This window comes from Aquirufa sp. A-Brett2-15D (genome assembly GCF_054558735.1).
In genome coordinates this window covers 596538-637743 of sequence record NZ_JBSKFT010000002.1, presented here as the reverse complement: position 1 = coordinate 637743, position 41206 = coordinate 596538, and the positions used below count along the sequence as shown (strand labels likewise).

At 40.8% G+C, this 41206-nt stretch carries 41 protein-coding genes and 1 pseudogene (1 of these 42 running past the window's edge); 31 read left to right on the top strand and 11 right to left on the bottom strand.

What is annotated here, in order from left to right; genetic code table 11:
- Positions 1–229 precede the first annotated feature (229 nt).
- Positions 230–1492 (top strand): DNA recombination protein RmuC, encoded by a 1263-nt coding sequence (locus tag ACST14_RS08110; RefSeq protein ID WP_459462405.1) that lies wholly within the window; start codon positions 230–232, stop codon positions 1490–1492.
- A 59-nt stretch (positions 1493–1551) separates the two neighbouring features.
- On the opposite strand, the gene ACST14_RS08105 is transcribed toward ACST14_RS08110, so the two are convergent.
- Both ACST14_RS08105 and ACST14_RS08100 read right to left on the bottom strand, forming a co-directional pair.
- Complete coding sequence (locus ACST14_RS08105; protein WP_459462403.1) at positions 1552–1779, bottom strand: zinc ribbon domain-containing protein YjdM; 228 nt, start codon at positions 1777–1779, stop codon at positions 1552–1554.
- Positions 1780–1817: 38 nt separating this feature from the next.
- On the bottom strand, positions 1818–3665 hold the full coding sequence (locus tag ACST14_RS08100) for a YgiQ family radical SAM protein (RefSeq protein ID WP_459462401.1): 1848 nt from the start codon (positions 3663–3665) through the stop codon (positions 1818–1820).
- Positions 3666–3784: 119 nt separating this feature from the next.
- Here ACST14_RS08100 and ACST14_RS08095 point away from each other — a divergent pair, with 119 nt between their 5' ends.
- The 8 genes from ACST14_RS08095 to ACST14_RS08060 are packed head-to-tail and all read left to right on the top strand — an operon-like array spanning position 3785 to position 12744.
- Positions 3785–4558 (top strand): EboA domain-containing protein, encoded by a 774-nt coding sequence (locus tag ACST14_RS08095; protein WP_459462399.1) that lies wholly within the window; start codon positions 3785–3787, stop codon positions 4556–4558.
- Between the two features lies 1 nt (position 4559).
- Complete coding sequence (locus tag ACST14_RS08090) at positions 4560–5579, top strand: TatD family hydrolase (protein WP_459462397.1); 1020 nt, start codon at positions 4560–4562, stop codon at positions 5577–5579.
- Complete coding sequence (eboC, locus tag ACST14_RS08085) at positions 5579–6454, top strand: UbiA-like protein EboC (RefSeq protein WP_459462395.1); 876 nt, start codon at positions 5579–5581, stop codon at positions 6452–6454. Before ACST14_RS08090 ends, eboC begins: the two co-directional genes overlap by 1 nt.
- Positions 6455–6458: 4 nt before the next feature.
- Positions 6459–7604 (top strand): 3-dehydroquinate synthase, encoded by a 1146-nt coding sequence (locus tag ACST14_RS08080; RefSeq protein WP_459462393.1) that lies wholly within the window; start codon positions 6459–6461, stop codon positions 7602–7604.
- A 1-nt stretch (position 7605) separates the two neighbouring features.
- Positions 7606–8763, top strand: a complete 1158-nt coding sequence (gene eboE, locus ACST14_RS08075; RefSeq protein WP_459462391.1) for a metabolite traffic protein EboE — start codon at positions 7606–7608, stop codon at positions 8761–8763.
- Positions 8760–10136: an alkaline phosphatase family protein gene (locus tag ACST14_RS08070; RefSeq protein WP_459462389.1), complete on the top strand. Its 1377-nt coding sequence runs from the start codon at positions 8760–8762 to the stop codon at positions 10134–10136. The genes eboE and ACST14_RS08070 overlap by 4 nt, the downstream gene beginning before the upstream one ends.
- Positions 10123–10482, top strand: coding sequence for a hypothetical protein (locus tag ACST14_RS08065; protein ID WP_459462387.1), 360 nt, complete (start codon positions 10123–10125; stop codon positions 10480–10482). The genes ACST14_RS08070 and ACST14_RS08065 overlap by 14 nt, the downstream gene beginning before the upstream one ends.
- Before the next feature lie 6 nt (positions 10483–10488).
- Positions 10489–12744 (top strand): TonB-dependent receptor, encoded by a 2256-nt coding sequence (locus tag ACST14_RS08060; protein WP_459462385.1) that lies wholly within the window; start codon positions 10489–10491, stop codon positions 12742–12744.
- Positions 12745–12749: 5 nt separating this feature from the next.
- Here ACST14_RS08060 and leuS read toward each other — a convergent pair whose 3' ends face one another.
- Positions 12750–15566 (bottom strand): leucine--tRNA ligase, encoded by a 2817-nt coding sequence (gene leuS, locus ACST14_RS08055; protein ID WP_459462383.1) that lies wholly within the window; start codon positions 15564–15566, stop codon positions 12750–12752.
- Positions 15567–15738: 172 nt separating this feature from the next.
- On the opposite strand from leuS, the gene ACST14_RS08050 reads away from it, so the two are divergent.
- The 6 genes from ACST14_RS08050 (at position 15739) to purQ (ending at position 21695) form a co-directional block, all read left to right on the top strand.
- Positions 15739–16617 (top strand): sulfite exporter TauE/SafE family protein, encoded by an 879-nt coding sequence (locus ACST14_RS08050; RefSeq protein WP_459462381.1) that lies wholly within the window; start codon positions 15739–15741, stop codon positions 16615–16617.
- A gap of 30 nt (positions 16618–16647) precedes the next feature.
- Entirely contained in the window at positions 16648–17946 is a 1299-nt protein-coding gene (locus tag ACST14_RS08045) for a UDP-N-acetylmuramoyl-tripeptide--D-alanyl-D-alanine ligase (RefSeq protein WP_459462379.1), read from the top strand.
- A 52-nt stretch (positions 17947–17998) separates the two neighbouring features.
- Complete coding sequence (gene ahcY / locus ACST14_RS08040; RefSeq protein WP_459462377.1) at positions 17999–19315, top strand: adenosylhomocysteinase; 1317 nt, start codon at positions 17999–18001, stop codon at positions 19313–19315.
- Between the two features lie 160 nt (positions 19316–19475).
- Positions 19476–20447, top strand: a complete 972-nt coding sequence (locus tag ACST14_RS08035) for a hypothetical protein (protein ID WP_459462375.1) — start codon at positions 19476–19478, stop codon at positions 20445–20447.
- A 10-nt stretch (positions 20448–20457) separates the two neighbouring features.
- The gene (locus ACST14_RS08030) at positions 20458–20940 is read left to right on the top strand and encodes a hypothetical protein (protein WP_459462373.1); all 483 of its coding nucleotides are present in this window, start codon (positions 20458–20460) and stop codon (positions 20938–20940) included.
- 68 nt (positions 20941–21008) lie between these two features.
- Complete coding sequence (purQ, locus tag ACST14_RS08025) at positions 21009–21695, top strand: phosphoribosylformylglycinamidine synthase I (protein WP_459462371.1); 687 nt, start codon at positions 21009–21011, stop codon at positions 21693–21695.
- A 63-nt stretch (positions 21696–21758) separates the two neighbouring features.
- Here the strand turns inward: purQ and ACST14_RS08020 are convergent, their stop codons facing one another.
- The 3 genes from ACST14_RS08020 to ACST14_RS08010 form a co-directional block, all read right to left on the bottom strand.
- Positions 21759–22361, bottom strand: a complete 603-nt coding sequence (locus ACST14_RS08020) for a LolA family protein (protein ID WP_459462369.1) — start codon at positions 22359–22361, stop codon at positions 21759–21761.
- Between the two features lies 1 nt (position 22362).
- Complete coding sequence (locus ACST14_RS08015) at positions 22363–24792, bottom strand: FtsK/SpoIIIE family DNA translocase (protein WP_459462367.1); 2430 nt, start codon at positions 24790–24792, stop codon at positions 22363–22365.
- A gap of 62 nt (positions 24793–24854) precedes the next feature.
- Positions 24855–25883, bottom strand: coding sequence for a quinone-dependent dihydroorotate dehydrogenase (locus ACST14_RS08010; protein ID WP_459462365.1), 1029 nt, complete (start codon positions 25881–25883; stop codon positions 24855–24857).
- A 117-nt stretch (positions 25884–26000) separates the two neighbouring features.
- On the opposite strand from ACST14_RS08010, the gene ACST14_RS08005 reads away from it, so the two are divergent.
- The 3 genes from ACST14_RS08005 to ACST14_RS07995 are packed head-to-tail and all read left to right on the top strand — an operon-like array spanning position 26001 to position 28597.
- Complete coding sequence (locus ACST14_RS08005) at positions 26001–26963, top strand: alpha-E domain-containing protein (protein ID WP_459462363.1); 963 nt, start codon at positions 26001–26003, stop codon at positions 26961–26963.
- Positions 26964–27020: 57 nt separating this feature from the next.
- A complete protein-coding gene (locus ACST14_RS08000) occupies positions 27021–27746 on the top strand; it encodes a peptidase (protein WP_459462361.1) in 726 nt (241 codons plus the stop codon).
- The gene (locus tag ACST14_RS07995) at positions 27743–28597 is read left to right on the top strand and encodes a transglutaminase family protein (protein ID WP_459462359.1); all 855 of its coding nucleotides are present in this window, start codon (positions 27743–27745) and stop codon (positions 28595–28597) included. Before ACST14_RS08000 ends, ACST14_RS07995 begins: the two co-directional genes overlap by 4 nt.
- Here the strand turns inward: ACST14_RS07995 and ACST14_RS07990 are convergent.
- On the bottom strand, positions 28594–29325 hold the full coding sequence (locus tag ACST14_RS07990) for an MlaE family ABC transporter permease (RefSeq protein ID WP_459462357.1): 732 nt from the start codon (positions 29323–29325) through the stop codon (positions 28594–28596). The two genes, ACST14_RS07995 and ACST14_RS07990, sit on opposite strands and share 4 nt — an antisense overlap.
- A 38-nt stretch (positions 29326–29363) precedes the next feature.
- Between ACST14_RS07990 and ACST14_RS07985 the strand changes: the two genes are divergently transcribed.
- The 4 genes from ACST14_RS07985 to ACST14_RS07970 are packed head-to-tail and all read left to right on the top strand — an operon-like array spanning position 29364 to position 32107.
- A complete protein-coding gene (locus ACST14_RS07985) occupies positions 29364–30065 on the top strand; it encodes an SDR family oxidoreductase (protein ID WP_459462355.1) in 702 nt (233 codons plus the stop codon).
- Positions 30062–30493 carry a tRNA (adenosine(37)-N6)-threonylcarbamoyltransferase complex ATPase subunit type 1 TsaE gene (gene tsaE / locus ACST14_RS07980; RefSeq protein WP_459462353.1) on the top strand — a complete coding sequence of 144 codons (432 nt, stop codon included), beginning with the start codon at positions 30062–30064 and terminating at the stop codon, positions 30491–30493. The genes ACST14_RS07985 and tsaE overlap by 4 nt, the downstream gene beginning before the upstream one ends.
- On the top strand, positions 30478–31698 hold the full coding sequence (locus ACST14_RS07975; RefSeq protein ID WP_459462351.1) for an alanine dehydrogenase: 1221 nt from the start codon (positions 30478–30480) through the stop codon (positions 31696–31698). The genes tsaE and ACST14_RS07975 overlap by 16 nt, the downstream gene beginning before the upstream one ends.
- 4 nt (positions 31699–31702) lie before the next feature.
- Positions 31703–32107: a hypothetical protein gene (locus tag ACST14_RS07970; RefSeq protein ID WP_459462349.1), complete on the top strand. Its 405-nt coding sequence runs from the start codon at positions 31703–31705 to the stop codon at positions 32105–32107.
- 84 nt (positions 32108–32191) lie between these two features.
- Here ACST14_RS07970 and ACST14_RS07965 read toward each other — a convergent pair.
- Positions 32192–32554, bottom strand: a pseudogene (locus ACST14_RS07965) (four helix bundle protein).
- A 108-nt stretch (positions 32555–32662) separates the two neighbouring features.
- Entirely contained in the window at positions 32663–33583 is a 921-nt protein-coding gene (xerD, locus tag ACST14_RS07960) for a site-specific tyrosine recombinase XerD (protein WP_459462347.1), read from the bottom strand.
- 73 nt (positions 33584–33656) lie between these two features.
- On the opposite strand from xerD, the gene aroQ reads away from it, so the two are divergent.
- Genes aroQ through mog form a run of 8 tightly spaced genes read left to right on the top strand, consistent with a single transcriptional unit; the run spans position 33657 to position 39284 of the window.
- Positions 33657–34082 carry a type II 3-dehydroquinate dehydratase gene (gene aroQ / locus ACST14_RS07955; RefSeq protein WP_459462345.1) on the top strand — a complete coding sequence of 142 codons (426 nt, stop codon included), beginning with the start codon at positions 33657–33659 and terminating at the stop codon, positions 34080–34082.
- A 3-nt stretch (positions 34083–34085) separates the two neighbouring features.
- Entirely contained in the window at positions 34086–35132 is a 1047-nt protein-coding gene (locus ACST14_RS07950; protein WP_459462343.1) for an aminotransferase class V-fold PLP-dependent enzyme, read from the top strand.
- A complete protein-coding gene (locus tag ACST14_RS07945) occupies positions 35122–35691 on the top strand; it encodes a MarC family protein (RefSeq protein ID WP_459462341.1) in 570 nt (189 codons plus the stop codon). Before ACST14_RS07950 ends, ACST14_RS07945 begins: the two co-directional genes overlap by 11 nt.
- Positions 35692–36315, top strand: a complete 624-nt coding sequence (locus ACST14_RS07940; protein ID WP_459462339.1) for a ribonuclease H1 domain-containing protein — start codon at positions 35692–35694, stop codon at positions 36313–36315.
- Positions 36302–37021, top strand: coding sequence for a tRNA1(Val) (adenine(37)-N6)-methyltransferase (locus ACST14_RS07935; protein WP_459462337.1), 720 nt, complete (start codon positions 36302–36304; stop codon positions 37019–37021). The genes ACST14_RS07940 and ACST14_RS07935 overlap by 14 nt, the downstream gene beginning before the upstream one ends.
- 21 nt (positions 37022–37042) lie before the next feature.
- Entirely contained in the window at positions 37043–37996 is a 954-nt protein-coding gene (locus ACST14_RS07930; protein WP_459462335.1) for a glycosyltransferase family 2 protein, read from the top strand.
- Positions 37997–37998: 2 nt separating this feature from the next.
- Positions 37999–38772 (top strand): tRNA threonylcarbamoyladenosine dehydratase, encoded by a 774-nt coding sequence (locus ACST14_RS07925; protein WP_459462333.1) that lies wholly within the window; start codon positions 37999–38001, stop codon positions 38770–38772.
- Positions 38769–39284 (top strand): molybdopterin adenylyltransferase, encoded by a 516-nt coding sequence (gene mog, locus ACST14_RS07920; RefSeq protein ID WP_459462331.1) that lies wholly within the window; start codon positions 38769–38771, stop codon positions 39282–39284. The genes ACST14_RS07925 and mog overlap by 4 nt, the downstream gene beginning before the upstream one ends.
- A gap of 121 nt (positions 39285–39405) precedes the next feature.
- On the opposite strand, the gene ACST14_RS07915 is transcribed toward mog, so the two are convergent.
- Positions 39406–40221, bottom strand: a complete 816-nt coding sequence (locus tag ACST14_RS07915; protein WP_459462329.1) for an aminotransferase class IV — start codon at positions 40219–40221, stop codon at positions 39406–39408.
- On the bottom strand, positions 40199–41068 hold the full coding sequence (gene folP, locus ACST14_RS07910) for a dihydropteroate synthase (protein ID WP_459462328.1): 870 nt from the start codon (positions 41066–41068) through the stop codon (positions 40199–40201). The genes ACST14_RS07915 and folP overlap by 23 nt, the downstream gene beginning before the upstream one ends.
- A 75-nt stretch (positions 41069–41143) precedes the next feature.
- On the opposite strand from folP, the gene ACST14_RS07905 reads away from it, so the two are divergent.
- On the top strand, positions 41144–41206 hold the 5' end (the start) of the coding sequence (locus ACST14_RS07905) for a DUF1599 domain-containing protein (RefSeq protein ID WP_459462326.1). 516 nt of this gene lie beyond the right edge of the window; only the first 63 of its 579 coding nucleotides appear in the window; its start codon is at positions 41144–41146; the stop codon falls past the right edge of the window.

Below are 41206 nucleotides of genomic sequence, written 5' to 3'. Positions count from 1 at the left end.
ACCGCCTCCTAGGAGAGCGGTTTTTTTATGCCTAAAAACTAGTCCGAAGGGAACTAGTCCGAAGGAAAAGAGGACAGATAGGTGATTAGAGAGTATAGAGCAGAGAGTATAGATAAAGCTAGTGACTGCGGACTCCCTCCCTCCGGACTCATTCCCTCCACTGACAACTGACCACTGAATTACCAACTTTATTCTTTGTGCTTTATGCTTTATGCTTTACATTTACAGCATGACAATCATCTATATAATTCTAGCCATTTTAGCCGGTACGGGCGCTACCTACATCCTCTTTCAAGGAAAATTAGCCCTTTTAAATAGCCAATTAACGCAGGCTAATCAAGATCTAGTGAAACAAGCGGCTTTGGAGACTGAAAATCGAACACTTTTTGGAAAATTATCCCAGATAGAGGGTCAAAATGAGACCTTAAAGATGACGGTTGAAAATCAAAAATCAGATGAGGAAAAACTACGTAAAATGCTCGTAGAAATCAGCAATGAATCTGTTTTAAGGCAAGGTAAAATGCTTAGTGACCAGCAACAGGTGAAATTAAATGATGTACTAAATCCATTGAAGGAGAAATTAAAGGAATTCGAGGAGAAGGTGAACTTAGGCCAAAAAAGCAGTTTAGAGCAAAGCACGGTGCTGATGGAGCAGATCAAGAATTTAACAAGCTTAAACCAAACGGTCACTCAAAAGACAGAGGATTTGACGAATGCCCTAAAGGGATCGAATAAATCGCAAGGAAACTGGGGGGAAATGATTTTGGAAAAAGTATTAGAAAGCTCTGGTTTGAAAAATGGGATGGAATACCAGACCCAGTTTGTGACTAAAAATCAAGAAAATGAGACAATTAAACCCGATGCGGTTATCTTTTTACCTGATAATAAAAACTTAATCATCGACAGTAAAGTCTCCCTTGTTGCATATGAACGATATACAAGCGCGGAAGACGGAACAATGGAGAAAGAGGCTGCGCTGAAAGCACACATCGAATCCTTAAAAACACATATTAAAGAACTGTCGGCAAAGGATTATCATTCTGCCTTGAATTTAACGAGTCCGGATTTTACGCTTTTATTTATACCCATCGAATCAGGATTCGTGGCGACCATCAGTCAAGATACCAGTTTGTTTAACTATGCTTGGGACCGGAAGATAGTTTTAGTGTCCCCTTCTACCCTATTGGCCACTTTACGTACGATTGCATCGGTTTGGAAAACAGAATACCAAACAAGAAATGCCATCGAAATTGCGCGTCAAGCGGGGGATTTATATGATAAATTTGTGGGATTCACGAAAGATATGGAGGATGTAGGTAAGCACATCAAAAAAGCAGAAGACTCCCATAACGATGCGCTAAATAAATTAAGTTCAGGAAAAGGAAACTTAATAAATAGAGCTCAAAACCTACACAAACTGGGTATTAAATCGACTAAAAAGTTAAATCAAGGGCTCGTTCAAGATGAGGAGCCGGAGGTAGAGGAAGAATAAATAATGGTAAATGGTAAGTGGTAAATGGTGAATGAAAATCATTTACCCTCTAGCATTTATTAGGCTTTCTTCAAAAATTCCGTTCTCAAAACCATCATCGATTTCTCGACTTTGCCTTCTATTTCGGCTGCGTCATCCGTTAAGCGAATGCCTCTTACCATGGTGCCGCGCTTGATTACACCGGATGATCCACGTACCTTTAAATCTTTAATCACGGTAACAGAATCGCCATCTTTTAATATAGCACCATTACTATCGCGAACGATTAATTCATCTTCCTCATCCATTTATTTGTTGTTTTTTGGTTAATTAGTACGTTCAGAAATTACTTTTCCCACGTATTCTTATTGTTTCTAAACCCTAATAATCGTTGCGCTAAATCAGGGCGCTTTAATTGCGTTAAGCGATTTCGAATCCAGTCCTTGTATTCTGCTTTATACCAGAAGAAATATTTATTTTGATTCTGTTTCTCCTCCCTTGTTTTAGCCGTTTTTACTGGCTGCAAGGTATACGGGTGAACACCAGAATAATAGATCACTTCCGCTACCGTCATGGGTGTAGGTGTAAAGTCCTGAACTTGTTCTAAATGGAAGCCTAAATCTTTAGTCTCCGCCGCTAAATTAGCCATATCCTCTTCTTCACAACCAGGGTGAGACGAAATGAAATAGGGAATGAGAGGTTGTTTTAGGCCAAATTTGGCAGAAATCTCATCATATTTCTTCTTAAAAGCATGGAAATACTTGAAGGATGGCTTACGCATTACGCGTAAAGTGGCATCAGAAGTATGCTCAGGAGCAACTTTCAAACGACCCGAAACGTGTCGCGTAATCAATTGCTCCATGTATTCATCGTGATTGCCATCTGAATTATTCTTATTAAAATCATCCACCAAAAGATCATAACGAACTCCTGATCCCACAAAAGCCTTCTTAATTCCTGGATGCTTATCTACCTTACGATAGATATCCGTCAATGGTTTATGGGAGGTGTCTAAATTATTACAAATCACCGGGTGAATACAAGATGGGCTAACACAACGAGCACAAATATCCTCATCCTTTCCCTTCATTTTGTACATATTTGCTGAAGGACCGCCTAAATCAGAAATGTATCCTTTGAAATCAGGAGCTTTAGTAATTTGCTCCACTTCTTTCATGATCGACTTCTCACTACGGGAAGCAATAAACTTACCTTGGTGGGCAGAAATCGTACAAAAACTACAGCCTCCAAAACATCCACGGTGCATATTTACCGAGAATTTAATCATCTCAAAAGCGGGAATAGGTCCGCGCTTTCTATATTTTGGATGTGGCAAACGCGTATAGGGTAGATCAAACGATTTATCCATTTCCACCTCATCCATTGTTTTAAATGGAGGGTTAATGACTAAAACGTCCTCCCCTACTTTTTGAATGATTCGATTGGCTTGCCACTTATTGGATTCTACCTCGACGATTTTAAAATTCGAAGCATATTTAATCTTATCTTCTAAACAAACCTCATGACTCGCTAATTCCACCGTTTCCCAGTCACAAGAAGGGGCCGTTTTCTGCAAGAAAGCCACTTGATTAATATGGGTCAAATCCCCTAATTCCTTCCCTTCTTTCACCCCGCGCATTATTTCGCGCAATGGCTGCTCTCCCATCCCATAAACTAGCATATCAGCGCCAGAATCAACTAAAATAGAAGGGAATAATTTGTCTTCCCAATAATCATAGTGAGTAACACGGCGCAAGGACGCCTCGATTCCACCGATTAAGACGGGAACATCAGGATATATTTCTTTAAGGATTTTTGTGTAAACCGTAGTCGCATAATCTGGACGGAAACCTGCTTCTCCACCTGGAGTATAAGAATCATTCGAACGCAAACGCTTATTAGCGGTATAATGATTGACCATGGAGTCCATACAACCTGCTGTAACGCCGAAAAAATATTTAGGCTTACCTAGTTTCTTGAAATCTCGTAAATCATCTTTCCAGTTTGGCTGAGCAACAATACCCACCTTCAAACCTTCACTTTCCATGATTCTACCAATCACTGCCGTGCCAAATGCCGGGTGATCCACATACGCATCACCAGAAATTAAAATCACATCCAGTTCGTCCCAGCCACGTTTTTCAACCTCTTTTTTCGTGAGGGGCAGCCAGTCGGTTATCGGTCTTTCTTCCATAAAGCAAAATTAACGGAATTTAGGGGCTTTACCTATTGAATATCATGCCAAAAATCAGAAATCAATTCACATTTTTTTAGTAAATTCGTTCAAAGAGATGAATTAAACCTAGTATCAAATTGAATACCGCCGAAATAATTTTCCAATCTATTGCTGCTTTAACTAGTCCTGCTGAATTAGCTTGGATAGAGGAAAAATTAAAAACTGATGCAAAAGGAATTTCCTTAGCTTTTGTAATGGTACCTCGCTTCATAGCAAAAAAATCCATTGAAAATGAGCTTTCTGCTTTACAGGGTTGGAATTGGAAAAATGCTAGCCTGGATCAATTAGTACGCGTTTATCTCTTAATGCATTTAGCGGAAAAAGAGGAGGGGAAATCCAGAATTGAAACCTTATTTGATACGGCGGAAATGAATGAATTAGTCGCTCTTTATCGAGCTGTACCCGCTTTGAAAACACCGGAAATTTGGTTGCACCGTGCTACAGATGCCGTTCGATCTAATATGGGGCCAGTTTTTGATGCGATTGCCTTTGGAAATCCATATCCCCAAACTTATTTCAGCGAATTAGCCTGGAACCAATTAGTCTTAAAATGCATTTTTAATGACAAACCCATTCACCTAATTATTGGTTTAGATGAGCGCGCGAATCAAGCATTAGCTGATACCTTAGCTGATTTTGCCCATGAAAGATGGGCAGCAGGAAGACGGGTGCCATCTCAGGTTTGGCGATTAATACGAAATTTCAAAACAGAATCAATAGAAGAAGATTTAGGAAAGCTTACGAAAAGTGAAGATGTGAACGATCGAAAAGCAGCCGAATTAATTCTAAATAACAGCCCTCTAGAAGCCTGGAGGGAATTAGAACAAGCAGAACCTATTTACACCGCCTAATATGTGCCAAAACCCAAACGAAGCCAAATTAAATCCATCGCATTTCGAAGGATCTAACGAAGAACAACAAACAGCCCAAGAAGTTGAGGGTGGATTTGCGACCTATATACAAGGGATGAAATTTTTTGATCCTCATGTGCACATGACCTCTAGAACGACAGATGATTACCAAGCACTGGCAGATGCAGGTGTGGTAGCAATCATTGAGCCGGCTTTTTGGCTAGGGCAGCCTAGAACAGGACTAGCTTCATTTAAGGATTATTTTGCCAGTTTAGTGGGTTGGGAGCGTTTTAGATCATCTCAGTTTGGGATAAAGCATTATTGCACAATCGGATTAAACTCCAGAGAGGCAAATAATGAGGCACTTGCGGAAGAAGTGATGGAAATTCTACCCCTATTTTTACAGAAAGAAGGAGTCGTGGGTGTGGGTGAAATAGGTTTTGATGACCAAACCCCAGCGGAAGAAAAATACTACCGTGCTCAATTAGAATTAGCGAAAGAAATGGGTTTGCCCGTTCAAGTGCATACACCGCATCGTGATAAGAAAAAGGGAACCGAACGGAGTATAGCGATAGCTATAGAACATGGTTTAGCACCTAATATGGTGGTAATTGATCATAATAATGAGGAGACCGTTAAATCTGTTTTAGACCAAGGATTCTATGCAGCCTTCACTATTTATCCATTTACCAAGATGGGAAATGAGCGGATGGTGGAGATCGTTAAACAATACGGTTCCGAAAGAATCATGGTGAATTCGGCGGCTGACTGGGGCATATCTGATCCTTTGGCGATTCCTAAAACAGCAGCTCTAATGAAAATAAAGGGTATTTCTTCGGTGGATATCCAAAAAGTAACTTATCAAAATGCGCTCGATTCTTTCGCTCAAAGTGGACAAATCAATGAAAAGGATTTTATTCATGGACTCGAAATAGATCAATCCTTGAAATTTAATGGCAATACGGTTTTGCGCGGTGGTCAAGCACCTCGCGTTGATAAAAACTCCATCTTCATTCGCTAATGAGTAAGATCAGAGCTTTTGCCGAATTAACGCGCCCTGCCAATGTCGTAACCGCCCTGTCTGATATACTGGCTGGTTTAGCTATAGTTGGGTTCACTTTTGGGGGTTTAGATTATCAGTTCTACCCTGCCCTATTTTTAGGTATATCTAGCATGTGCTTATATGCCGGAGGCGTAGTATTTAATGACATCTTTGATCACGAATTAGATACTATCGAAAGACCGGAGAGGGCACTGCCTAGTGGGCGAATAAAACGATCAGAAGCCATTTTCGGAGGTATTGTCTTATTAGCGGCGGGTATTTTTCTAGCTTTTTGGCAAAGTCGATTAAGCGGATTTGTGGCGATTCTAGTGACGGCACTTGCCCTGTTTTATGATTGGAAAGGAAAGCATATGCGAATTTTCGGTCCCATCAACATGGGATTATGCCGGGCTTTCAATTTACTTTTAGGAATGAGCGTATATGAATTGGGTGTTTTGGAACACTTCTCAGTAATTATAATCCCGTTAATTTACATTGCAGCAATTACGCTCGTCAGCAGAGGCGAAGTGCATGGAGGCAAGGCAATAACGCTCTATTTTGCTGGATTTTTGTTTCTAATCGTCCATGGGTCTCAACTATATCTAGCGGAGAAAGTAGAATTTGCTTTGGTATTTGTGCTGGCCCACTTTGTCCTGATTTTCAGGAAACTTCGAATCGCAATAGAGAATCCTGTCGGAAAAAACATCGGATTAACAGTAAAAACAGGGGTATTAACGCTTATATTGATGAATGCAGCTTGGGTCGCATCGAGCGGACAATGGATCATGGCCCTCTTTGTTTTAGCCTTATTACCCGTATCTTTGGGTTTAGCTAAAAAATTCGCCGTTACCTAAACCTATGCAATCTTTAAAACAACATTTTCAGGTCCCGTATTCTTACGAGGTATTCTTTACGGAACATTTATTTGCGCCAGAAAATCGCGTTTTTACTGATTTTGTCCAAAACTACGGCAATACTTCCTTTCGTAAAAAAATACTCTTTGTAGTAGACAAAGGGGTTACCGATATAAATTCGAACTTAACGGCGGAGATTGTGCGCTATTTCCAAACCCATTCTCCAGCTGATTTAGCCCCTGAAATTTTAGTACTACCTGGTGGTGAAGTTTGCAAAAATGACCCCCGATATTACGAAGAAGTAATCCGCGCGCTAGATGAACACGGTATTGACCGCCACTCCTTTGTGGCTTGTATAGGTGGTGGTGCTTTCTTAGACATGGCTGGCTATGCAGCAGCCATCTCACATCGCGGAGTTAAATTCATTCGAATTCCGACGACGGTATTATCCCAAAACGATTCAGGTGTCGGTGTAAAAAATAGTATCAATTATCTAGGCAAAAAGAATTTTTTAGGCACCTTCGCCCCTCCTGTTGCCGTTTTCAATGATTATTCCTTCTTAGAAAGTCTTAGCAAGCGCGATTGGCGTTCTGGTATAGCCGAAGCAATAAAAGTGTCCTTAATAAAAGACATTCGTTTTTTCGAATGGCTTGAAACTAAGGCAGAGGCGATGAATCAACGTGATAAAGCGGTGATGATAGAGCAAATATACCAATGTGCCTCGCTGCATATGCAACACATCGCTAGTGGAGATCCCTTCGAATTAGGCTCGGCTAGACCTTTGGATTTTGGTCATTGGGCGGCCCATAAATTAGAATACTTAAGTGACTTCAAAATTCGACATGGCGAAGCTGTGGCGATTGGAATTGCATTAGATAGCGTCTATTCACACTTAATCGGTTCATTGAAAAAAGAGGAATTGGATCGAATTATCAGCTTATTGAAAAAAATAGGATTTGAAGTTTTCCATCCGGCTTTGGCAGAAAATGATAAAATCAACTTAACTAATGGCTTAAATGAATTCAGAGAGCATTTAGGAGGCCAATTAACCATCACGTTGCTTGAAAAATTAGGAAAGGGTGTCGAAGTACATACCATGGACCTAGCCATGATCAAAAAATCAGTAGAATACCTGGAAAAAATCACGTAAAATGGAAACGCCCTACGGACATCTGAGTTATTGCAGTAATATTCATACCGGGGAAATTTGGTCAGAACATTTTGCGCAATTAAAACAGCACGTCCCTACGGTTAAGGCCTCAGTTTCACCAGAAAAATCGATGGGTTTAGGGTTACGTTTTGCGAACCAGGCTAGTATTGATTTGCAAGATCCAATCCAATTAAAGGCCCTGAAATCATGGCTTTCAGATCAAGATTTATATGTTTTTACTCTGAATGGATTTCCCTATGGCGGTTTTCACAACACCATTGTAAAAGACCAAGTACACGCACCAGATTGGACGACGACAGAACGTAGAGATTATACGATACGCTTAGCCCATATTTTAGCAGAACTATTAGTTGATACGGAGGGAGGGATTTCTACCTCGCCACTCTCCTACCGCTACTGGTTTAATTCCGAAAAGGAACGCGAAGATGCGATGAAAAAGTCAACTGAACATCTGTTGGAGGTGGTTCAGGTTTTGGACCAAATTGCAAAGCAAACAGGTAAAATCATTCATATTGACATAGAACCAGAACCGGATGGATTATTAAGTAATCATACGGAATTTGTTCATTGGTACGAAGACGTATTAATACCAGCTGGTGATCCTAATTTGATAAGAAGACATATTCAATTGTGCTTTGACATTTGCCATTATGGAGTAAGTTTCGATGGCCCTAAGACGAGCATTGCTGAATTAAAGGCTAAAAATATACCCGTGGGGAAGATTCAAATTAGTTCAGCGCTTCGGGTGGATTTGAGGAATCAAGAAGCTGAGAAAATAGAAGAATTAAAGAAATACCAAGAACCAGTGTATTTGCATCAAGTTAAGGCTTTGCGAAAGGATGGAACTTACCAAGAGTTTAAGGACTTAGATGAGGCTTTTGAGGCTTATAAGCCAGAAACCTATGACGAATGGAGGGTTCATTTTCATGTTCCCTTGTTTTTAGAAACCTATGGACTTCTGGAATCCACTCAACAAGAGATTCGGGAGACAATGGAAATTCAAAAGGAAAGCCCCTTTACTCGTCATTTGGAAATAGAAACCTATACCTGGGGCGTTTTACCATCAGCCTATCAACTACCGATGGCCGATTCCATCAGCCGAGAAATTAAAACTATCACAGACCTGTTAGGATTATGAAAAAGACCGCTGTAATTGATGTGGTGGGACTCAGCGAAAGTGTTATTTCGGCTGAATATACTCCATTTTTATATGCCTATATTCAAAAGAAGCAGATTCAAAAAATCAAACCTCCTTTTCCGGCCGTAACAACTACATCTCAAAGCGTCTATTTAACTGGAAAGAACCCATCGGAGCACGGCATCGTAGGGAACGGCTGGTATGATAAAACGGATTCTGAAGTAAAGTTTTGGAAGCAATCAAATGCTTTAGTTGGAGCTGAAAAAATCTGGGACGCAGCGAAGAAAAAAGATCCGAATTTTACCTGTGCCAAGATGTTTTGGTGGTATAACATGTACTCTTCAGCTGATTATTCTGTCACACCACGCCCTCAATACCATTCAGATGGGGTGAAGGCACCTGATTGCTATTCGTATCCAGCTTCGCTAAGAGATGAATTACAGGCTTCGTTAGGTACCTTTCCCTTATTTAATTTTTGGGGGCCGAATGCAAATATCAAATCCACCCAATGGATTGCAGATGCGGCTATCTATGTGGATGAAAAGTACAATCCCACGCTGAACCTAATCTACCTACCGCATTTAGATTATTGTCTTCAAAAATTCGGGGTCAATTTACCGGCAATCGCTAAAGAACTGAAAGAAATTGATCAGGTGCTGGAACAATTAATCACGCATTTCGAATCGAAAAATGCAGAAATTATTCTGCTTTCGGAATACGGAATCAATAACGTTAATACGCCCATTCACCTAAATCGAATCTTACGAGAAGCGGGTAAAATAGCGATTCGGGAAGAACAAGGATTGGAATTAGTAGATCCAGGTGCTAGTGAAGCATTTGCTGTTTCAGATCACCAAATCGCTCATGTTTATTGTAAGAATCCTTCAGAGACAAGAGCGATTCTCGAAAAGGTACCTGGAATCGCCAAAATACTCAGTGGAAAAGAATTAGACGAGTATCAAATCGCTCATGAACGATGCGGGGATCTCGTTTTGGTCGCAGATTCTGACAAATGGTTTACTTATTATTATTGGCTCGATGATGCCAAAGCACCAGACTTTGCGCGCTGCGTCGACATCTTCAAAAAACCGGGTTACGATCCTGTTGAAATGTTCATGGATCCTAAAAATCCCTTCATAAAACTCAGAGCAGCCTATAAATTAGCACGCAAGCTGTTAGGGTTCCGATATCGGATGGACGTAATCCCATTAGATGCTACTCTAGTTAAAGGTTCGCATGGAAGTCCGTTTTGTGATGAAGCCTATTATCCAGTTTTCATTTCGTCGCAAAATATCAGTAAACACATACAACCTACCCAGGTATATCAATATATTTGGGAAACAATTTTCCCCAAAAAACATGAAAAAAATTAGCACAATTCTTGCCTTCGTTGTAGCAATGATGGTATTTAGCACAAACATCCACGCGCAAGGTATGGATCCTCAGGCCATGGCTCAACGTCAAATGGACCGAATGACAACTGAATTAAGTTTAACTAAAGATCAGGTAGCGAAAGTGGAACCGCTTGTTGCGGCTAGAATGACTAAAATGATGGAATTACGTGAGCAAGGAATGGAAAGAGAGCAAATGATGGCAGAAATGAAAAAGGTAAACGATTTGCAAGCAGAGCAACTCAAAGCAATCTTAACGCCTGAGCAACTTGAAAAATACAAAACGATGCAAAGCCAAACGCGTCAAGGAGGACCTCCACGAGACTAAATTAGCTTGAGAACATTTCAATTTATAGTACTTCTAATTTCTTATACTAGCTTTTCTCAAGTTCAAAACATACGAGGTAGGCTGCTGGATAAACATACCCAGCAGCCTATTTCATTTGCCGATATCTATTTATCCCCTTCTAATCTAATTGCTAAATCTGATTCTATTGGCAATTTTTCCTTTTTCAAACTCCCGCTTAATTCATACCAATTACGAATTAGAGCTCTAGGGTATCAGGAATTTAGTATACCCAAAATTGAGCTGATTGCCGGAAAAGAAAGTTATTTAGCCATTGATTTAGAGGAAAACCCTATATTCCTTCAGGAAGTTAGGGTCCAAGCAGAAAAACCAAAAGATGTTGCAAAAAATGAATTTGCCCTTGTCAGCACAAGACAATTTAGCCTTTTAGAAGCTCAACGTTATGCCGGTGGATTTCAAGATCCCGCGAGAATGGCATTGAATTTTGCGGGTGTAACAAACGCGGGATCAGACCAAAATAATGAAATCATTATACGAGGTAATTCACCGAAAGGTTTGTTATGGAGAATGGAGGGTATTGAAATACCAAATCCAAATCATTTTGGAGATGGACAAGGATCAACCAGTGGAATTATTTCCATGATTAATTCCACTAGTTTAGCCAATTCAGATTTTATGTCAGGCGCATTCCCCGCAGAATACGGCAACGCATCCTCAGGTGTCTTTGACTTAAGCCTTAGACGGGGGAATAATCTTCAGCGGGAATGGATGGCAACCCTTTCGGTAGTAGGTTTAGATGTGGCTAGCGAAGGTCCAATCGGTCAAAAAGGGGCATCATATCGGCTAGGTTTTAGGTATTCCACTTTGGAAATATTACTAAAATCAGGACTCGTCAATATTAATAGTGGAAATTTTAAACCTGCTTACCGAGACTTAAACTACTCACTAGAATTGCCTACAAAAAAATCAGGTTCCTTTACTTTATGGGGGATTGCGGGAGCTAATAATACAGAAGACTTAAAAACTACTACGAATGATTACACGAATAGTTATTTAGCCGTAGGTGGAATTTCGCATAAACTTCCCTTAAAAAAGGGCCATTGGAAAACAGTTTTGGCCTACACCACTGAGTCTACAGAAATTATTCATGAAGATTTTAACGTCAAAACTCGTGAACAAACCTACCAATACCCTTCCTGGCGGTTTAGTACCTATTATTTGCACCGCTTTAATTCAACAACTCAGTTGAAAATAGGCATCAATGGCAGTCAATTATCCTATAAATTAGTTGAAAATAGGAATAAAATCACCTACCTAGATGAAGATGATAAAACCTATTATTGGCAACAATACGTGCAATTAAATAAGAAATGGACTTCACAATTAAGCTTTACGGCCGGAATTCATCACTATCAATTTGAGTTAAACAAGGCACAAGGTTGGGAGCCAAGACTTGGTTTATCCTGGAATACCAATTCAGGTGGTCGTTTTAGTGTGGGAATGGGCGTTCACTCTCGCTTAGAGCCTCTCTCAGTCTATTTCTATAAAAGATACAAAGGTAAAATTGCAGAAATGCCTAATCAATCTATAAAACCAGCCGTATCACTTCATCAAGTGATTGCTTATGACCAAAAATTGGGAGAAAATACACGCTTGAAGATAGAAGCCTATCTACAAAATATTAGTCAAGCGCCTGTGGATTCAAATAGAAACAGTTCGTTCTCCCTTTTAAATTATAGTTCTGGAATTCCTACACAGGTTTTAGAAAATGTAGGAAAAGGAGAAAACAAAGGAATTGAATTAACCATTGAACGCTTTCTAAGTAATGATTTTTACTATTTAATTACAGCATCCGTTTTTGACACTAAATATCAAGCCAAGAAAAACGTTTGGTATAATACTCAATTCAATAATAATTATGCAGCTAATCTATTAGTAGGAAAAGATTTTCGTCAGAAGATTTCAGTGAATTTAAGGTATTTGATCAGAGGCGGAAATCGCTACACGCCTATTAATTTTGCTGAATCAATTAAAAGAAATACGACTGTTTTAACTTCAAGTCAAATGATGGAAGGTCAATACCCCACTTTTCATCGATTAGACTTATCGTTTGCCTATAAATTAAATAGAAAACAACACACGTGGACTTTTCGAGCAGACTTACAAAACGTCCTTAACATAAATAATATTATTGAGGAACGCTATGATGGAAATGCAAAAGCGCTTACCTATCGGTATGCGCTTCCACTTATTCCTATATTTAGTACTCGAGTAGATTTTTAGTCCGCTTATTTACCTAACACGATATTCACAATCCGTTTAGGAACTACAATTACTTTCGAAGGCGTTTTACCCTCCAAGTATTTAATTACCTGGTCGTTACTTAAAACCGCTGTCTCTATCTCAGCCGCTGAAGCTGTAACAGGAAAAGCTAGGGTTAATTTCACCTTACCATTGAAGGAAATGGGGTAATTGAAATCATTTTCTTCTAAGAAAGCGGCATTAAATACCGGGAACGAAGCCGCTGAAATACTACCCTCCTTCTCTCCTAGAGCAACCCATAATTCTTCCGAAATATGTGGCGCATAAGGAGATAACAAAATCACTAATTCACGCAGAATTGATTTTTTATGGCATTTCAATGCCCCTAAATCATTCACGCAAATCATTAAAGTAGAAACAACCGTATTGAAGGAGAAGCGATCTAAATCGTCTTGCACTTTGCGAATCGCCGTATGCAATACTTTCAATTCTTCTGGAGTTGCTGGAGCATCAACTATTTTCAATGTATTCGTATTGTCATCAAAGAATAAACGCCAAACCTTGCGCAAGAAATTATGCGATCCAGAAATACTATTCGTGTTCCAAGGTTTAAATTGCTCTAATGGACCTAAGAACATCTCGTAGACACGAAGGGTGTCTGCTCCGTATTTGATAATTAAATCATCTGGATTAACGACGTTAAACTTCGATTTCGACATCTTCTCTACTTCCCAACCACATACATATTTGCCATCCTCTAAAATGAATTCAGCATCAGCCGGCACATCATTTCTGGATTTTTTGAAGGCCTCTAAGTCTAGTACATCGTTTTCCACGATATTAACGTCTACGTGAAGCGCCGCCACATCGTATTGGTCTTTTAGGCCATGAGAAACAAATGTCACTTTGGTTGAATCCTTTAGGCGGTAAACGAAGTTAGAACGACCTTGAATCATCCCTTGGTTGATCAATTTTTTGGCAAATTCTTCTTCTGGCACGTAGCCTAAATCTTTTAAGAATTTGTTCCAAAAACGAGAATACAACAAGTGGCCCGTCGCATGTTCTGATCCACCAATGTATAAATCCACCGCTTTCCAGTAGTTAATCGCCTCCTTAGAAGCGAATTCACCAGAATTCGTCGCATCCATATAACGGTACCAATACCAAGAGGAACCAGCCCAACCCGGCATCGTAGACCACTCATAATCATATTGACCTTTGTACTTCCAGTCCAACGCAGCACGACCTAAAGGTGGCTCCCCCGTTTCCGTAGGCAGGTATTTATCAATCTTAGGGAGCTCTAAAGGCAAATCGGATTCATCGATTAGATGAGGTAATAATTCCCCATTGGAGGCAGGTTTAAAGTACACCGGAACGGGTTCACCCCAATAGCGTTGACGGCTGAAAACGGCATTACGCATTCTAAATTGTACCTTTCCTTTTCCAACCCCATTTTCTTCTAACCACTGAATTAAGGTTTCAGATGCCTGCTTATAGCCCATCCCATTAATCATTCCTGAATTAATGTATTTTCCTTCTTTCGTAGGATCCGCTTGTTTGTCGATGTCTTTTTGGCCATCTAAAATGGAAGGAATAGGCAAATCGAAATGTTTCGCAAAATTCCAGTCCCGTTGATCTCCTGATGGAACACCCATCACGGCACCAGTTCCGTATCCAGCTAACACGTAGTCTGCTAGGAATAAAGGAACGCGCTCTTGGTTCAATGGGTTGATTACAAAAGTACCCGTGAAAACACCTGAAACAGTTTTTACTTCGGATACGCGGTCTAGTTCTGAACGAGTTTTGGCCCAATTCACATATTCCTCCACCGCTTCTTTCTGTGAAGGCGTCGTTAATTCTGCTACCCACTCGTGTTCCGGCGCTAAGACCATAAAGGAAACCCCGTAAATAGTGTCCACACGCGTAGTAAATACTTTTATCTTCTTATCTGAAACGTTTTCAATGGCAAATTCCACATCTGTTCCAATCGATTTTCCTATCCAGTTGCGTTGTTGCTCCTTCAAAGAATCAGCCCAATCAACCTCCTCTAATCCTCTCAATAAACGATCCGCGTAAGCTGTGATTCGCATCGACCATTGGCGCATCTTCTTCTGCTCCACTGGATAACCGCCACGCTCAGAAACGCCCTCTTTCACTTCATCGTTCGCTAAAACCGTGCCTAATTTTGGACACCAATTCACAACTGAATCATCCAAATAGGCTAAACGGAAGCTCAATAAATAGGCATACTGCTCATCTGCGGACATCGCATTCCATTCTGATGCAGAAATTCGGGAGACGTCTTCATCGCAAACGGCCTTTAAACCGATGGAACCTTTGGCCCCTAAAATCGTCTTCAAAGTTTCTATAGACTCCGCTTTATCTGTTTCCTGGTTATACCACGAATTAAATAATTGCATGAAAATCCATTGCGTCCATTTATAATAAGAGGCATCCGACGTACGAACTTCCCTCGACCAATCGAAGGAGAAACCCATATTCTTTAATTGCTCGATATAACGAGTAATATTTTGTTCCGTAGTAATGGCTGGATGCTGACCTGTTTGAATCGCATATTGCTCTGCAGGTAGACCAAAAGAGTCAAAACCCATCGGGTGCAATACCTCATAACCTTGCAATCTTTTGTAGCGCGCTATAATATCCGAGGCGATATACCCTAGCGGATGGCCTACGTGTAATCCCGCTCCAGATGGATAAGGGAACATATCCAACACATAATATTTCGGCTTTGCCGGATTCACCTGAGCTTGGAAGGTTTTATTCGCTTCCCAAAAGGATTGCCAAGCTTTCTCGATCTCTCTAAACTGATACTCTGTACGCATAAATGATTGTTATTTCAAAAGGAGGTGCAAATTAAGGCTTTTTTGTGAAAAAATATTTACTCTACTTTGTTGGTAGATTAAGTAAAGTCTATTAACTTTGTAGGGAATTAGATAATCTATGCCACCTAAAAGGAATTTTCCGAGTATATTTAATGCTATCCAAACCATTTGGATGCGGGATCGCAGCATCACTGAAGTGATTATTCACATCAGTAATGCGCTTGCTTTGATGATCGTGGGGCATCTTTTATTCACCTACCTAACGGCTGAAAAAGTCATTGCCGTATTTAACACCGTAGATTCTTCCATTTTATATTACGTTTTAGGTGGGTTCATCGCGCAAATGATTGATGGTGCGCTGGGAATGGCCTATGGAGTAACTGCGACTACTTTTCTTTTATCTGTGGGTATCAGCCCTGCGGCAGCTTCGGCTAGCGTTCACGCCTCTGAGGTTTTTACTTCGGGTGTTTCGGGTTATATGCACTTGAAGTTTGGGAATGTGAATTCCAAATTATTTAAAACCTTAGTAATCCCTGGTGTTATCGGGGCTATACTTGGCGCCTATCTTTTATCTAGTTTAGAAGATTATGCAGGTTATATAAAACCCATTGTATCTGTCTACACTCTTTTTCTGGGGGCAATTATTATCCGAAAAGCGTTGATTAAACGCCAAGAAAAACGTCAATTGAAACGAGTAGGCTGGTTAGCTTTATTCGGTGGCTACTTAGATTCCATCGGTGGCGGCGGCTGGGGACCCATCGTATCGTCTACCTTAATAGCTTCAGGGCGTCATCCAAAATACACCATTGGAAGTGTGAATTTGACTGAATTCTTCGTTTCTCTAGCCTCATCGCTTACCTTTTTTGCGGTAATTGGTTTAGGTTACTTGCACGTAATCATCGGTTTAATCTTAGGTGGTGTCATTGCGGCACCTATTGCAGCCCGTTTAGCGAATAAACTTCCGGTTAAATCCATGATGATTCTGGTGGGAATCGTCATCATCATCGTCAGTCTCCGTCAGATTATCTTAGGGGTTCCAAAATTTTTATAGATATTTGCAGTCAATTGTCATAACAGGCTAATGATTGTCAACACGCAAACGCTTTTAGAGAAGTTTTTATCCTCCACCGGAGTATCGACTGATACCCGCAATATCCAACCTAGCAACCTGTTTTTTGCCCTGAAAGGCCCTAATTTCAATGCTAATGAAATGGCGGCAGAGGCTTTAGAGAAAGGTGCTCAATACGCGGTTATTGATGATGCTGATTATTTAGCTGGAGAACGGACTTTATTAGTAGAAGATGGGCTTTTGGCCTTACAAGCTTTAGCAACAGCCTACCGCCAGACCTTAACTATACCGATCGTAGGTCTAACTGGATCAAATGGAAAGACGACGACGAAAGAATTAATCTTTTCTGTTTTATCCCAAAAATACCATTGCTTCGCCACCACCGGCAACCTCAATAACCACATCGGCGTCCCGCTTTCGGTTTTATCCATCAAAAAGGAGCACGAAATTGCTGTCATTGAGATGGGAGCAAATAAGCAAGGGGACATCCGCGAATTAGTCCATATCGCACAACCCACGCATGGTTTAATTACCAATATCGGGAAAGCTCATTTAGAAGGTTTTGGTGGACTTGAGGGCGTTCGCAAAGGAAAAGGAGAACTATTCGATTATTTAAACGCATCGGGAGGAGTTACATTTCTGCCACAACAAGCGGGAGCTATAACTGAAATGTTTCAAGAGAGAGGAATGAATAATGCCGTTTATGTTAACGAGGCTCTTCCTACTTCCCTGGTCGAAGCTAAACCAATGGTACGCTTTTCTCTAGCTTCTGGGGAGGTGATCGATTCACATCTACCGGGCATTTATAATTTTGAAAATATTCAATTAGCGATCGCAGTAGGGAAATTCTTTCAGCTAAGCGATGAGCAATGTACTACTGGGATTAGCACCTATATTCCGAATAATCACCGTTCTCAGTTCATAAAAATAGGATCAAACCAAGTTTTGATGGATGCCTATAATGCGAATCCATCCTCCATGTCAGCCGCTATTTCGCACTTTGCTGCAACTGACGGAGAACCCAAGCTTCTCATTTTAGGAGATATGTTTGAATTAGGCGACTCGACAGCAGAAGAACATGCCAGCTTAGGGGAACTAATTGCAGGCTTATCCTTTGAAAAAGTATTATTAGTGGGTGAGCATATGCAACACGCTTTACTGCATTTGCCATCTGCCTATTATTTTCCAGATAAATTTGGCCTACATACCTGGCTTCAAGACCACCCCATTCACAGTAGTTTTCTTTTAGTTAAAGGTTCCAGAGGAATTCAGCTAGAAAGTGTTTTGGCATTTCTAGAAAATTCCAAATAAATGCATTAAATTTGCACTTTATTAAGAAAATACCTTTCAAAAAATACACACAATGGCATCACAATCGGGTACCTATGTACCATTCAAAGTTAAAGACATTGCATTAGCGGACTGGGGTCGCAAAGAAATTCAATTAGCAGAAGCAGAAATGCCAGGTTTAATGGCATTACGTACCGAGTTCGGTGCAGCACAACCTTTAAAAGGTGCGCGTATCGCTGGATGTCTTCACATGACGATCCAAACAGCGGTTTTAATCGAAACTTTAATCGCATTAGGAGCGGACGTTACTTGGTCATCTTGTAACATCTTCTCTACACAAGATCACGCAGCAGCAGCTATTGCAGCAGCTGGTATCCCTGTTTATGCTTGGAAAGGCATGAACGAAGAAGAATTCAACTGGTGTATCGAGCAAACTTTATTCTTTGGAGAAGATCGTCAACCATTGAACATGATCTTAGATGATGGTGGTGATTTGACAAATATGGTTTTTGATGAGTATCCTGAGTTAATCGGAAACATCAAAGGCTTATCAGAAGAAACTACGACTGGTGTTCACCGTCTATATGAGCGTATGAAGAATGGCACGTTATTCTTGCCAGCTATCAACGTGAATGACTCGGTAACGAAGTCTAAATTTGATAACAAATACGGTTGCAAAGAGTCCTTAGTAGATGCGATTCGTCGTGCGACTGACTTAATGCTAGCAGGTAAAGTAGCGGTAGTTGCTGGTTACGGTGATGTAGGAAAAGGTTCTGCTGATTCCTTACGTGGTGCTGGTTGCCGTGTATTAGTGACTGAGATCGATCCAATCTGTGCTTTACAAGCAGCTATGGATGGCTACGAAGTAGTTCCAATGGATGAGGCAGCAACTCGCGCTAACATCTTTGTAACGGCAACAGGTAACGTGAAAATTATCCGTGACCGTCACTTCAAAGCAATGAAGGACAAAGCGATCGTTTGTAACATCGGTCACTTCGATAACGAAATCGATATGGAGTGGTTAAATGGTAATTACGGTTCGACTAAGGATCAAATCAAGCCACAAGTAGATATGTACACCATCGACGGCAAAAACGTAATCGTTTTAGCAGAAGGTCGTTTAGTGAACTTAGGATGCGCAATGGGTCACCCATCATTCGTGATGTCAAACTCATTCTGTAACCAAACTTTGGCACAATTAGAGCTTTGGGCTAACTCAGCGAGCTACGAGAATAAAGTATACATCTTGCCTAAGCACTTAGATGAGAAAGTAGCGTTCTTACACTTAGCGCACATCGGTGCTAAATTAGAGAAACTAGAGAAAGAGCAGGCAGATTACATTGGGGTTCCTCAAGCAGGTCCATACAAGCCAGAGCACTACAGATACTAGGATTTATTTCCTGTTAGGTTTTCCAAAGGCCGCGACTCTTCGAGTCGCGGCCTTTTTCATTCCCTATTTATCAGTTACTTGGTAATCTCACTGAGCTAGCTTTGACCTATCAAAGATAAGTCTACCTTTATCCCAGTAATCACATTTAACCACTAATAAAATGAAAAATCTCTACGCGAGCTACCTCGCGCTATTCCTCCTTGCCTGCACTTTATTTTCTACTTCTTGCACGAAAGATCCAGCAGTTGAAATCATTCCTGTCAACTCCTCGCATACACTACTTAATGCGAATGGATTTCTAGCTTTTGAAAACCAAACCGCTTTCCAAGCTTACGTAGAAAAATTACATCGCAATCCTGCGGACCCTTCCATTCAACAAGACATTCAATTTTTTGAATCGCAAAGCACAGAACTAAACAAATTGGACTCTTTAAAACTGCATCAGTTAGCTGAATCAGGGGATTTAACCGGTTATGACCATATCCTTAAACTGATGGGTGATGACGAGGAAAAATCCCTTCAACCTATGGTAGATGATCCCACGCTAAGTCGACTAATTTCAAAAGACGGCCTCATTCAAATAGGGGGATTGGTTTATCAGGTTAGCCCCACGAAGGTCTTTCAAATCAGGAAAGAAGACTTCGAACAGAATAAAGAAGCCTTCCTTAAGATGCCTGAAAAAGTCATGAAAGTAGAAGCCTATACTAGTCAGCCATTAAAAGCTATCCGTCCTACCGGTACCTTGAAAATTTTGAACCGAACAGAAAGTAATTCAGTGAGCTATGAAAATCCGGGGCAAGGAACCTGCCGATTTACAGCTGAAGTATACCTCTTAGACTTAGGTTTTTACAGAAAACTAGCTGTGCGAGTAAAACATGAATGGCGTCAACGCTTTTGGTTTAGTTATTACTGGGGAAATAGCAGTGCGGCCATGTCAATGGAGGGTGACATTGATTTCTTAGAATATTATAGCTCCTTTTCTAAGCACTACTCCGCTTCTACGCAAGACGACTATAAAATTGAATCAGTCATTGATGAGACCTTTAATTACATTCCCCTGAATTGGCAATTTAATAATGGCACGGCTATTTGTCGTGGCAGAAATGGACTTTACTATTCCTTAACTATTTAATCCCAACAAGATGAAATTCTATTCCTCCCTAATTTTACTATTTGTAGCGCTGCAGGTTAGCGCTCAAGAATTGAAACCTCTTTATTCATTTTCTATTTTAACACCGTCATTCGGCGTCGAAAAGAGATTACAAGAAAATAACTCGCTGAAATTCTCCCTTGGAACCCTAACTGGATATGGCAATAAGGATGGTTTTCAAACGAAAGTGTTTTCCTTTAGAGGTGAATACCGGCATTATTATAATCTGCCTAAAAGGAGAGACGAAGGACGTCTCTCCACTAATTACTCCGGGAATTACGTCGGATTATTTGCGGAGCCATCTTTTGTTTTTATAAAAGGGCAGGAAGCAACGAATCTATATTCTGGAGGGGTTATGGGAATCCAACGAAACTATAACAGTCATGTTCATCTTGATCTTTCCATCCAGGCGGGGATAGGTCAAAATGGTTTCGAAACGAAAGCAGGATTGAGATTAGGATTTTGGGTAAAATAAATGCCTACAAGCGTCTGCATTTTTCATTCAAAAGCCGTATTTTTGCACAAAATAATAGCAAATAAGATATGAAATTTGGTGTAGTAGTATTCCCAGGATCCAATTGTGACGATGATACGGTCGGAGTCATTCAAAGTTTAGGCCACGAGGCTGTTAAACTTTGGCATAAAGAGACTGATCTACAAAACTGTGATTTCATCATCATTCCGGGAGGTTTCTCTTATGGAGATTACTTGCGTTCCGGTGCGATTGCACGCTTCTCCCCTATTATGGACCATGTGATCGAGCATGCAAAAAATGGTGGCTACCTAATGGGTATTTGCAATGGATTTCAGGTGTTAGTGGAAGCGCATTTGTTGCCAGGCGTTTTATTAAGAAATAGTTCTCAGAAATTTATTTCGAAGAATATCTTTATGAAAGCGGCGACAACTAATTCTTTATTAACACAAGAGCTAGATCCAAACAAAGCCTATAAGATACCCATCGCTCACGCGGAAGGTCGTTATTTTACAGATGAGAAAACATTGGCTTCACTTAAGGCAAATGATCAAATCTTATTCTATTACTGCGATGAGAATGGTCAAGTGACGGAAGAATCTAATCCCAATGGCAGTCTATTAAACATTGCAGGTATCTGCAACGAAGGTAGAAACGTATTCGGTTTAATGCCTCACCCGGAAAGAGCCGCAGATCCAGATTTAAATAACACAGATGGATTAGAGATTATGAGGCAATTGATTTTGCAAACGGTTTAATCTATTGCACATATAAAAAAAAGGCTCTTCGATTGAAGAGCCTTTTTTTATGCAATGGCAGTCTTATCGGAGATCATTTACTTCAACCCCTGGAAATGTTTTCTTATCGAAGTTGAATACTTTGTCATCCGCATTCACTTTGGCGTTTAATTTAGAGACCTTAAACAGCTGTTTCTTTCCTGCTTTATTGATGATGGTCCATTCTGTAACTGAAAGGTCTTTAGTTTTGATTTTCAGAGCGATACTCTTCACTTGAGTACCTTTTGCCACTGGAGCTAATTCAACCGTAGAGATGCCAGCGGATTCGCCTTTTAAAGAAATCTTATACGACTTCTTATCGAATGAATAGATTTTAGCTGGATTTAAGTCGCCTTCGGATGGATCAAAACTCGAGATGTTTACCTCGTTAATCTCTTTAATGTAAGTGGCTACTTCTTTTCCATTATTAAAAATTTCTTGGCCAGCCGTTTTTAAGCGGAACTTAGTTCCTTTAACTGTAATTGAACCGGACATAGTGGCTGCGCCATCCGTTTGATAGGTGAAGTTAGCGGAGAAGGAACCCATCGCCTTGTACTTCTTTTGCATCCCATCAATCAAGCTCACGGCCTTATTCGATTGAGCAAAAACACTAAAACTTAAGCAAAAAAATAAGATGACCTTTTTCATATTATAAGTTTTTCAAAATCTCTTCTAATTCTGTTTCTGACTTAACTAATACTTCTCTGGCTTTAGAACCACCAAACGACCCCACTATTCCCACCGCCTCTAATTGATCAATTAATCGACCCGCTCGGTTATACCCTAGCTTTAATTTACGCTGGATTAAAGAGGTACTTCCTTGTTGATGCATCACAACTAATCGCGCAGCATCATCAAAGAAGGAATCGCGATCACTCGGATCAAAATCTCCGCGATCTTGTCCACCCATCTCCTCTGAATCTGGCTCAGGCAATAAATAGGCCGAGGTATAGCCTTGCTGATTTCCAATGAAATCGCAAATATCTTCTACTTCCGGTGTATCAACGAAAGCGCATTGCAAACGAATAACTTCGGAGCCCATGGACAATAACATATCACCCATCCCCACTAACTGATCAGCGCCACTGGCATCTAATATGGTTCGGGAATCTATTTTAGACATCACCTTAAACGAAAGGCGTGCCGGGAAGTTCGCCTTAATCGTACCCGTAATAACGTTCACAGATGGACGTTGCGTAGCCACCACCAGGTGAATACCAATCGCACGGGCTAATTGCGCTAAACGAGCGATAGGATGCTCTACTTCTTTACCGGCCGTTAACATCAAATCTGCTAATTCATCGATCACAAGAACGATGTAAGGCATGAAATCATGCTCATTCGGATTCAAACGGCGGTTAATGAATTTCGTATTGTATTCCTTAATGTTACGGCAACCCGCATCTTTCAACTTATCGTAACGTAAATCCATCTCTTTACAAAGTGAATTCAAGGTGTTTACGACCTTTTTCGTATCTGTTATGATGGCTTCGGCAGAATCAGGAAGACAAGCTAAGAAGTGACGCTCTAACTTATTAAAGAGTGATAATTCGACTTTCTTCGGATCGACTAATACAAACTTTAAGGTAGCTGGGTGTTTCTTGTAAATCAAGGAGGTCAAAAGCATATTTAACCCAACTGACTTACCTTGACCCGTAGCTCCTGCCATTAAGAGGTGAGGCATTTTGGCCAAATCCGCTACAAAAATTTCATTCGAAATGGTTTTGCCTAAAGTGATAGGTAAATCGAAGGTTGATTTTTGGAACTTCTCCGAACCGATCACCGCACGCACAGGAACCATCTCGCGATTCTTGTTCGCTACTTCGATACCGATGGTGTCTTTACCTGGCATTTGACCAATTATACGAACGCCCATCGCTGCTAAGGAAAGGGACAAATCATCCTCCAGGGAAGTGATTTTACTTACCCGAACTCCGGCTTTAGGAACAATTTCATACAAGGTAACAGTGGGCCCGATCGTGGCTTCGATCTTCTGAATCCCGATTCCGTAATTCAATAAGGTCTCTACGATCTTCTCTTTATTCGCCTTTAACTCATCCATCGTCACTTGCGATGTTTGGTTCTTTTGATCGTACTCCTTTAATAAGTCGATGGTTGGAAACTGATAATTAGGTAAATCTGCCGTGGGATCATATAGTCCAAACTGCTCCACTAAATCATTTGCTTTTATTTCTCTAGATGCCGGTGTCGGTTCTTCTTCAATCACCTCATCTGCGACACCTGCCACTTTAAAGGTAAAGTCAAGATCATCTTCTTTCTTTTCTTCCTCTATTTCAGGTTCTGGTGCGACCACTTCAGGCTCCGGTACTACCTCTTCCACCACTGCAGGAACAATAGGTCTGAATTTCTCTAAATCATCATTATCCACATGCACCGCAGGTCCATCCTCATCCATAAATAGACTCTCCTCTACCTCATCCTCCTCTTCGGTTATAACGGGCGCTGAAGCAGACGCCTTCTTTGGATTTAATTGATAAAATAAAACCAAGAAGATAAATCCACCAAATCCAATCACGAAAATGGATAAATAGCCTAGCAACTGGTAGAGTTTTTCATTCACAAAATAACCCACACCTCCACCTATCGAATGCGGCAAATCTAAGGAGAAAACAAAGAATCCGGCTAATAAACTAAGCCACAAGATGTAGAATAACACTTGCCAAGAAAGGCGCTCTAAAGAAAATAGTTCTTTTTTAAAGCCGACCTTTAAAGCGGATAGATAAAATAATGGGATCAATAATAAGGTGGACCACCCGAAAGTTTTGAATAAAAAGAAGTGGGCTATTTTAGCCCCTAATAAACCCGCTAAGTTTTTGATTGGAATATCGGATCCTTGAATCGTATCCACCACGCCACGTTCCACTTCGCTTTGATCTGAAACTCCTACGAAGAAACTTGAACCAAATGAAACCAGTAATAAAGTGCCAATTAGAAATAAAAATGCTGAAACGATTAACTGAAAGCGATATAAAACAGCGCCGTCCATTTTTCTTTTGGGCTTATCTTGCTCAAAATTAAGTTGTAAAGTGCTTGTAGTGTTACTAATCTTTTTTGCCATGGAAGGAACAAGGGTATAATCTTATAAATTTCGCTTTTTTGATTCGATTTACAAAATCAAATTTACAGTCCTGCTGCTATTATTTCTTTATTGATTTCTTTGATCAACGCAGGGCCTTCATAAATGAAGCCAGAATAGATTTGAATGAGTGAGGCACCGGCTTTTAATTTCTCTACCGCATCTGCTCCAGAGTGAATACCGCCTACCCCAATGATGGGAAATTGCCCCTTTGATTTTTGGTGCAAATAAGCCACCACTTCCGTGGAACGTTTAGTCAAAGGCTTACCACTCAATCCTCCCGTTTCTTGACAATTCGACGATTGCAATCCTTCGCGAGATAAGGTAGTATTCGTGGCAATAACTCCCGCTAACTTAGTTTCCAATACAATTTCTATCACATCATCTAACTGATCATTACTTAAATCAGGGGCAATTTTTAATAGGATGGGCTTCTGAGCAGGTTTTAAATTATTTAAATCTTGTAATGTTTGTAATAATTTTTTCAAAGGCTCTTTCTCTTGCAATGCCCGTAGATTAGGGGTATTGGGGGAACTTACGTTCACCACAAAATAATCTACTACCTCATATAATGCTTCGAAACCTTGGCAATAATCATCATCCGCTAATTCATTCGACGTTACTTTATTTTTTCCCAAATTCCCTCCCACAATCACCTTAGAACGACGTTTTTCTAATCGCACTTTCATCGCAGCTAGACCCTCATTATTAAAGCCCATTCGATTTATTATCCCTTCATCTTCTAATAAACGAAACAATCGGGGTTTAGGGTTTCCATCTTGTGCTTTGGGCGTTACCGTTCCTACTTCAATAAAGCCAAAACCTAATTCTGCAAATTCATCGATCAATTCAGCATTTTTATCAAATCCAGCCGCTAATCCTACCGGATTAGGAAAATGAAGACCAAAAACCGTTCGCTCTAAGCGCTTATCCTCTACTTGAAACAACACCTTGAACACATACGACATCCCAGGAATGCGCAAGCTAAAGCGAATCAAATCAGTCGCTAAGTAATGCGCGCGCTCTGGATTAAATAAGAAAAAGAGTGGTTTTATGAAAATTTGATAAAACATGTGGATTTTTCTGTCGATTTAAAAGACAAAAATACAAAAAAGGACCGTCCCATGCCTCACTCTGAAAAAAAATCCTAATTTTAAGATATCAAGCATTTGAAATTAAAATTATAGCCTATGTTAAGTCGTGTAGCTAATTCCATCTATTGGATGAACAGGTACATCGAGAGAGCTGACAATTACGCCCGCTTTATCTCTGTGAATTTTAAACTCGCCTTAGATTTACCCCCTAATGTCCCAGAACAATGGGAGCCTTTAATTGTGGCCACGGCGGATCATTATAATTTCTTTGAGCATTATTCGGAAGCGAATAGAGAGAACGTATTATATTTTATGACATTTGATGAGAATAACCCAAACTCCATCCTGTCTTGCCTCTATTCAGCTCGCGAAAATGCCCGCACGATTCGAGAAAGTATTTCAAGGGAGATGTGGGAATATGTTAATCAAATATACTGGACAGTAAAAGAACGCGTAGAGGGAAGTAAGAGCTGGGAAATATCTCGCTACCAAGGTTTTTTAGAAGAAATTAAATCTGGAAGTCAATTATTTTATGGCATTGTGGATTCGACGATTACCCGCGGAGAAGGCTGGCATTTTGGTCAATTAGGAAAATTACTGGAGCGCGCAGACAAAACGACCCGATTCCTGGATGTAAAATATTTTACCTTATTGCCCAATGTGGAATCAGTTGGTTCGCCTTTGGATCTGTTGCTTTGGTCCTCTGTTTTAAAATCCGTTTCTGCCTACAATATGTTTCGCCAGCAATACAAAGTGGTGAACCCCACCAATATTGTGGAGTTTTTAATTCTAGACAAAGGTTTCCCGCGTTCCGTTGTCCATTGCCTAACAGAAGCCGAGCAATCCCTTTATGCGATTTCGGGCACCTCTTTCGATCACGGCTACTCTAATCAAGCGGAGAAAAAGTTATCTAAGATTTTATCTGAAGTACAATTCACGGAAATCGAAGACATTTTAAATACCGGTTTACATCAATTTTTAGATAATTTTCAAAAATCAAATAACGATATTGGACAGACAATTCATAACACCTATTTTGACCTGAAACCGGTTAATTAAACCCAGCTTTTCAAATAAATAGTGTAATATTGCTCACTCATTTGCCAGCCTCATTTTATGACATATTGTTTAGGAATTACCGTTAAAGAAGGACTTGTTGCCATCGCAGATACCCGAATTACAGCGGGGAACGAGGTGTATTCGAATAAAAAAATCTCTATTCACGAGATCAACAATCACTCCCTTTTTATCATGACCGCTGGATTGCGTTCTGTTCGAGATAAGGCGGTAACTTATTTTAATCAGGCCATAGTAGACGAGGAAGAAAGCTACGATTACATGTTTCAGGCGGCTACGTCATTTGGCCAAAAACTGAAACAAGTAGCCGCAGAAGACCGCGAAACGCTGGAAAAAGAAGGTTATGCCTTTAATTTACATGCCATCGTGGGCGGACAAATGCCTAAAGATGCAGAACATAAGCTATTTTTAATATTCCCTGAAGGGAACTGGATCGAGATTAATGAGGGTTTAAAATACCAGATTATTGGTAATTCTAATTACGGTAAACCCTTATTAAATAGAAACCTAACACATGAAACCTCTCTAAAAGAGGCTCTAAAAATGGGTTTTCTTTCTTTCGATGCTACCCAAGTCAGCGCAAATGATGTGGATTATCCAATTGATGTGGTCGTTTACGAAAAAAATAGTTTTAAGGCGAGAGAAATCAGACTTCATAAAGAAGATATGGAAGCTATCTCAGATGATTGGAACGAAGCCTTGCGCAAATCTCTTGAAGGAATCGATGAAAGTTGGATGAAAGATTTAATTTCAAAAAAGAAATGATCGCACGCATACAACACAAATTAAGATATGATTACAGTGAGGCGGTCACTTTGGACCCCCATATCCTCTATTTACACCCCCGGAAAAGCGCCTTATTATCCGTTCAAGAATTTACTATACAGATTGATCCGGCTCCAGTTCAAACTTCAAAAAACCTAGATCCGGAAGGCAACATTCAAAATATTCTCTTTTTCAAAGAGCCTACCTCCTATTTATCCATTGAGGTACAGACGACGGTAGAAACGACGGAATTCAATCCTTTTGATTTTGTCTATTTCCCGTTTGAGAGTAAAACGTTACCCATCACCTATTCTACTTCCTACCAAAAAACGTTGAGTCCTTATTTAGGTCTAGAGGGGGTAACACCGAATGTGGAGCAAATGGCTCGTCAAATCGCATCAGGAGTACGTTATAGCACCTCCGACTACCTATCAGCCCTCAACGAATTCATCTCCAGTAAATTTGCCTACGAAATTAGAGAAGAAGGAGCGCCGAATACCCCCGAGTTTACCCTGATTAATCGCAAGGGATCTTGCCGCGATTATGCGGTCTTATTTTCTGCTTTATGCCGTGCCTTGGGACTAGCGACGCGATTTGTATCTGGGTATTACATCGGAGTTGCACCCGTTGATGTGCCTAATCAAACACATCATTTACATGCTTGGGTCGAAGTTTATTTACCTGGTGGCGGGTGGAGAGGGTACGATCCCACGCAGCATGAAGTGGTTTCTGGGAATCATATTCCTTTAGCCGCCTCTTGTTTACCAGAGGAAATTACACCGGTTTTCGGGTCTTACCGAGGAGCGGCTAGCTCTATTTTAACGACTAACGTATTTATTGAGCGAAATTAGCCGACTAATAATTGGGCCAAAAGATAATCTGCAATCAAAATTGCGATACATGAATTCGTTACCGCAGCCGTACTCGAAGTCCCCACCTCATAAGCCCCGCCCTTCGTATGAAAACCCTTGAAGGCTGAAATCGTTACGATTAAAAAGGCAAAAACTACTGATTTCGTCAATGCAAAAATCATGTAATTCCCTTTGAATTGAAATTGTAATCCTTTAATGTATTCTTGAGGGGAAATTGCACCTGTTAACCATCCAGCTAAATAGCCACCATAAATCGCTAGAAAACAAGCTAAGGTAACTAACATGGGGAAAGTGATTAACGCAGCGATAATTTTAGGCAATACTAAATAGGATCTAGAATTGATTCCCATTACTTCTAACGCATCAATTTGTTCCGTGATCCGCATCGTTCCTATTTGACCAGCAATATTAGAACCGATTTTACCCGCTAAAACAACACAAGTAATGGTAGGACCCATTTCCAAAATCGTAGTATCACGCACAATTAGACTGATAATGTACTGCGGAACAAAGGGGTTATCCATGTTAGCCGCGGTCTGAACGCAGGTCACAGCACCTAAAAACGAGGATACAATGGCCACAATTAAGACCGAGTTGATACCAATGTCGACACATTCTTGAAATGTCAAGGCGAGATAAACCCGAAATTTTTCTGGATTTGTAAAAAGCTTACCCAGGAAGATTAAATATTTGCCTAATTTTGACATCTGATTGGTATATTACAAATCTATAATACTCAAAGATAATGAACAAAACGGTTATAATTAGTGGCGGTAGCCAGGGAATTGGTAAAGCTTTGGTAAAAAAATTCATAAAGGAAGGTTTTGCCGTTTTTACCTGTTCTAGAAATAAGGAAAAACTGGATGCACTTTCAGCTGAATTTAATACTACGGCCTTGCATACGTTTGTTGCCGATTTAAGTGTAAAAGCCCAATGTCAAGATTTTGCAGGATGGGTAGTAGGCCAAACAAAATCCATCGACGTACTCATCAATAATGCTGGATTTTTTATGCCAGGACAGATTCAAAATGAGGAGGATGGAGTTTTGGAAAGTCAAATCGAAGCCAATTTATATAGTGCTTACCATCTAACCAGAGCATTTTTGCCTACATTTCAAGCCCAAAAATCAGGGCACATCTTTACCATTTGCTCTACCGCATCCATCACGGCATATACCGCAGGAGGATCTTATTGCATCAGCAAATTTGCCCTGCTAGGCTTCACGAAAGTATTGCGCGAAGAGACAAAAACACAAGGCATAAAAGTGACTGCCATCTTGCCAGGTGCTACTTTAACGCCGGCTTGGGATGGAGTGGAATTGCCTGAATCTCGGTTCATTCCTGCAGATGATGTGGCCTCGACGATTTACGCTGCTTATACGATGAATCCGTCTACGGTTTTGGAAGAAATTCTCATCAGACCACAATTAGGAGATATTGAACTATGACACCCTGGGATAAATATAGCATCTCGGAATTACCTGAAATAGCTTTGAGTTTAATCAGGGAGGCCAAAGACTACCCCAATGTGTGGTTATTCCGAGGCGAAATGGGTGCCGGAAAAACGACATTAATTAAAGAAATTTGCCATCAATTAGGGGTGGCGCAATCGGTCCAAAGCCCTACCTTTTCACTCGTAAACGAATACGTGGATGGCAAAGGAAAACCGATTTATCATTTTGATTTATACCGATTAAAGAACGCACAAGAAGCTTTCGACATCGGATTAGAAGAATATTTGGACTCCGGAAATTTGTGCTTAATCGAATGGCCAGAGCAAGCGGAGGAGTTTTGGACGTTTGAACATGTAGAACTGAACGTTGCTCACGTAGATGACACTCATCGTAAATTAGAAGTGGTATGGCGAAGATATTAGAACACAATCCGTTTCAGGAATTACTTTCTAAACAAGGAATTGCTCCTTTAGAGGCGATGGCCTGGACGAAGCAGAATGCCCAAAGCATCCGCATCAGCCTTCCCAAGGAATCAGACCTTTCCGAAAATCGCATTTCTTTGAGCCCTCAAGCCGTCACTTTATTGACGAACAATGGCCATGAAATTGTGATCGAAAAGGGCGCCGGGGAGAGAGCTGGATTCAGCGATGCCGACTATTTATTAGCTGGGGCGAGCGTGAGCGAGGATGTGGCGATGATTTGGCAGAGTGCCTTAACCTTAAAGATTACACCTCCCACTATCGCAGAAATCGCGCGCATGAAAGAGGGTCAAGCCTTCATTTCGAGTGCGTCCTATCAACATTTATCCTCCGAATTAATCGATTCGATTAATGCCAAAAAGCTACTGGCCATCGGACTCGAATTCGTCGAAGACAATGGCGGCGGCTTTCCTTTCATTAAAATCATGGCGGAAATCGCTGGACAATTGATTTTACCCATTGCAACGGATATCATCCAAAAGAAACAAGGCTTGTTACTAGGTCAAGTTACCGGCGTACCGCCTTGCAAAATGGTGCTCTTAGGTGCAGGACAAGTCGTGGAGCAGGTGGCGCGAGCGGCAGCGAGCGCAGGCATACAATTTCAAGTTTTCGACAAAGATATTTACAAACTTCAACGCCTAAAAGCGTCGCTAGGTTTCCCCATCGTCACACAAGTGATTGACTCAGAAAACCTAGCCAAAGCCCTACAAGAAGCCCAAATCATCGTAGGCGCACTTCGATCAGATACCGGCATTACACCGTGTATTGTAACGGAAGAGATGGTCAGTAAACTGAATCCTGGTACCTTGATTTTGGATGTTTGCATCGACCAAGGAGGCTGTTTTGAGACTACCGAGGCATGCACCATTCAAAAGCCTACCTTCGAAAAATACGGCGTCACGCACTATTGCGTACCTAATATTCCTTCCCTAGTAGCCCATACATCTAGCTTAGCTATGAGCAACCTGATGACTTCCTTTATCTTGAAGGCGGGAAAGACCGGGGGTGTGGAGGAAATGCTTTGGCAGGGAAAATCCTTCATGAAAGGTGTATTCTGCTACAAAGGCTTCGTCACGCAAGCCAGCACAGGAAAATTATTCCATAAAGTCGTAAAAGACATCCAATTATTATTACTAAGTAAGAGTTAAAATTATGATCGAAGATTACACCGCCCTATCCAATGCCCCTAATTCCCCCGATTTAAATGGGAAATATTTAGGACTTATCTCGTCAGACTTCATCAAAGTCTCAGATGCCTTGAAAGAAGCATCCTACCAAATCAAAAAGCGTGGCTTCTCTGATTTTCCCATCTTCGTCACCTCACAACGCCCCATCGAAATAGGTCAAAAACTGATAGGTGTCGCAGAATTGAACGAAAACAAATGGAACTACCACGCTTCGATGATGGAAGAATTCGTCCAACGCAAACTCATTGCAGAGGAAAATATGGAGCTTTTTGTCCAAAACTTTAGAGACATCGAAGAATACGCCTGCCTTTTCGTGGTGGATGGACAGTTTACCAATTTTGTGTTTATTCCTTTTCCGGAAGACAAATAACAAAGAGCAAAGTTCAAAGAGCAAAGAGCAAAGTTCAAAGAGCAAAGAGCAAAGACCAAAGAGCAACGTGGATGAAAATCTATATTAGTCTTGATTCTTTTGATTCAAGGTGATAATAGTGCGACCTAAAATTTTAAGAATCTCCTCTAATTCGTCTAATAATTTATTCCCTTCCTCGATTTGAATTAAGTCAGATGCAATGAGCAATTTCAACCAATAGCGGGTTTCTCTTGCTTCTTTGTATGAAATTGAAATTTTATAATGAAAATCTTTCTTTGAAAAGCCTCCGATAGCTTATTCTAAATTTGCCCCTATGGATGTGCTCGATTTTAAGAGCTGTTTAGACAAAACAAACTCCCTTTTTTCATTTGAAAGCCTTATGCAAATTGGTATTAAATGTAAAGAAAATTGAAAAGCCTTTTCTTGAACAATATTGGAGTAAGTCATAGTGGTGTTTTTTGTAAAACTACACCAGTAACCTTTGGGAACACACTAAATAACTGATAACACTTATCAACTTATTGATTAAAATCCATTTTTGAACTTTGCTATTTGCTATTTGCTATTTGAACTTTGGTCTTTGAACTTCGAAAAAGGATGAAAATCCTGCACCATCTGCGTCAAATACGCCCGATCCAAGTGCGTATAAATCTCCGTCGTTAAGATCGATTCATGACCTAACATCTCTTGAACAGCTCGAAGATCTGCGCCACCTTCAATTAAATGGGTGGCAAAAGAGTGGCGAAACGTATGTGGACTGATGACTTTCGTTATCCCGGCTTTCGCAGCTAGGTCTTTGCAAATCAAGAAAACCATTACACGACTTAGGCCAGATCCTCTCCTGTTTAAGAATATAATATGCGTCGAATCTTTCTTGACGGGAACGGAGGGTCGAATAGATTCCAAATACAAATTTAAATATTTGAAGGCATCGCGGCCAGCTGGAACCAGACGTTCTTTATCTCCTTTTCCACGCACTTTAATGAAGCCCTGGTCTTCATAAATATCGTCTCTTTTTAGGCCAATTAATTCTGATACACGTAACCCCGCGCCATATAAAAATTCCAACATCGCGCGATTGCGAACGCCCTCCGGACTAGACAGATCAGCTTGATCGAGTATGGCTGTGATTTCGTCAAAAGAAAGTGTGTCTGGAAGTTTGCGACCCATTTGGGGATTCTTTACGTGAATCGTAGGGTCTACTTTTAATGTCCCGTCAAAGACAAGAAATTGAAAAAAGGCCCGAATTCCAGATAAGGTTCTAGATTGGGTGCTGGCTTCTACCCCTAAGGCATGTAAATCTTTTAAAAATGCCAATAGGTGAGATTCCTCGACTTTGTCTATGGTTATTGGATTAGCTGATAAATAGGATGCTAACTTATGAATATCCCGCAAATAGGCTTCGTGGGAATGTTTTGACAAACCCCGTTCTATTTTCAAGTAATCACCAAAAGCCTGGATTTCTACATCCCACATCGACATTTTATCTTTAGAATCCCGTAAATTTAAAGTAATTACGTATTTTTACACCGCATGTACCTTTTTAAATATGGTAAGAAAGAAAATATTGATCCTGAATGGCCCTAATTTAAATTTATTAGGCACGCGTGAACCTGAAATTTATGGAGCACAGACTTTCGAACAGTTTTTGGAAATCTTACAAGATAAATTTGGCGAGCAATTAGACATCTCCTATTTTCAATCGAATGAAGAGGGAGTTCTTATTAATAAATTACACGAAGTGGGATTCAGCTACGATGGTATTTTATTCAATGCGGGCGGATATACTCACACTTCGGTGGCTTTGGGTGATGCCGTTGCGGCAATAAAAACTCCAGTTATTGAAATTCATATTTCAAATGTGCACGCCAGAGAAGATTTTCGTCACCACAGCTATTTAAGTCCTAAAGCAAAAGGAATCATCGTTGGTTTAGGCCTTCGTGGTTATGAATTAGGTCTTTATTCCTTTCTATAACCCATGTTATCTTTCTACCCTGGTCCTTCTAAGGTACACCCAGAGGCCCTTGGATACATTCAAGAGGCTTTTAAGCAGGGGATTGTCAGCATCAATCACAGAAGTGCGCAGTTCGAGGAATTGCTAGAAGCTACGTTTCTGGAGCTCCATGCTAAATGGAATATCCCGGCTGATTATAGCATTTATTTCGTTTCATCGGCGACGGAAGCTTGGGAGATTGTGACGCAATCTTTGGTCAGAAAAAAATCAATTCATCTATTTAATGGGGCTTTTGGTAAGAAATGGGCGAATTATGCAAAGTCCGTTGCGGAATGTCACGAGTTTTCTATAGGCCAAAGCCTTGCCGAAGTTAGCCTCCAACTAGGGCCCATCACAGGCGACACCTTGTGTTTAGTCCAAAGTGAAACTTCTAATGGAACCGGCCAGCAAATACGCCGCGCGGATTTTCAATTAGCCGAAGACGCCATTGTAGCCGTCGATGCCACTTCTTCCATGGGAGGCATCGAATTACCGTGGTTAGAAGCGGATGTTTGGCTGGCTTCCGTACAAAAATGTATGGGAATTCCAGCAGGAATGGGTCTGATGATCTGTTCGCCTAAAGCTTTGAACAGGGCGAAAGAACTCGCACGAGCAACCCATTATAATGATTTATTGTTCATAGAAGAGAATAGACGCGTATTTCAGACGCAAATGACGCCTAATGTGTTGAGCATTTATTTAATTTATCGTCTAACTCAGCAGTTGCCTTCTTTATCAGAAACACATCTAGCCACTTTGACAAAAATGAAAATATGGACTGATTTTTGGGACCAACAAAACGATTTTTCTTATTTAATCGAACGGGACGAATTGCGATTGCCTACGGTTTTAGCCCTGAAAGGTCCCGCAGAAAAGATTCAGGCCTTGCATGCCCACTGTCAAGTGAAAGGCATCGAATTAGGCAAAGGATATGGCGAATGGAAAAATACGACGTTCCGAATCGCAAATTTTCCAGCCCACACGAAAGAAGATATTGAAACACTCATCAACCACATAAAAAATGAACTTTAATTATAAAGAAATTCTTTCGGCCTCTTTGATCCTATTTTCTGTTATTGATATTTTAGGATCCATCCCTATCATCATCGATTTGAGAAAAAAGAATGGCGACATTCATGCCATGCAAGCCACTTTAGCGTCTGGTATCATCATGGTTGGATTCTTTTACGCCGGAAAATTCATCTTGCACTTACTGGGTGTAGACACGAATTCCTTTGCGATGGCAGGTGCCTTAATCATTTTCCTCATCGGTATGGAAATGACCTTGGGAAGGAGCATCTTTAAGAGTGAGGAAATTGAAACAAATACCCATTCCATTGTTCCATTAGCCTTTCCTATCATTGCTGGTGCGGGAACAATGACCACTTTGATTTCCTTGAAATCACAGTTTGAAGAGGGAAATATCATCATCAGTATCTTTATTAATCTTATTTTCATCTACCTCGTATTGCGATCAAGTGTTTGGATTGAGAAGAAATTAGGTAGTGCGGGGACACAGATTTTGCGCAAAATATTTGGAGTTATATTGATTGCCATTGCGATCAAGATCTTTAAATCCCGTTTGATCTAGATGGCCAAAAAACAAAAATATTATGTGATTTGGGCAGGTCATCAGACCGGTATCTTTGATTCTTGGGCAGAGACCGAAAAGCATATAAAAGGTTATGCTGGCGCACAATACAAAGCTTTTGAGTCCAAATCAGAGGCAGAGTCAGCTTCTAAAAAGAATTATTGGGCAAGTGTAAGCCCTGCTTCGAAGGCCAAAGCCCCTCGGCTACATGTGGCTAAATTCATCGTTCCGAGTATATCAGTCGATGCGGCATGTGCAGGAAATCCAGGCGTATTAGAATACCAAGGTGTTAATACAGAGACAAAAGAGATATTATTTGCCCGCGGCCCTTTCCCAGAAGGAACAGTGAACCTCGGTGAATTCTTAGCCATCGTGCACGGGCTTGCCTATCTGAAAAAATTAGATTGCCCCTACCCTTTGTATTCTGATTCTCGAACGGCCATCGCCTGGGTTCGAAATCGGGCTATTAAGACAAATCTAGAACGTCACGCAGGTACAGAAGAACTATTTAAGATGGTGGATAACGCCATCGCTTGGTTAAAAAGCAATCACTATTCCACGAAAGTGTTGAAGTGGGAAACGGAAGATTGGGGTGAAAATCCGGCAGATTATGGCCGAAAATAGATCCCTTTTCGAGTTCAAGCAATTCGAGCTTAGTCACGGAAATCCGGGATTGAAAATTAGCACGGAAGCTTGCCTGTTCGGTGCTTGGACATCCTTACAAGCACGTGGTTTATGCCTAGATATCGGAACAGGATGTGGACTTTTGGCCACGATGATGGTTCAAGCGAACCCGAAAATACAAGTAAAAGCACTCGAAATACATCTTGAGGTAGCTTTATTAGCCGCAGAAAACTTCGAAAAAAGTCCCTTCAAAGAACGCCTTCAAGTCATCCAAACAGACGTTAACACCTATAGTCCAGATGTAAAATTCGATTTCATCTGCTCTAACCCACCCTTTTTTACAAATCATTTAGCGTCAACAGATCCAGCTAAGCACATGGCGATTCATTCGGATCATTTGAGTCCAGCTGATTTAGTGGCCTCGATTGATCGATTGCTGGCAGAGGAAGGAGAATTTGCGGTATTATATCCTGAAGATGTTTTGGCACAATTCGAAAAAACACTCCAATCAAAAGGCCTATATTTCAACGAAAAAGTAAAGATTCATTCGAATCCAGACAGCCCAGTTTTACGCGTAATGGCGTGCGGATCAAGGAAAGAAAAGCTAACCGAGGAACGCAGGCTACATATTAAAACCGAACAAGGCGACTATAGCCCGGAATTCATTGAATTATTAAGACCTTATTATATCATCTTTCCTTCATAATTATTTTGTATTTTTGCTCGTATGTTACAACTATCCATCGTAGTACCTCTTTATAACGAAGCCGAATCGCTTCCAGAACTATGTTCTTGGATCGACCGCGTCATGAAAGAAAATGCTTTTTCTTACGAGATGATATTCGTGAACGATGGTAGTAACGACAATTCTTGGGAGGTATTGAAGCAATTATCCACGCAATACAGCAGCCTTTTAGCTATTTCTTTTGCTCGCAATTACGGCAAATCAGCTGCGCTTCACGAAGGATTCAGTAAGGCATCTGGCCAAGTAGTCATCACTATGGATGCTGATTTACAAGATTCCCCGGATGAAATTCCGGAATTATATCGATTGATTACAGAAGAAAATTATGATTTAGTTTCGGGCTGGAAACAAAAACGCTTTGACCCTATTTCGAAGACAATTCCTACGAAGTTATACAATGCGGCGACGCGTAAACTGTCTGGAGTCAAGTTGAATGACTTCAATTGTGGACTGAAAGCCTATAAAATCGAGGTGGTGAAAACCCTAAGATTATATGGTGAAATGCACCGCTATATTCCGGTTCAAGCGAAATGGAATGGATTCACGAAGATAGGCGAAAAGGTGGTTCAGCACCAAGCGCGCAAGTATGGTGTGACGAAATTCGGCTTAGAACGATTCTTGTTTGGATTTTTAGATCTATTATCGATCTCGTTTGTGCAGATTTTTGGAAAGCGCCCCATGCACCTTTTTGGTAGCCTAGGTATCTTGTCATTTTTGACTGGATCTGCCTTAACTATTTATCTAATGGCTGTTAAAATTTATAACATAGCTTATAATTTAAAATACCGAAACGTCACGGATAACCCACTCTTTTTCTTGGCTTTAGTGGCCATTATTTTAGGGGTTCAATTATTTTTAGCTGGATTCATTGGTGAATTATTAATCACTAATTCGGATAAAACGACGAATTACCAAATCAAGGAAGAAATATCCTAATTATGCCAAACAATGATCTGAGCTGGCTTTCTCGTTCCGAATTATTAATCGGTTCGGAGGGAATCCAGAAATTACAAAAAGCACATGTTTTAGTGGTCGGTTTAGGGGGCGTAGGCTCTTTTGCCGCAGAATTCATCGCCCGTTCTGGCGTAGGAACGATGACCATCGTGGATGGCGATGTGGTGGATCCTACGAATCGAAACCGACAATTACCCGCTTTAGCGACGAACCATGGAATTTCAAAAGCCCAAATCATGGCCGAACGCCTACTAGCCATTAATCCAGCGCTTAATTTATCCGTGGTAGAGCAATTTTTAAGTCCAGAAGAGGCTAAAAAACTCCTAGAAACTACCAAGTTCGACTATGTGATGGACTGCATCGACTCGGTGACTCCTAAAATTACCTTATTAAAAACGGCCTATGACCTCGGTTTTAAAATAGCCAGCTCCATGGGTGCCGGGGGGAAAATGGATCCTACTAAAATCAGAACGGCTGATTTATTTGATACACGAGATTGTTATTTAGCGTCTTTAGTGCGCAAAAGAATACGCAAAATGGGAGTAGGAAAAGGGATTAAAGCGGTTTTCTCTTTGGAAAAAGTCAAAGACGAATCCTTAATCCTAACCGATGGAAGCAATTACAAAAAATCAGCTTACGGAACTATTTCTTATCTTCCTGCGGCATTTGGTGGGGTAGTCGCCTCCATCGTCATCAGAGACCTGTTAGACGAACCCATTCCGATGGAAAAGAAGCTTAAATTACCCAAAATAAAATGATCAAAATAGGCGTCATTAATGTGTCCGATCGCGCCAGCGCAGGAATCTACGAAGATATTCCCGGCAAAGCCGTGGTCGAATTATTAAAGGAATATTTGGAATCTGAATTCGACGTAGTCTACGCCGTTGTACCGGACGAACAAGATCAACTTGAGGCGAAGATGATCGAAATGTCTAAAGAAGTTTGCCTATTAGTAACCACCGGCGGCACGGGCCCTGCCTTACGCGATGTAACTCCAGAAGCAACAGAAGCAGTTTGCCAAAAAATGATGCCCGGCTTCGGCGAACTCATGCGCTCCGTAAGCCTGCAATATGTTCCTACAGCCATTCTTAGCCGCCAAACAGCGGGTATAAGAAATCAAACATTAATTTTAAACCTTCCCGGAAAACCGAAGGCCATCAGACAATGCCTAGAGGCTGTTTTCCCAGCGATCCCTTATTGCATTGACTTGATTGGTGGACCTTACTTGGTATGTAGGGAGGGAAATATGAAGGCTTTTAGGCCAAAATAGCCCGCAGGGCTATTTTCAAAGTTCAAATTGCAAAGTTCAAGGTTCAAATTTGGTCTTTGAAATAAATGGTGAATGATGAATGGTAAATGATGAATGATTATTTACCACTTACCATTCACCATTAAATTTCATTTTCAAGCAACATCTCATAAACCTTCTCCGTCACCTCACCCCTATTCCCATCCCCAATCTGCTTTCCATCGATCGAATAAATAGGTAAGACGCGCTTGGTGGAACCTGTCGTAAAGACCTCATCGGCATTCATAAAATCCTCCAGCGTACTATGACCGACGCGAACTTCGTAAACCGAAGAGGCTAAAGCAATCACCTTTTTACGCGTGACCCCTTCTAAAATATGATCAGCTGGGGTATGAATGACTCCGTCTTTGACAAAAAACAAATTACTGCGGGACGATTCTGAAACCCCAAATTCAGGCGTATGGTAAATCAAATCATCACCACCTGCTGCACGAACCGAAGGCATTTCACGTAAAGCGAAAGCATAATTCAGCGATTTGATGTCCGCCATTTCGCGATAGTATTCGCGACTCATTAAACGCAACCCAGCGGTAGGCTCGGCAAACGAGAAGACGCCGGGGAAAATGTATAACTCGGAATCTCCGGATGGATCGAAGCCGTTTGGACTAAAACCTGCGGTTAAAACCAATTTCACTCCTAAGCAAGGATCGACAGATTGCGCCGCGATCTCGTGGATTAAAGAGCCTAAATGCTCTTTTGTATATGAATGAGTCAAACCCATTTTCGCTGCAGAACTCAAAAAGCGATCTAAATGATCCGACATAAAGATGGGCTTGCCATCCATGATGCGGAAGAAATCGAAAATGCCGAAACCACGTAGAAAACCCACATCCTTTATGGATACAGTCACCTTCTCGGGGTCTTGCCACGCGCCTTTATAATAAATGGGATAGGCCATTTTCTTGTAGTTTATGAACTAAATGAATCGTTTCTTTAGCCTCCTTCACATCGTGCACTCGTAAAATCGACGCGCCCCGCAACAAAGCTACCGTATGTAAAACGGTACTGCCATTTAAGGCTTCATCAGCAGTAATACCTAATTCTTTCCAGATCATTGTCTTTCTTGACAGACCAGCTAATATGGGTGCGCCTAGCAACTTAAATGCTCTTAATTGAGCTAGCAAAGCATAATTATGATCAAGCGATTTAGAAAAGCCAAAACCAGGGTCAACAATCAAATCTTTGAAACCTCGGGAACGAAGTTCCTGAACTTTGGGCAATAAATTATATAAAACTTCCGCAATCACATTTTGATAATCGGGCACCTCATGCACATTTTCAAAACGTCCCACGCTATGACTCAAAATATAGGGAATCTGATTTTCGACAATGTAATCGAAAACGCCTTCGTCCATTTGGCCTGCGCCTATATCATTAAACAGATGAGCGCCAGCCGCTAAAGCCGCATGAGCCACCGCCACGCGATACGTATCGATAGAAATAATCACAGAAGGAAATGCAGAGGCAATCGCAGAAATAATCGGACAAACCCGATCAATTTCCTCTTGTAAACTCACCGGAGCAGCTCCAGGTCTTGTGGAATGCCCACCAATATCCAAAATCAAAGCGCCTTCAGAGATCATGGATGAAGCCTGCTCTAAAGCTAATTCAACAGAAGTAAAGCGACTTCCTTCGTAAAAAGAATCCGGGGTGATATTCAAAATACCCATGATTTTAGGCGCAGAAAAATCAATCAATTGCCCATTTAAACGGATTGTTTGACTTGTGGAAAAAAGAGCGTCCAAATCGAGTGAATTTTAGGATAATTTAAATAATTTTGTAGGCTATAAAAACGTGAGCATCGTCTAAAAACTGATTCTATGAATAGGGACTCAACGCCTTCCCAAACCGAAATCGAATATCGCCAAGTAATTTCATACTGC

Coding starts and splice junctions, on each gene's coding strand:
- ACST14_RS08035 (WP_459462375.1), top strand. CDS start 19,476: ATGAAAAATCTCTACGCGAGCTACCTCGCGCTATTCCTCCTTGCCTGC.
- ACST14_RS08100 (WP_459462401.1), bottom strand. CDS start 3,665: ATGGAAGAAAGACCGATAACCGACTGGCTGCCCCTCACGAAAAAAGAG.
- ACST14_RS07975 (WP_459462351.1), top strand. CDS start 30,478: ATGGCGAAGATATTAGAACACAATCCGTTTCAGGAATTACTTTCTAAA.
- ACST14_RS08005 (WP_459462363.1), top strand. CDS start 26,001: ATGTTAAGTCGTGTAGCTAATTCCATCTATTGGATGAACAGGTACATC.
- ACST14_RS07970 (WP_459462349.1), top strand. CDS start 31,703: ATGATCGAAGATTACACCGCCCTATCCAATGCCCCTAATTCCCCCGAT.
- ACST14_RS08070 (WP_459462389.1), top strand. CDS start 8,760: ATGAAAAAGACCGCTGTAATTGATGTGGTGGGACTCAGCGAAAGTGTT.
- ACST14_RS07930 (WP_459462335.1), top strand. CDS start 37,043: ATGTTACAACTATCCATCGTAGTACCTCTTTATAACGAAGCCGAATCG.
- ACST14_RS07935 (WP_459462337.1), top strand. CDS start 36,302: ATGGCCGAAAATAGATCCCTTTTCGAGTTCAAGCAATTCGAGCTTAGT.
- aroQ (WP_459462345.1), top strand. CDS start 33,657: ATGGTAAGAAAGAAAATATTGATCCTGAATGGCCCTAATTTAAATTTA.
- ACST14_RS07915 (WP_459462329.1), bottom strand. CDS start 40,221: ATGGCCTATCCCATTTATTATAAAGGCGCGTGGCAAGACCCCGAGAAG.
- ACST14_RS08080 (WP_459462393.1), top strand. CDS start 6,459: ATGCAATCTTTAAAACAACATTTTCAGGTCCCGTATTCTTACGAGGTA.
- ACST14_RS07995 (WP_459462359.1), top strand. CDS start 27,743: ATGATCGCACGCATACAACACAAATTAAGATATGATTACAGTGAGGCG.
- ahcY (WP_459462377.1), top strand. CDS start 17,999: ATGGCATCACAATCGGGTACCTATGTACCATTCAAAGTTAAAGACATT.
- tsaE (WP_459462353.1), top strand. CDS start 30,062: ATGACACCCTGGGATAAATATAGCATCTCGGAATTACCTGAAATAGCT.
- ACST14_RS07950 (WP_459462343.1), top strand. CDS start 34,086: ATGTTATCTTTCTACCCTGGTCCTTCTAAGGTACACCCAGAGGCCCTT.
- ACST14_RS08065 (WP_459462387.1), top strand. CDS start 10,123: ATGAAAAAAATTAGCACAATTCTTGCCTTCGTTGTAGCAATGATGGTA.
- ACST14_RS08000 (WP_459462361.1), top strand. CDS start 27,021: ATGACATATTGTTTAGGAATTACCGTTAAAGAAGGACTTGTTGCCATC.
- eboE (WP_459462391.1), top strand. CDS start 7,606: ATGGAAACGCCCTACGGACATCTGAGTTATTGCAGTAATATTCATACC.
- xerD (WP_459462347.1), bottom strand. CDS start 33,583: ATGTGGGATGTAGAAATCCAGGCTTTTGGTGATTACTTGAAAATAGAA.
- ACST14_RS08110 (WP_459462405.1), top strand. CDS start 230: ATGACAATCATCTATATAATTCTAGCCATTTTAGCCGGTACGGGCGCT.
- ACST14_RS08105 (WP_459462403.1), bottom strand. CDS start 1,779: ATGGATGAGGAAGATGAATTAATCGTTCGCGATAGTAATGGTGCTATA.
- ACST14_RS08030 (WP_459462373.1), top strand. CDS start 20,458: ATGAAATTCTATTCCTCCCTAATTTTACTATTTGTAGCGCTGCAGGTT.
- ACST14_RS08045 (WP_459462379.1), top strand. CDS start 16,648: ATGATTGTCAACACGCAAACGCTTTTAGAGAAGTTTTTATCCTCCACC.
- ACST14_RS07985 (WP_459462355.1), top strand. CDS start 29,364: ATGAACAAAACGGTTATAATTAGTGGCGGTAGCCAGGGAATTGGTAAA.
- ACST14_RS08090 (WP_459462397.1), top strand. CDS start 4,560: ATGTGCCAAAACCCAAACGAAGCCAAATTAAATCCATCGCATTTCGAA.
- ACST14_RS08010 (WP_459462365.1), bottom strand. CDS start 25,883: ATGTTTTATCAAATTTTCATAAAACCACTCTTTTTCTTATTTAATCCA.
- ACST14_RS07940 (WP_459462339.1), top strand. CDS start 35,692: ATGGCCAAAAAACAAAAATATTATGTGATTTGGGCAGGTCATCAGACC.
- eboC (WP_459462395.1), top strand. CDS start 5,579: ATGAGTAAGATCAGAGCTTTTGCCGAATTAACGCGCCCTGCCAATGTC.
- ACST14_RS08050 (WP_459462381.1), top strand. CDS start 15,739: ATGCGGGATCGCAGCATCACTGAAGTGATTATTCACATCAGTAATGCG.
- leuS (WP_459462383.1), bottom strand. CDS start 15,566: ATGCGTACAGAGTATCAGTTTAGAGAGATCGAGAAAGCTTGGCAATCC.
- mog (WP_459462331.1), top strand. CDS start 38,769: ATGATCAAAATAGGCGTCATTAATGTGTCCGATCGCGCCAGCGCAGGA.
- purQ (WP_459462371.1), top strand. CDS start 21,009: ATGAAATTTGGTGTAGTAGTATTCCCAGGATCCAATTGTGACGATGAT.
- ACST14_RS08020 (WP_459462369.1), bottom strand. CDS start 22,361: ATGAAAAAGGTCATCTTATTTTTTTGCTTAAGTTTTAGTGTTTTTGCT.
- ACST14_RS07925 (WP_459462333.1), top strand. CDS start 37,999: ATGCCAAACAATGATCTGAGCTGGCTTTCTCGTTCCGAATTATTAATC.
- ACST14_RS07990 (WP_459462357.1), bottom strand. CDS start 29,325: ATGTCAAAATTAGGCAAATATTTAATCTTCCTGGGTAAGCTTTTTACA.
- ACST14_RS07945 (WP_459462341.1), top strand. CDS start 35,122: ATGAACTTTAATTATAAAGAAATTCTTTCGGCCTCTTTGATCCTATTT.
- ACST14_RS08015 (WP_459462367.1), bottom strand. CDS start 24,792: ATGGCAAAAAAGATTAGTAACACTACAAGCACTTTACAACTTAATTTT.